This window comes from Actinomadura chokoriensis (assembly GCF_041463665.1).
In the GTDB taxonomy this organism is placed as follows: domain Bacteria; phylum Actinomycetota; class Actinomycetes; order Streptosporangiales; family Streptosporangiaceae; genus Spirillospora; species Spirillospora chokoriensis_A.
Map to the genome: position 1 here is coordinate 225,662 of NZ_JAXCEJ010000007.1, position 57,115 is coordinate 282,776.

A 57,115-nucleotide genomic window follows, 5' to 3' on the forward strand; every position below is an offset into this window, starting at 1 on the left:
CGTCCCTGCCTCCCGCTCCGGCCCCCACGCTGGGCGAACACACGGACGAGGTGCTGCGGCAGGTCCTGAACCTGTCCCCGGAACGTATCGCGGCATTGCGGAACGCCGGCGCCGTCGCCGGCTGACACCGCTCGCGAGCCGGCTGACACCGCTCGCGAGCCGGCTGACACCGCTCGCGAGCCGGCTGACACCGCTCGCGAGCCGGCCGACCCGCTCGCACGCCGGCTGGGACCGCTCGCGAAGGAGCGGGTGACCGGATCCGGTTCGAGTGTGCTTCGTCCCGATATGGGATTGTTAGGGCGGCGAAGCATGGGAGGGTGCGGTGGTGGCGCGGGGCGGGCGCGGGCTGGTTCCGCTGCTGGCGTTCCTCGGAGTGATGGCCTACTCGCTGTCCATGGCCGTGGTGACGCCCGCGCTGCCACAGCTCCAGGAGGGGCTCGACACGACGCCGGCGGGCGCCGCGTGGGCGCTCACGGCCATGACGCTGTCCGCCGCGGTCGCCACGCCGGTGGTGGGGCGGCTCGGCGACCTCTACGGGCCGCGGCGCGTCCTGCTCACCGTGCTCGTGGTCGCGACCGCGGGCATGATCGTCGCCGCCCTGGCCCCCACGCTCCCGGTCATGCTGGTGGGGCGGGTGCTCGGCGGCATCGGCGGCGGCGTCTTCCCGCTGGCGTACACGATCGTCCGGGACGTCATCCCGCCCGCCCGGACCGCGTCCGCGGTCGGCCTCATGTCTTCCATGCTGGGGCTCGGCGGGGCGGTCTCCTGGTGCCTGGCGGGCCCGGTCATCGACCTGCTCGGCTGGCGGTGGCTGCTCTGGGTGCCGGTCATCGGGCTGGTGCCCGGGGTCGTCCTCGCCTGGTGGATCGTTCCACGGTCGGCGCCCCGGGCGGCGGCCGGCGTCGACTGGTGGGGCGCCGTGCTCTTCGCGGGCTGGCTGGTGGCCGCGCTGACCGCGCTGACCGAGGGAATGGAATGGGGCTGGACGTCGCCGGGGGTGCTGGGCCTGCTCGCGTTCTCGGCCGTGACCGCCGCCGCCTGGCTGTGGGTCGAGGGCCGCGTCCGCGAGCCGCTGGTCGACCTGCGGATGATGCGGGCGCGCGGAGTCTGGACGGCGAACGCCGCCTCGCTGCTGTCCGGCTACGCGCTCATGGCCGGCGGCCTGCTGTTCCCGCTGCTCGTCCAGCTCCCGGAGGGCACCGGGTACGGCTTCGGCGGGACGGCCACGCAGGCGGCCCTCCTGCAGCTCCCCGCGAGTGTCGGCATGACCGCCGCGGGCATGACGGCGGGCCTGCTCGACCGGCGGATCGGCTCGCGCATGGTGCTGTTCGGCGGCGCGCTGATGACCGGGCTCGGCTACGCGTTCGTGGCGTTCCAGCACGCCGCGATGTGGCAGCTCTACGTCGGCGGCCTGGCCCGGGGCATCGGCCTCGGCTTCGCCTACGCGGCCGTCGCGAACCTCGTCGTCGCCGCCGTCCCGGCGGGCGAGACGGGCGTGGCGACCGGCATCAACACCCTCATCCGCACGGTCGGCGCGTCCCTCGGGACGCAGATCAGCGCGGTCGTCATCGTGGTGGTCTCGGGCGAGGGCGGCTACACGACCGGCTTCGCGGTGAGCGCCGCCGTCATGGCCGCCGTCCTGCCGCTGGCCCTGCTCGCCCCGCGCCGCCGGCCGCGCGGACGCCGAGCGGGGCCCGGCGCGGTGCCGGACCCCGTCCCGATGGTGCAGTGAAGCGGTGGTGCTGGTGAAGCGGTCGGACAAGTGGAATGAACGAGTGGTGGGTGTATCAGAAGGACTCGACGGCGCGGCGCGCCTCCGGGTCGAGGACGCCCCAGCCGATCAGCTCTTCGGTCAGCTCGGTCGGGGACTTGTCGTAGATGACCGCGAGTGAACGCAGGTCTTCCTGGCGGATGGACAGGACCTTTCCGTTGTAGTCGCCCCGCTGGCTCTGGATCGTCGCGGCGTAGCGGGCGAGAGGACCGGCCTTGTCTTTCGGAAGCTGCTGCAACCGCTCTAGATCGATCACGAGCTTGGGTGTAGGCCCGAGCGGGCTCGGCGCGGCTCCGCCGGGCAGCAACTCGGAAACCGGCACGCCGTAGAAATCGGCGAGCTCGGCCAGCTTCTGAACGGTGACGGCGCGGTCGCCCCGCTCGTACGAACCCACGACGACGGCCTTCCAGCGGCCGCGTGACTTCTCCTCCACACCGTGCAGGGAGAGGCCCTGCTGGGTGCGGATGGCGCGCAGGCGCGCGCCGAGAGCCTTAGCGTATTCAGACGGCATTATGCGGCCCCCAGGCTCACTTTCGTCGTCGTCGGACCCCGGTCATGTCACCGGGGGGAGACAGATTCATGAAGCCAGGGGCCTCAGGAGTCTGTCTCCAGGGATGGTTACGGACAGTGACGGTAAAACGGGTAGGGCCCCAGGTCAAGCCGATTGGAAAAAAGCGGTCGAATCCGCAGGACTCGATCCGGGCCGTCCGGATCGGCCGCGGGCGGCCCCGGGCGCGCGGCGGCGGGCCCGGGGCGGCCCGCCGCGGCGCCCGGCACATGATCGAATGTGACCCCTCTCACCTGCGAAGACGTGGACCGGTCCGGGTGCGGAGCGGTCCGGGCCGGCTGCTAACGTGGGTGCGACATGACGTCCTTTAAGGCCCGTCCCGTGAGGCGGGGAAGGAGGTTTCGGCGGTGAATGCTGCCTCCGGACAGGAGCGGCGCGTGGCGGACGGTGATCCCCGGCCCAAGGCCGTTCTGGAGGGTCCCGACATCAGGCGCGCGCTGACCCGCATCGCACACGAGATCCTCGAGCGGACCAAGGGCGGCCACGACGTCCTGCTGCTCGGCATCCAGACCCGCGGCGTGACGCTGGCCGAGCGGCTGGCCGGGGCGCTGCGCGAGGTCGAGGGCCGCCCGGTGCCCTGGGGCTCGCTCGACGTGACCATGTACCGGGACGACCTGCGGATGCGGCCCGCCCGCGCGCTCGGCCGCACCGAGCTGCCGCCCGGCGGCGTCGACGACCGCGTCGTCGTCCTGGTCGACGACGTGCTGTTCTCCGGCCGGACGGTGCGCGCCGCGCTGGACTCGCTGAACGACCTCGGCCGGCCCCGCGCCGTCCAGCTGGCCGTGCTGGTCGACCGCGGGCACCGGGAGCTGCCGATCCGCGCCGACTACGTGGGCAAGAACCTGCCCACCTCGATGCGGGAGACCGTGAAGGTGCTGCTGGACGAGAACGACGGGCGCGACACCGTCCTGCTCGGCCCGACCGGGGGTGCCGAATGAACCGCCATCTGATCTCCGCCGCCGACCTGTCCCGCGACGACGCGCTGCTCGTCCTCGACACGGCCGAGGAGCTGGCGCGGATCGCGGGCCGCTCCATCAAGAAGCTGCCGACGCTGCGCGGCCGGACGGTCGTCAACCTCTTCTTCGAGGACTCCACCCGCACCCGGATCTCGTTCGAGGCGGCGGCCAAGCGGCTGTCCGCCGATGTGATCAACTTCTCCGCCAAGGGGTCGAGCGTGTCCAAGGGCGAGAGCCTGAAGGACACGGCGCTCACGCTGGAGGCGATGGGCGCGGACGGCGTCGTCGTCCGGCACGGCGCCTCGGGCGCGCCGCACCGCCTCGCCGGCTGGGTGCAGGGCAGCGTGGTCAACGCCGGCGACGGCACGCACGAGCACCCGACCCAGGCGCTCCTGGACGCGTTCACGATGCGCAAGCGCCTCGGTGACCTGGAGGGCCGCCGGGTCACGATCGTGGGGGACGTCCTGCACAGCCGGGTGGCACGATCCAACGTCCTGCTGCTCGACACGCTCGGCGCGGACGTCACCGTGGTCGCGCCCCCGACGCTGCTGCCCGTCGCCATCGACACGTGGCCGTGCTCGGTCTCCTACGACCTGGACGGCGTCATCCCCAAGAGCGACGTCATCATGATGCTGCGCGTCCAGCAGGAGCGGATGAACGCCTCCTACTTCCCGACCGTGCGCGAGTACAGCCGCCGCTACGGGCTGGACGCCGAGCGCATGGCGCAGCTGCCCGAGCACGCCATCGTCATGCACCCAGGCCCGATGAACCGCGGCGTCGAGATCGCCGCCGAGGTCGCCGACTCGGTCCGTTCCACGATCGTCGAGCAGGTCGCCAACGGCGTCAGCGCCCGCATGGCGGTCCTGTACCTGCTGCTCGGGGGCTCCGAGCCTGCCATCGGCCAGGAGGTCTCCCAGTGACGACGTACATCATCAAGGGCGCGCGGATCCTCGGCGGCGAGCCCGCCGACATCCTCGTCCGCGAGGGCGCCATCGCCGAGGTCGGTCCCGGGCTGGGCGAAGCCGGGGCGCAGACCGTCGACGCCGGCGGGCTCGTCGCCCTCCCCGGCCTGGTCGACCTCCACACCCATCTGCGCGAGCCGGGCCGCGAGGACGCCGAGACCGTCGAGTCGGGGACGAAGGCGGCCGCGGTGGGCGGGTACACCGCCGTCCACGCGATGGCCAACACCGACCCGGTCGCCGACACCGCCGGAGTGGTCGAGCAGGTGTGGCGCCTCGGCCGCGAGGCCGGTTACTGCGACGTCCAGCCCGTCGGGGCGGTCACCCGCGGCATCGCCGGCGAGCAGCTCGCCGAGCTCGGCGCGATGGCCGACTCCGCCGCCCGGGTACGGGTCTTCTCCGACGACGGCCACTGCGTGTCGGACGCGGTCATCATGCGCCGCGCGCTGGAGTACGTGAAGGCGTTCGACGGCGTCGTCGCCCAGCACGCCCAGGAGCCGCGCCTCACCGAGGGCGCCCAGATGAACGAGGGCGAGATGTCGGCGGCGCTCGGCCTGCGGGGCTGGCCCGCCGTCGCCGAGGAGGCGATCATCGCCCGGGACGTGCTGCTCGCCCAGCACGTCGGGTCGCGGCTGCACGTGTGCCACGTGTCCACGGCCGGATCGGTGGAGATCATCCGCTGGGCGAAGAGCAAGGGCTGCCCGGTGACCGCCGAGGTCACCCCGCACCACCTGCTGCTGAACGACGGCAGGGCCGAGACCTACGACCCGATCTTCAAGGTCAACCCGCCGCTGCGCACCGCCGACGACGTCACGGCGCTGCGGCACGCGCTCGCCGACGGCACGATCGACTGCGTCGCCACCGACCACGCCCCGCACCCGGTCGAGGCCAAGGAGACCGAGTGGGCGGTGGCCGCGATGGGCATGATCGGGCTGGAGACGGCGCTCCCGGTCGTCCAGGAGGCCATGATCGAGACCGGCCTGCTCGACTGGGCCGGGGTCGCCGACCGGATGTCCGCACGTCCCGCCCGCATCGGCCGCCTTTCCGGACAGGGTCGTCCGCTGGAGGCAGGTTCGCCCGCCAACATCACGCTGTACGACCCGTCGCCGCGCCGCGCCGTGGACCCGTCCGCGATGACCTCCAAGAGCCGCAACACCCCGTTCGCGGGGCTGGAGCTGCCCGGGCGGGTCGTCGCGACGTTCCTGCGCGGCAAGCCGACCGTCCTGGAAGGGAAGCTTCAATGAACCCTGCTCTGCTCGTTCTGGAAGACGGCAGGGTGTTCCACGGGGTCGCGTACGGGGCCGAGGGAGAGACCTTCGGCGAGATGGTCTTCAACACCGGCATGACCGGCTACCAGGAGACCCTCACCGACCCCTCGTACGCCCGGCAGATCGTGGCCATGACCTCCCCGCACATCGGCAACACCGGCGTCAACGGCGAGGACCCCGAGTCCCGCCGCATCCAGGTGGCCGGCTACGTGGTGCGTGAGCCCGCCCGTGTGGCGTCCAACTGGCGGGCCACCGGTTCGCTGGGTTCCGCCCTGCGCGACCAGGGAGTGGTGGGCATCGCCATGCCCGGCACGCGCGCGCTGACGCGGCACCTGCGTGACAAGGGCGCGATGCGCGCCGCCATCTTCAGCGGCGCGGACGCGGTGGCACCCGGTGAGGGCGCGCTCGTCGAGCGCGTGCGGCAGAGCCCCTCGATGGAGGGCGCCGACCTCGCACGGGACGTCTCCACCACCGACCCGTACGTCATCAAGGCCAAGGGCGAGAAGCGCTACACCGTCGCCGCGGTCGACCTCGGCATCAAGTCGATGACGCCGTACCGGATGTCCGAGCGGGGCTGCGAGGTGCACGTCCTGCCGGCGACCAGCACGGCCGAGGAGATCCTCGCCCTCGGCCCCGACGGCGTGTTCTTCTCCAACGGCCCCGGGGACCCGGCCGCCGCCGACTACGCCGTGGACGCGCTGAAGGGCGTCCTCGACTCCGGGACGCCGTTCTTCGGCATCTGCTTCGGCAACCAGATCTTCGGCCGCGCGCTCGGCCTCGGCACGTACAAGCTGAGGTTCGGCCACCGGGGCATCAACCAGCCCGTCCAGGACCGGACGACCGGAAGGGTCGACGTGTCGGCCCACAACCACGGGTTCGCGGTGCAGGCCCCCGCGGACGGCCCGTTCGACACCCCCTACGGCCCCGCAGAGGTCAGCCACGTCAACCTCAACGACGGATGCGTCGAAGGGCTGCGCCTCCTGGAGCGTCCCGCGTTCAGCGTCCAGTACCACCCGGAGGCCGCCGCCGGCCCGCACGACGCGTCCGGGCTCTTCGACCGTTTCTGCGAGCTGATGGACGGCCGGAAGGTGGGGGGCTGATGTCGATGGCTCTTGCGTCCCCGAGTTCCGCCAAGCCGCTGGAGGCGTCGAAGTAATGCCGCGTCGCGAAGATCTGAAGTCCGTCCTGGTCATCGGCTCCGGGCCGATCGTCATCGGCCAGGCGTGCGAGTTCGACTACTCCGGCACCCAGGCGTGCCGGGTGCTGAAGGCCGAGGGCCTGCGGGTGACGCTGGTCAACAGCAACCCGGCCACGATCATGACCGACCCGGAGTTCGCCGACGCGACCTACGTCGAGCCGATCACCCCCGAGGTCGTGGAGAAGATCATCGCCAGGGAGCGGCCGGACGCGCTGCTGCCCACCCTCGGCGGCCAGACGGCCCTGAACACCGCCATCTCGCTCTACGAGAGCGGCGTCCTGGAGAAGTACGGGGTCGAGCTGATCGGCGCCGACGTGGACGCGATCCAGGCCGGCGAGAACCGCGAGCGGTTCAAGGACGTCGTCGCCAAGGTCGCCCGCGAGCAGGGCCTGAACGCCGAGTCCGCCCGGTCGGTCATCTGCCACTCGATGGACGACTGCCTCGCGGCGGCCGGCGAGCTCGGCTACCCCCTGGTCGTCCGGCCGTCGTTCACGATGGGCGGCCGGGGCTCCGGCTTCGCCCACGACGAGGCCGACCTGCGCCGCATCGCCGGCGCCGGGCTCGACGCGTCCCCGACCGGCGAGGTGCTCCTGGAGGAGTCGATCCTCGGCTGGAAGGAGTACGAGCTGGAGGTCATGCGCGACCGCGCCGACAACGTGGTCATCGTGTGCTCCATCGAGAACCTCGACCCGATGGGCGTGCACACCGGCGACTCGATCACGGTCGCGCCCGCGCTGACGCTCACCGACCGCGAGTACCAGAACATGCGGGACGTCGCGATCGCGGTGATCCGCGAGGTCGGCGTCGACACCGGCGGCTGCAACATCCAGTTCGCCGTGCATCCCGGCACCGGCCGGATGATCGTCATCGAGATGAACCCGCGCGTGTCGCGCTCGTCGGCCCTCGCGTCCAAGGCCACCGGCTTCCCGATCGCCAAGATCGCGGCGAAGCTGGCGATCGGCTACACCCTGGACGAGATCCCGAACGACATCACCCGCGAGACGCCCGCGTCGTTCGAGCCGACGCTCGACTACGTCGTGGTGAAGGTGCCCCGGTTCGCGTTCGAGAAGTTCCCCGGCGCCGACGGCACGCTGACCACGCACATGAAGTCCGTGGGCGAGGCCATGGCCATCGGGCGCTGCTTCACCGAGGCCCTGCAGAAGGCCCTGCGGTCGCTGGAGCAGAAGGGCTCGTCATTCAGCTGGGCCGGCGAAGCCGACGCCGAGGCGCTCATCGAGTCGGCCAAGCGCCCGCACGACGGACGGCTCAGGGACGTCCAGCGCGCGCTCTGGGCGGGTGCAGGCATCCAGGATCTGTACGAGGCGACCGGCATCGACCCCTGGTTCCTGGACCAGATCGCGGCCATCAACGAGGTCGCCGAGGAGATCCGCACCGCCGACGACGCTCTCACCAGGGACAAGCTGCTGCGCGCCAAGCGGCACGGGTTCTCCGACGCGCAGATCGGCGAGCTGCGGAACCTCTCCGAAGAGGTCGTGCGCGAGCTGCGGCACGCGCTCGGCATCCGCCCCGTCTACCTGACCGTCGACACCTGCGCCGCCGAGTTCGAGGCGCAGACGCCGTACCTGTACTCGGCCTACGACGAGGAGACCGAGGTCCCGCCGGGAGCCAAGCCCAAGGTCATCATCCTGGGCAGCGGCCCCAACCGCATCGGCCAGGGCGTCGAGTTCGACTACTCGTGCGTCCACGCGTCCTTCACGCTGGCGGACGCGGGCTACGAGACCGTGATGGTCAACTGCAACCCCGAGACGGTCTCCACCGACTACGACACCTCCGACCGGCTCTACTTCGAGCCCCTGACACTGGAGGACGTCCTGGAGGTCGTCCACGCGGAGCAGCAGTCCGGTGAGGTCGCGGGCGTCATCGTCCAGCTCGGCGGCCAGACGCCCCTGGGCCTCGCCCAGAAGCTCAAGGACGCCGGAGTGCCGATCGTGGGCACCTCCCCGGAGAGCATCCACCTCGCCGAAGAGCGCGGCGCGTTCGGACGGGTCCTGCACAGGGCGGGGCTGCTCGCGCCCAAGCACGGCACCGCCACGTCCTACGAGGAGGCGCGCGAGATCGCCGACGAGATCGGTTACCCCGTCCTCGTCCGTCCCTCGTACGTGCTCGGTGGGCGCGGCATGGAGATCGTGTACGACGACGTCACGCTGGAGTCGTACATGGCCCGCGCCACGGAGGCGAGCCCCGAGCACCCCGTCCTGGTCGACCGCTTCCTGGACGAGGCCATCGAGATCGACGTCGACGCCCTCTTCGACGGCGAGGAGCTCTACCTCGGCGGTGTCATGGAGCACATCGAGGAGGCCGGGATCCACTCCGGCGACTCGGCGTGCGCGCTGCCGCCCATCACGCTGGGGCACGACGACATCCGCCGCATCCGCGAGGCCACGGAGGCGCTCGCACGCGGTGTCGGCGTGCGCGGGCTCATGAACGTCCAGTACGCGCTCTCCGCGGGCGTCCTGTACGTGCTGGAGGCCAACCCGCGCGCGTCCCGCACGGTGCCGTTCGTGTCCAAGGCGACGGCCGTGCCCCTCGCCAAGGCGGCGGCACGCGTCATGATGGGCGCCACCATTGCGGAACTGCGCGCCGACGGCATGCTGCCCGAGACGGGCGACGGCGGCACCCTGCCGCTGGACGCGCCGATCGCGGTGAAGGAGGCCGTCCTCCCCTTCGACCGGTTCCGCAACGAGAGCGGGCAGGGCGTCGACATCGTCCTCGGCCCCGAGATGCGGTCGACCGGCGAGGTCATGGGGATCGACGAGGTGTTCGGCACCGCGTTCGCCAAGTCGCAGCAGGCCGCCTACGGGTCGCTGCCGACCAAGGGACGCGCGTTCGTGTCCGTGGCGAACCGCGACAAACGGCACATGGTGTTCCCGGTGAAGCGGCTCGCTGACCTGGGCTTTGAGATTCTTGCCACGGAAGGGACCGCGGAGGTCCTGCGCCGCAACGGCGTGCGTGCCAAGATCGTGCGCAAGCACAGCGAGGGTCCGGGCCCGTCCGGCGAGCCCACGATCGTGCGGCGCGTCCTGGACGGCGAGGTCGACCTCATCGTCAACACGCCCTTCGGCAGCCCCGGCCAGTCCGGGCCGCGGCTCGACGGTTACGAGATCCGCACCGCGGCCGTGCTGCGGGGCGTACCGTGCGTGACGACCGTGCAGGGTCTCGCGGCGGCGGTGCAGGGCATCGAGGCCGTCGCGGGCGGCCAGGTCGGCGTCCGCTCCCTCCAGGAGCACGCCGAGCGGATGGCCGGCGCCCACGGCCGCGGCGCGCCGGACGCGGCCCTGCCGCCCGGGTGACGACAGGCCGCGCACGGCCGGGCGGACGCGTCGCCCGGCCGTGCGCGGCGCACGACGAGGAGAGGGAGACGGGTGTCCGACACGCCGGTGCAGACGTCGGCGACGGTCCTGACGGTCCGCCAGGTGCAGGACTACCGCGCGATGACGCTGGTGGCCCCCGCCATCGCCGAGCGGTTCCGGCCCGGCCAGTTCGTGGCGCTCGCCGTCGGCGGCGAGCACACGTCCCGCCTGGTCCGCCGGTGCTTCGGCGTGCACGAGGTCAAGTCCGACTACGGCGGCACCGTCGAGCTGGTGTTCGCCGACACCGAGCCCGGCACGGCGTGGCTCGCCGGCCGCCGCTCCCGTGACCAGATCGACCTCGTCGGGCCGCTCGGCCGCCCGTTCCGGCTGCCCCGCGACCCGGTGACCTGCCTGCTCGCCGCCGGCGGGCCCGGCGGCGCGGCCGTGTTCGCGCTCGCCGACACGCTGCTGCGGCGCGGCTGCCAGGTGCACTTCGTGCTCGGCGGGCCGTCCGCCCGGCAGGTGTTCGGGTCCCGGATGGCGCAGCGCATCGGCGACAGCTCGACCGTCGCCACCGAGGACGGCTCGATGGGGGAGCGTGGCACCGTCCGCGACGTCCTGCCCCGCGTCATCGAGGAGACCGGCGCCGACGTCGTCTACGGCTGCGGCCCGACGAGCCTGCTCCGCTCGGTCACCCAGATCGCCGGCGACTTCGGCCTGCCCTCGCAGGTGTCGGTCGAGGAGTTCCTGCAGCGGACGGGGGCGTGCGGCATCGGCGTGTGCATGACGTGCATGCTCCCCGTGCACGGCGACGACGGCGTGACCCGCATGGTCCGCGCCTGTGCGGACGGCCCCGTCCTGCGCGGCGACCGCGTCCGGTGGGGCGACCTCGGCACGATCCCGTTCGACGCGCTCGGCGCGCCGCGCGTCCTGAGCGTCTCTGAAGGGGGCCCTCGATGAGCGACCGGGTGAGCGACCGGGTCAGGACCGCGCTCGGGCCTCTGGAGCTGTCCAACCCCGTCCTGACCGCCTCCGGGTGCGGCGGGACGGGACGGGAGCTCGCCCAGTTCTTCGACCTCACCCGCCTGGGCGCGTTCGTCACCGCGTCGGTCATGCCGCAAGCGCGCGCGGGACGTCCCACACCGCGGGTGACCGAGACCCCGAGCGGCCTCCTCACCGCCGTGGGCCTCCAGGGGCCGGGCGTGGAGACGTTCCTGGAACGCGACCTTCCCTGGCTCGTCGAGCAGGGCGTCCGCACGATCGTCTCCATCGCCGGCAACGGCGTCGAGGAGTACGGCGACCTGGCCCGCCGCCTCCGTGGCGTCCCCGGCATCGCGGCGATCGAGGTCAACGTCGCCTGCCCCAACGCCGAGGACCGCGGCCGCGTGTTCGCCTGGCATCCCGCCGCCGCCGCGTCGGTCGTCCGCGCCGTCCGTGCCCACGCCCGTCCGGGCGTCCCGATCTTCGCCAAGCTCGCCCCCGACGTGACCGACATCGTCACGATCGCGCTCGCCTGCGTCGACGCGGGCGCCGACGGCCTCACGCTGATCAACACCGTCGAGGGGATGGCGATCGACCCGCGCACGCTCCGTCCCGCGCTGTCCGGCGTGTCGGGCGGGCTGTCCGGGCCCGCCATCAGGCCCATCGCGGTCCGCTGCGTCTACCAGGTGCACGCCGCCCTGCCGAGCACCCCCATCATCGGCGTCGGCGGCATCGCCACCGGCCTGGACGCGCTCGAGTTCATCCTCGCCGGGGCGTCCGCCGTCGCCGTCGGCACCGCCGTCTTCCACGACCCTGCGGCCGGCCCCCGCGTCCTGCGCGAACTGGAGGAGGCGCTCGCGGCCCGCCGCATCGGCCGCCTCGCCGACGCCGTCGGCCTCGCGCACAAGCCCGCCGGGTACGTCCCGCCCCAGGTGCGCCCGCAAGAGCCCGAGAAGGAGACGCCGTGACCGCCGCCCCCATCGCCGTCGCGCTGGACGCGCCCGACCTGGAGACGGCCGCGCGCTGGGCCACCTTGGTCACGCCGCACGTCTCCACCGTCAAGGTGGGCCTGGAGCTCTACCTGAGGTACGGGCCCGACGTCGTCGCCAGCGTCCGCGGAGCGAGCCGCGTGCAGGTCTTCCTGGACCTCAAGCTCCACGACATCCCGGCGACCGTCCGCGGCGCCGCCCGCGCCGTCGCGCGGCTCAAGCCGTCCTACCTGACCGTGCACGCCGCCGGCGGCCCCGCGATGATCCGCGCCGCCGTGGAGGCCGTCCCGGCCACCAAGATCGCCGCGGTGACCGTCCTCACCTCCCTCGGCGAGGCCGACCTCACCGCTCTCGGCCTCGCCGGACCGGCCCCGGACGCCGTCCGCCGCCTCGCCGTCCTCGCCGTCGAGGCGGGCGCGCAGGCACTCGTCTGCTCCCCGCAGGAGGCCGCCGCCGTCCGCGCCGAGGTCGGCCCCGACATCACGCTGATCACGCCGGGGGTCCGCCCCGCCGGCGCCGCCAACCAGGACCAGGCCCGCGTCGCCACCCCCGAGGACGCCCTGGCCGCGGGGGCCGACCTCCTGGTCATCGGCCGCCCCATCACCGGAGCCCCCGACCCGGGCGCCGCCGCGGCCGCCATAGCGGCGGCCCTGCGCCGCACCACGCCCGGCGCCCTGTGACCCCCTGGCGCACCTGCCCCCCGGCGCCGGGGGGTGGGGATTGCGGTGACCGTGGGTGTACGGGCGGAACTGCATTCCGCGAAACTTTCGAAGCGCACTTGGACGCGCGAGACCGCACATTGTGGTTTTAGTCGCATGCGAATGCCGGGGAGCGAGTGTTCGCATTGCGAGTACGTGTCGAACGAGGAACTCGTTCACGCGGAGTGGCGATTCACCGCGGGGGAGGCCACGGGATCGCCCGGTCGTTCCGCGTCCATGTCGGTGCCCTGGCGGCGGGCGGGGGAGCTTGGTGCGGTGGCGCGGCCCTCCGAGCGGGAGACTGATCTTGGCGGGGTCGGATGTTGTCGAGGATGACAGTAACGGTGCCGCCGCGACGTGCGGAACGGTGCGGCGTGATGAGTGTCACTCGGTCGGGATCGGTTGTGGGAGACCTCACAGAGGGCGGCCGGCTGCGGCCGCGGGGGGCGGTCCGCGGAGCGGCGGGACGGGCCGGAGGGGCCGCGAACCGGAGTGACCGATGGGCATGGAGTGCCGTATTTGGGGTTGAAATGGGGGGATTTTCACGATCATGCGAAAGTCCCAGCAAGGCAAGGGGATGCGGCGCCGACCCCCCCGGATTGGGTACACTCTGTATTCGGGACACTCCGGGGAGTGATAATCGTGAATTTGTGGTGGGCTAAACGGCACTTCACGTTGCCTTATGGGTGGTGAACTCGCTAGTTTCCCAACCCGTCCGACTCCGTCGAGTGGAAACCTGAGGTGACCCGGCGTGGCTCTTCCGCCCCTAACCCCCGAACAGCGCGCCGCAGCCCTGGAGAAGGCTGCCAAGGCTCGCAAGGAGCGGGCCGAGGTTAAGAACCGGCTCAAGCACGGGGGAACCTCGCTCGCAGAGGTTCTGAAAGATGGTCAGTCCGACGACGTCATCGGAAAGATGAAGGTGTCGGCCCTCCTCGAATCACTGCCCGGTGTGGGCAAGGTCCGTGCGAAGCAGATCATGGAGCGCCTGGGCATCGCCGAGTCCCGCCGTGTGCGGGGCCTCGGTGCCAACCAGCGCGCCTCCCTGGAGCGTGAGTTCGGCGGAAGTGCGAACCGCTGACGCGCGACTCACGGGCGGGCGCGGCGGTCAGGCCGCCGCGGCCGGCTCGGGGCGACCCGAAGCAGGCTCCATCCCGCCCGGCTCCGGCGCACCCATCGCTGCGCCGGAAGGCTCCAGAACGCACGGCCCGCTCGCGCGGCGGCTGACGGTCCTGTCCGGGCCGTCGGGCGTCGGCAAGAGCACGGTCGTCGCCGAGATCCGGCGATCACACCCGCAGGTGTGGCTGTCGGTCTCGGTGACCACCCGGGCCCCCCGCCCGGGTGAGACCGACGGCGTGCAGTACTTCTTCGTCGACGACGCCGGTTTCGACCGGCTCGTCGACGAAGGGGAGCTCCTCGAATGGGCCGAGTTCGCGGGGAACCGCTACGGCACCCCCCGCCGGCCCGTCGAGGAGCGCCTCGCCCGCGGCGAGCCGGTGCTCCTGGAGATCGATCTCCAGGGTGCCCGGCAGGTCCGCCGGTCCATGGCGCAGGCGCGGCTCGTCTTCCTCGCGCCGCCGAGCTGGGAGGAACTCGTCCGGCGGCTGACCGGCCGCGGCACCGAGCCGCCAGAGGTGATCGAACGCCGGCTCGACGCGGCGCGGGTGGAACTCGCCGCCGAGAAGGAGTTCGACGTCACGCTCGTCAACACGTCCGTCCAGGACGTGTGCGATGAGCTGCTAACCTTGATGGCTGTTCACTAGTGCGGCACCCGCCGGGACAGGCGGGCGGGGAACGCAGCACCAGCCAGGACCTACCAGTGGAAGGCCACCGAGTGGCAGCCAGCAATGAGGGCATCACCAACCCGTCGATCGACGAGCTCCTGGAGGTCGTCGACACCAAGTACGGCCTCGTGAGCATCGCGGCGAAGCGCGCCCGGCAGATCAACGCCTACTACGCCCAGCTGGGCGAGGGCCTGCTGGAGTACGTCGGCCCGCTCGTCGAGACCCAGGTGCAGGAGAAGCCGCTGTCGATCGCGCTCCGCGAGACCCGCGAGGGCCTGCTGAACGCCGAGCCGATCGAGGGCTGAGCCGCCCGCCGGCCCGGGCGGCCCCGGTGCGACCGGGCACCGGGCCCTGATGGGACAGTGTCCGCATGACCTCCCGAAAGCCGCGCGTCGTCCTCGGCGTGAGCGCCGGAATCGCCGCGTACAAGGTGTGCGAGCTGCTGCGGCGGCTCACCGAGTCCGGCCATGACGTCACCGTCGTGCCGACCGAGGACGCGCTGCGCTTCGTCGGCGAGCCGACCTGGGCGGCGCTGTCGGGCAACCCCGTCTCCGCCGCGGTGTGGGACGGGGTCTCGCAGGTCCCGCACGTCCGGCTCGGGCAGGGCGCCGACCTGGTGTTCGTCGCCCCCGCCACCGCCGACCTGCTGGCCAGGGCCGCGCACGGGCTGGCCGACGACCTGCTCACCAACACCCTGCTCACCGCCCGCTGCCCGGTCGTGTTCGCGCCCGCGATGCACACCGAGATGTGGGAGCACCCGGCGACCCGGGCCAACGTCGCGACCCTGCGGTCCCGCGGCGCGACGGTGGTCGAGCCGGCGTCCGGGCGGCTCACCGGCGCCGACACCGGCCCCGGCCGGCTGCCCGACCCGGCCGAGCTGTTCGAGGTCGCGCGGCACGTCCTGGCCCGCGGCGCGGACGGGCGCGACCTCGCGGGGCGGCACGTCGTCGTCTCCGCGGGCGGCACCCGGGAGGCCATCGACCCCGTCCGCTTCATCGGCAACCGCTCGTCCGGCCTGCAGGGCTACGCTCTCGCCCGCACGGCCGTGGCGCGCGGCGCGCGCGTGACGCTCGTCTCCGCCAACGTCGCCCTGCCCGACCCCGCCGGCGCCGAGGTCGTGGCCGTCGGGTCGGCCGAGGAGATGCACAAGGCCGTCGTGGCGGCCGCCGGCGACGCCGACGCGGTGGTGATGGCCGCCGCCGTCGCCGACTTCCGGCCGGCCGGGTACCGCGGCTCGAAGATCAAGAAGACGGAGGGGGCGGAGCCGGAGCCGATCCGGCTCGTCAAGAACCCCGACATCCTGGCCGGGCTGGGCGAGAACCGCCGGGCCGGCCAGGTGATCGTCGGCTTCGCGGCCGAGACCGACGACGTCCTCGCGAACGGCCGCGCCAAGCTCGCCCGCAAGGGCAGCGACCTCCTCGTCGTGAACCAGGTCGGCGAGGACCTGACCTTCGGCCGTCCCGACAACGAGGCCGTGATCCTCGGCGCGGACGGCTCGCACACCGAGGTGCCGCGCGGCGCCAAGGAGGCCCTCGCCGAGATCGTCTGGGACCTCGTCGCCGCGCGCCTGGATCCCCTGCCCGCGGATTGACCGGAGGCCGCCCGACTCCACCGAGTCTCTACCGGCACCCGAGGACGATCGGGCTAGACTTCGGGCTTACCACCGTGGATACCCGTGCGGGGGACGTCCCCGCCGAACTCGATGACATATCCGTCCTGCGACGTCAGTCAGCAGCCGCTGCAAGGAGTTCACGTACGTGTCTCGCCGCCTGTTCACCTCCGAGTCCGTGACCGAAGGACACCCGGACAAGATCGCGGACCAGATCAGCGACGCGATCCTCGACTCGATGCTCAAGGACGACCCGAAGAGCCGGGTCGCCGTCGAGACGATGATCACGACGGGTCAGGTGCATGTGGCCGGTGAGGTCACCACCGAGACCTATGTGGACATCCCGGGCGTGATCCGGGAGAAGATCCTGGAGATCGGCTACGACTCGTCCAAGAAGGGCTTCGACGGGCACTCCTGCGGCGTGTCGGTGTCCATCGGCGCGCAGTCGCCCGACATCGCGCAGGGCGTCGACGACGCCTACGAGACCCGCGAGGGCGAGGGCGTCGACGACCTCGACCGGCAGGGCGCCGGCGACCAGGGCCTGATGTTCGGCTACGCCACCAGCGAGACGCCCGAGCTGATGCCGCTGCCGATCACGCTCGCGCACCGGCTCGCGCAGCGGCTGTCGGCCGTCCGTAAGAGCGGCGACGTCCCCTACCTGCGCCCGGACGGCAAGACCCAGGTCACGATCGAGTACGACGGCGACCGCGGCGTCCGCCTCGACACCGTCGTGGTGTCCAGCCAGCACGCTCCCGACATCGACCTCAAGGAGCTGCTCGCCCCGGACGTGAAGGAGCACGTGGTCGACCCGGTGCTCGCCCAGTTCGACCTCGACATCGACGGCTACCGGCTGCTGGTCAACCCGACGGGCCGCTTCGAGATCGGCGGCCCGATGGGCGACGCCGGCCTCACCGGCCGCAAGATCATCGTCGACACCTACGGCGGCATGGCCCGGCACGGCGGCGGCGCGTTCTCCGGCAAGGACCCGTCCAAGGTCGACCGGTCCGCCGCGTACGCGATGCGCTGGGTCGCCAAGAACATCGTCGCCGCGCAGCTCGCCGACCGCGCCGAGGTCCAGGTCGCGTACGCGATCGGCAAGGCGCACCCGGTCGGCGTGTTCGTCGAGACGTTCGGCACGGAGAAGGTCGCCACAGAGAAGATCGAGAAGGCGATCGACGAGGTGTTCGACCTGCGTCCGGCCGCGATCGTCCGCGACCTGGACCTGCTCCGCCCGATCTACCAGCAGACCGCCGCCTACGGCCACTTCGGCCGGTCGGAGCCCGACTTCTCCTGGGAGTCGACCGACCGCGCCAAGGCGCTGGCCTCCGCCGCCGGTCTCTGACCGTCCGCACGAAGAGGGCCCCGGGGCGACGCCCCGGGGCCCTCTTCGTGCTGTCAGGAGCCGCAGCGGTCGCCGCGGTGCAGGCCGTAGCGGGCCGCGATCGTGTAGCGGCCGGGCTGGTGCGCCGTCAGCCGGACGAAGTCGCCCGCGCGCGCCAGGCAGGCGTCCCCACCCGCCGCGCTCAGCCAGGGAGACCAGGAGACCCGCACCAGGACGGACCCGGCGGACGGCATGTCGACGACGAGTTCGCCCGCGTCCAGCTCATGGACGGACGCCGGGCGGTCGACCAGGGACACCGGGCCCGCGACGCGGAACAGGCGCCAATGCTCGTCCTGCCAGACCTCGGTGAGGTACGGCTGGCCGCCCCCGACGAGAGCGGCCTCGTCGCGCGCGGACCAGTCGACCTCCTGCTCGGGCAGGACGACGTACTGCACGGCCCACTCGTGCAGCCAGGCGCGGTAGGAGGCGGGCGTCAGCGCGCCGTCCTCGTAGAACAGCTTGTGGCGTTCGGCGTCGACCTGCCGGTTCCAGCCGCGCGCCAGGACGAAGTGGCGGCTGAGGCCGGACGACTCCCAGTGGGAGCGCAGCGGCACGACCTCGATGCGCGCCTTGCCGGCGCCGAGGGAGTCCAGTTCGGCGACGAGGCCGCGGGCGTGGTCGGCCGCGGACGCCGCCGGCTCGGTGTGGATCAGGTCGTCGACGGGCTTCACGACCTGCCAGGAGGCCGTGACGATGAACGCCAGGGACAGCACGGCGATCCGGAGCCGGCCCTGCGCGCGGGCGACCGCCGACAGCAGGAACATCCCGCCGAACAGCAGCGACAGGCGCTCGACGTTGCTGCCGACGGGGGAGGGGATCAGCCAGGTGAGGATGATCCCGGCCAGGTAGACGCCGGCGCCGACGCGGATGAACGTCCAGTTCTTCGGCGCGCACAGCAGGATCGCGGCGACGCTGGCGAGGGCGGGCAGCACGATGGCGGTGAGCGAGATCGGCTGCACGCCGCTGAACGGGAACAGCAGGCTCGTCGTCCCCACCACGATGGGGAGCCCGACGGCGACGCAGACGGCCGCCCGGCGGCGGCCGGTGAGCAGCAGCGCGCCGGCCAGCACCAGCAGGAACAGGCCGGCGACCGGGCTCGCGAGCGAGGCGAGCAGGCTGAGGACGACCATCCCGGCGGCGCGCAGGGCGGGCGTGCCGCGCGGGGTGAACGCCACGATCACCGCGAGGAGCGCGAACATCAGCCCCAGGCCGAACGTGACGCGGCCCGAGGCGGAGTTGCACGACAGCGCGAACGCGGCCCACAGCGACGCGGGCAGCGCCACCGGGGCCCTGAACCGCTTGAGCAGGTGCGCGGTGAGGGCGGCCGAGAGGGTGCCCGTCACCACCGCGACCGTGCGGATGCCGAACAGCGCCATCAGGTAGGGCGACATGACGCTGTAGGACGCCGGATGCATCCCGCCGTACCAGGCGAAGCTGTACGCCGCGTCAGGGTGCTTCCAGACGAAGTCGGTCCACGCGGCCTGGGCCGCGAGGTCGCCTCCCTCGGCCGCGAGGAAGAGCGCCCACACCAGGTGGAGGACGGCGGCCGCGACCGTGGACGCCACCACCGGGTGGCGCACCCGCTTCTTCCACCTCTTCCACGCGGAGGAGGTTCTCGCGGGACGGCGCGACGGTCCGTGCTGGACCGGAGCGTCCGCCCGCTCTTGAGTATGCGCTGAGGTCACTTCGCCTGCACGGGCTCGTTGGGCGGCGGGGGCGAGGACGGCATCGGGCAATGGGCCGGAAGGATGCGTGCCCCCGATCAAACGCGTCAACCCTAGCGCGCGAGCCTGGCCGTCGGGTTGATCTGGCTGTCGGGTCGATCTGGTAGGACGAAGGAGTGACGAAGGACGGCGGGGGAACGGACCTGATCCCGGGGCTGGACGACCTCCCGCGGGCGCCCGCAGGCAAGAGCGACAAGGGCGACAAGCCCGGCAGGCCCGGAAAGCCGAAGCAGGCGGGCAAGTCCGGGAAGAAGGGAGCGCGCCGTCCGGCCGGGGAGCTCCCGGTGGCGCGGATCGCGGTCGACATGTCGCTGCCGCATCTGGACCGGCCCTTCGACTACCTGGTGCCCGCCGAGCTGGACGCCGGGGCGGTGCCGGGCTGCCGGGTGCGGGTGCGGTTCGCCGGGCAGCTCGTCGACGGGTTCCTGCTGGAGCGGGTCGCCGAGAGCGGGCACGGCGGCAAGCTGCTGTTCCTGGAGCGGGTCACGTCGTCCGAGCCCGTCCTGGCACCGGAGATCGCCGCGCTGGCGCGGGAGGTGGCCGACCGGTACGCGGGCACCTTCGCGGACGTGCTGCGGCTCGCGGTCCCGCCCCGGCACGCCCGCGTGGAGGCCGAACCGGCGGCGGGGCCCGACGACCGTGAGATGCCCGGCGCGGTCGACGCGGGCGTATGGGGGGACTATCCGGCGGGGCCGTCGTTCCTGAGCGCCCTCGCCGACGGGAGGGCGCCGCGGGCGGTCTGGACGGCGCTACCGGGGCCCGACTGGACGGCCGCCATGGCACGGGCGGTCGCCGCCACGCTGAGCGGCGGGCGCGGTGCGCTCGTCGTGGTGGCCGACGGACATGATGTGGAGCGCGTGAACACCGCGCTCAAGGCCGAGCTGGGGGAGGGGCTGCACGTTGCTTTGACGGCGGAACTAGGCCCTGCCGAGCGTTACCGGAGATGGCTTGCCGTCCTGCGCGGCAAGGCGCGGGCGGTGGTGGGTACGCGCGCCGCCATGTTCGCTCCCGTCAGCAATCTCGGGCTGGTCGTGCTGTGGGACGACGGGGACGACGTCCATGCCGAACCCCACGCGCCTTACCCGCACCCCCGTGACGTCCTTGCCCTGCGTGCGCACAGAGCGAATGCGGGGGTGCTGATCGGCGGGTTCACCAGGACGACCGACGCCACCCAGTTGGTGGAGAGCGGCTGGGCGCACACGCTCGCGGCCGACCGGACGCGGGTCCGGACGGCGATGCCCCGGATCCGGTACGTGGGGGAGGACGCGCAGCTCGCCCGCGACGCCGCCGCACGCACGGCCCGCCTGCCGAACGTCGCGTTCGAGGCGGCCCGGCAGGCACTGGAAGACGGACCCGTCCTCGTCCAGGTGCCAAGGCGCGGATACGTGCCGGGCATCGCGTGCGGGCGGTGCCGCACATCGGCACGGTGCGAGGCCTGCCAAGGGCCCCTGTCGCTGGCCTCGTCACACGCCGCCCCCTACTGCCGATGGTGCGGGCGCATCGCGGGCGACTGGCACTGCCCCGAGTGCGGCTTCTTCCAGGTGCGCGCCGTCGTGGTCGGCGCGAAACGCACGGCGGAGGAGCTGGGCAGAGCGTTCCCTGGTGTGCCCGTACGGACGTCTGGGCGCGATGCGATTCTCGAACGGATCGGCCCGGAACGCGCTCTCGTGGTGTCCACGCCGGGGGCGGAGCCGCCCGCAGAAGAGGGGTACAGGGCGGCGCTGCTGCTGGACGGCTGGGTCCTGCTGGGCCGCCCGGATCTGCGTGCCGGTGAGGAGACGCTGCGGCGGTGGATGAACGCGGCGTCGCTCGTCCGCCCGCAGGCGCCGGTGATCGTGGCGGCCGAGGGGTCGCTTCCCGCCGTCCAGGCGCTCGTCCGGTGGGATCCGGTCACGTACGCCGAGCGGGAGCTGGCCGAGCGGAGGGAGGTGGGGTTCCCGCCCGCCGCGCGGATGGCCTCGCTCACCGGCTCTCCGGCGGCGATACGGGAGCTCCTGGCCGATTCCCGGCTGCCCGAGGGGGCGGAAGTGCTCGGTCCTGTGCCCGTTCCGAAGGCGGGAGCGGACGTGCAGGAGAAGGAACGCGCGCTGATACGCGTGCCCCGGGCGGAGGGACACGCCCTGGCGCGCGCGCTGAAGGAAGCTCAGGGCGTCCGCAGCGCGCGGAAGGCCACGGAGATCGTTCGGGTCCAGATCGACCCCCTGGAGCTGATCTGACCAATAGGGTTCTCGGGTGGCCGACAACTGGGTGGAGAGCACCGCCGGCGACCTGCGTCGGTGGGCGGGCGAACACGGCGAGACGCTGGACGAGCAAGGGGTCCGCGTCCTGCTCGGCCTCGTGCACGAGGAGATGGGTCTCGCCGGCCCGGGCGAGCTGACCCCGGACGGGCTCCGCGCGCTGCTGCTGGAGGTCTTTCCCGAGACCGTGGTCGCCGCGGGCGAGGACGTCCCCGCCGTCCTCGACGCACTCCGCAAGATCGTCGCGTATCTGGGCAAGACCGGCGCGGTCTCCGAGCCGGCCGCCGCCGCGCTGGCGGCGGAGATCGACCGGACCGGGCCCGAGTTCGCCGAGATGGTGGCCGCGGTCGACAGCGAGGAGCGGCAGGCCGCCGCCGAGGTGATCGGCGGGCTGATCCAGGCGGACGGCGTCTCCCTGGACGACCAGGAGGCCGTCGACGCGTGGGTGCGCGGCTTCGAGGAGCTGCCCGAGGCGGAGCGCTACGCCCGGACCGAGGAGTACCTGCGGCGGGCCGGGGAACTGGCCGTCCCGCCGGTGCGGCCGGTGCCCCGCGCCGCGGTGGCCGCCGCGGCGCGCGGCTCACGCCTGACCTCGACGATCCTTTCCCTGGCCGACTGGACGGGCGAGCGCGCGCTCACCGAGCACGACACGCTCACCGAGGCCGACGCCGGCGCCGCCGCTGCCGCCCTCGGCCTCGAGGTTCCGCGCCGCTACGGGCAGATGGAGGACGAGGGCGAGCTGGAACGGCTGTGGTGGGCCGCCGTCGAGGCGAACGTCATCGCGGCCGAGCAGGGCACCGCCGCCCAAGGCCCGGCCTGCGACGACCTCCGGTCCGGCGATGACGAGGCAGTGCTCGCCGCTTGGCTGCCGCTGTTCGAGGCGATAGTCGTGCCAGGGCACGACTACGTGGACGGGTTGGACGCGGTGGAACTCGTGCAGAACGAGATGACCGGCGTTCTCATCCACCTGTACGAGCAGGAGGAGCCGACCGAGCCGGAGATCCTGGCCGGGGCACTGCTCGGCCACATCGAGGAGGCCTACGACCTCTCCGACACCGAGGCCATGGCCGCTCTCGTCTGGGACGCGTTGCTCCTGGAGCTGGCGACCCTTGAGGACTGGGGGATCGTCGAGCCGTCCGGCGACGGATGCGCGCTGACGCCGCTCGGTGTGTGGGCCGTCCGCGAACTGCTGCTGGCGGACGGCTTCACCGCCCCCCTCATCGGCGAGCTGGCCGGTTCGCGCGCCTCCGAGCTCATCGAGGGGCTCACCTGGTACCGGCCGGAGGCGGCGGACGAGGAGATCGGCGGCTGGCTGGCCGCGAACGATCCGAAGGACGCCGCAGCCGACCTGCTGGACGTCATGCGCACCGGCGGTCCGGGCGCTCGCAACCTCGCCGCGGCCGTCCTGCACCGCATCGGCCCGGAGGCCGCAGGTGTGGTGCGCGCCGCGCAAGAGCATCCGCTCGTCTCGCCCTACGCCGCGCTCTGGCTGAACGCCGTCGGCGACCCGTCCGGACGGGAGCTGGCCCGCGAGGAGTACCTCTGGGTGTTCGTCGACACCGTCGCCGGGATGCTGGAGACCGCCGAACCCGAGGAGGCGGTCGAGGCCGCCCTGATCGACGCGCCGCCAGAGGCGGAGATGAAGGTCATGGTCGACGAACTGTGGCGAACCCAACATCCCGGTGTGGCCGACGTCCTGGAGGCCCTGGGCGCTCATCACCCCGACAAGGCGACCGCCAAGGCGGCCCGCACCGCCGCCTACAAGGCACGCTCGGCGTTCCAAGGGGCGCACCGCGGCGTGTGAGCCACCGTGCGTCCTCTCCGTAGACTGGACGGACGCACCCCGTTCGCAGTGAGCCGTTCGCAGTGAACCGTTCGCAGTGAACCTCGTGGAAACGGAGTCCTCGTTGGCCGTCAAGCCCATCCGCCTCTTCGGCGACCCCGTGCTGCGCACGCCCGCGGAGCCGGTGAAGGACTTCGACAAGGAGCTGCGCCAGCTCGTCAAGGACCTCACCGACACGATGATCGACGCTCCCGGCGCCGGCCTGGCCGCCCCGCAGCTCGGTGTGGGCCTGCGTGTGTTCGCCTATTACGTCGACGACCGGCTCGGGCATGTCGTCAACCCCACGCTCGACCTGTCGGACGAGCAGGAGACCGACGACGAGGGCTGCCTGTCCCTGCCCGGCCTGGCGTTCCCCACCCCGCGTTCCGTCGGGGTCGTGGCCAAGGGCTTCAACATGCACGGCGAGCCCATCACGCTGGAGGGGACCCACCTGCTGGCCCGATGCGTCCAGCATGAGACCGACCACCTGGACGGGATCATCTTCATCGACCGGATGGACCCCGAACAGCGCAAGGCCGCGATGAAGGCGATCCGGGAGGCCGAATGGTTCGGCGACCCGGTCCCCGTCGTCAAGGAGTCGCCGCACCGGACCCTCGGGAAGGCGATCTAGGTGAAGCTGGTCTTCGCGGGCACGCCCGAGACCGCGCTCCCGGCGCTGACGGCCCTGCTGGGCTCCTCGCACGAGGTGGCGGCGGTCGTGACCCGCCCGGACCGGCCTTCGGGCCGTGGACGCAAGCTGAGCGCCTCTCCGGTCGCCGCGCTCGCCGCCGAGGCGGGGATCGAGGTGCTCCGGCCCGCCAGGGCCCGCGATCCCGAGTTCCTCGACCGGCTCCGTGAGATCGCGCCCGACTGCTGCCCGGTCGTCGCCTACGGAGCCCTGCTGCCCCGCGAGGCGCTGGACATCCCCCGGCACGGCTGGGTCAACCTCCACTTCTCGCTGCTGCCCGCATGGCGCGGTGCGGCGCCCGTGCAGCACGCGATCCTGCACGGCGACGACGTGACCGGAGCTGCCACGTTCCAGATCGAGGAGGGCCTCGACACCGGTCCGGTCTACGGCGTCCTCACTGAGCCCATCCGGCCGGCCGACACGTCCGGTGACCTTCTGGGACGGCTCGCCGTCGCCGGTGCGGCTCTCCTGCTCGACACCATGAACGGCATCGAGGCCGGCGTCCTGGAGCCTCGGCCACAGCCGACCGAGGGCGTGTCCCATGCGGCGAAGCTGACGCCCGAGGACGGTCACGTCGACTGGAAGAGCCCGGCCCTGCACATCGACCGTCTCGTGCGCGCGTGTACGCCGGCCCCCGGCGCGTGGACGAACTTCCGCGACACCCGCGTCAAGCTGGGGCCGGTTCGTCCGGTGCCTGACGGGGACAAGCTGTCGCCCGGCGAAATCCGACCAGGAAAGAACGAGGTATTGGTGGGAACGGCCACGCATCCCGTCGCGCTCGGCGAGGTCCAGCCCCAGGGCAAGCGGCGCATGGCCGCCGCCGACTGGCTCCGTGGCGTCAACGTCATCGGCAAGGACGCGCTGCACTGATGCCGCCTGCCCGTAACCGCCGACACACCCAGAACCGCAGGCCGGGCGGCCCCCGCAAGACGGGCCGTCCCCAGGACCTCGTCCGCCGCACGGCGTTCGACGTGATCCGAGCGGTCGAGACACGCGACGCGTACGCGAACCTCCTGCTGCCCAAGCGCCTGCACGACCGCGGCCTGTCCGGACGCGACGCAGCCCTCGCCACCGAACTCACCTACGGGACGCTGCGCGGCCGCGGGACCTACGACGCGGTCCTCGCGCTGTGCAGCGACCGGGAGCTGCGCCGCATCGACGCCCCGCTGCTGGACGTCCTGCGCCTCGGCGCCCACCAGATCCTCGCCACCCGCATCCCGCCGCACGCCGCCGTGGGGACCACGGTGGAGCTGGCCCGTTCCGTCGCGGGCCCCGGCCAGGCGAAGTTCGCGAACGCGGTGCTGCGCAAGGTCGCCACCCGCGACATGGACGCCTGGCTGGAGATCGTGGCGCCCGCCGGAGCCGACCCGACGACCCGCCTCTCGGTCGCGCACAGCCATCCCAAGTGGATCGTGTCCGCACTGCGCGACGCCGTCGGGCGGGACGAGATCGACGAACTCCTCGCTGCCGACAACGCCCGCCCCAGGGTGACGCTTGTCGCCCGCCCCGGCCGGGCCACGCTGCAAGAGCTTTACGAGTCCGGGGCCGAACCCGCCCCGTACTCGCCGTACGCGGCCGTCCTGCCCGAAGGTGACCCCGCGGGTATCGCCGCTGTCCGAGAGGGCCGCGCCGCCGTCCAGGACGAGGCCAGCCAGATGGTCGCCCTGGCGCTGGCCGAAGCGCCCTTGGACGGCCAGGACGCCCGCTGGGCAGACCTCTGCGCCGGCCCCGGAGGCAAGGCGGGGCTCCTGTCAGCCATCGCCGCCCAACGCGACGCACGGCTTCTCGCAGCCGACGTCCAGCCGCACCGCGCCGCGCTCGTCCAGCGCGCGGTCGACGGCCGTACGGGCGTGGTCGCGGCCGACGGCATGGCCCCCGCATGGCGGCCTGGGTCGTTCGACAGGGTCATGGTGGACGCGCCCTGCACCGGCCTAGGCGCGCTTCGCCGCCGCCCGGAGGCCCGCTGGCGCCGAGGCCCCGAAGCGGTCGCCGAACTCAGCACCCTGCAGCGCGGGCTGCTCACCACGGCACTGGAGTCCGTCCGGCCCGGCGGTGTGGTCGCCTACGTCACCTGCTCGCCTCACCTAGCCGAGACCCGCGTGGTGGTGGACGACGTCCTGCGCAAGCGCGACGACGTCGAACGGCTCGACGCACCGGCGGTCCTGACCTCGCTCTCCCCGGACCTTTCCGGCATGGGTGAAGGCCCGTACGCCCAGTTCTGGCCGCACCGCCACGGGACGGACGCGATGTTCCTGGCCCTCCTGCGCCGCACCTAGCCGCTGGAGGCCCGTACTGATGGGAGGTCCGTACTGATGGGGGGCCTGTACTGATGGGGGGTTCGTGCTGACCGGCTTCATGTTGTTCATGTCATACCTGGGCAGCTCGGCTTTCTACGTCCCGCTGCTCGTGGCGCTCTTCTGGTGCGTCGCGCCGCGCCTCGCCGCGCGTGCGACCGTCATCCTGCTGTTCAGCGGCCTCCTCAACACCCTCCTGAAGCTGGTCTTCCACGCGCCGCGCCCCTACTGGACGGACCCCGCCGTCAAGCCCGAGCAGACGCTGTCGTCCTTCGGGATGCCATCCGGTCACGCCCAGAACGGCATCGTGGCCTGGGGTTTCTTCGCCACGCAGACCAGGCGGCGGCTCCTGTGGGCGGGCGCCGTCGTCGTCATTGCGTTGATCGGGGTATCCCGCGTCTATCTGGGCGTCCACTCGACCGGCCAGGTCCTCGCGGGCTGGGCCATCGGCCTGGTACTGCTGGTGGCCGTCCTTGGGCTGGAACCCATCGTCGTGCCGTGGTGGACCCGCCGTCACCTGGCCGTGCAGATGGTCCTCTCGCTGGCGATCTCCCTGCTGCTGCTGGCCGCGGCTCGGGGCGCGTTGCAGTCGCTGGAGAACTGGCAGTGGCCGCACGCCTGGGCGGACGCCATCAAGGCGGCCGGGGGCCAGACCGAACCCATCACGCTGACCGACTCGGCGAGGGCCTCCGGCGCGCTCTGCGGCGCCCTCGCCGGGATCTCCCTACTCGCGGCCCGCGGCTGGTTCGATCCAGGCGGCAGCCCCTGGCAACGCCTGGCGCGCCTCCCCCTGGGCTTCGCCGGAGTCGCCCTCATCGCCGCGTCGGACGCGCTGCCAGGCGGGACGAATCCCATCCTGGCGTTCATCGTGTACACACTGCTCACCCTGTGGATGACCGCCGGTGCGCCGGAGGCGTTCGTCCGCCTCCGCCTGGCCGCCCGCCCCACCCCCGGTCTCACCCGGGCGGGGGACGATCGGGCCGGACTGCGCCAATAGAATCTGGACATCATGGCTCCTCAGATCTCACCCAGCATCCTGTCCGCAGACTTCGCCCACCTGGCCGAGGACGTCGCGCGCATCGCCGGCACCGCCGACTGGGTCCACGTCGACGTCATGGACAACCACTTCGTCCCCAACCTCACCCTGGGGCTGCCGGTCGTCCAGGCGCTGCTGAAGCACAGCACGCTGCCGCTCGACTGCCACCTGATGATCGAGGACCCCGACCGCTGGGCGCCGGAGTACGCCGAGGCGGGCGCGAAGAGCGTCACCATCCACGCCGAGGCGGCGAAGGCCCCCATCCGCACCCTGCGCGCCATCCGCTCCGCCGGCGCACGCGCGGGCCTCGGCGTCAACCCGGCCACACCGGTGGACGGCTTCGAGGACCTCCTCGGCGAGATCGACATGCTCCTCCTCATGACCGTCGAGCCGGGCTTCGGCGGCCAGAAGTTCCTTGACGTCGTCCTGCCGAAGGTCCGGCGCGCCCGCGAGCTCATCAAGGGCCGCGACCTCCCCGTCTGGCTTCAGGTCGACGGCGGCGTCAGTGCCGAGACGATCGAACGCTGCGCCGAGGCCGGAGCGGACGTCTTCGTCGCCGGCAGTGCCGTCTACGGGGCCGACGACCCGGCCGAGGCGATCCGTAAGCTTCGCGGCCAGGCCGAGGAAGCGACGGCCAAGGCGAACTGGTGATCCTGCCCTGCGCGGCCGTCCTGTTCGACGTGGACGGCACCCTCGTCGACTCGACGCCACTGGTCGAACGGGCGGCCCGCGAATGGGCCGCCGAGTACGGCATCGACGCAGACGAGTTCCTGTCCGACGCCCACGGCCGCCGCACGAGCGACCGCGTCGCCGACTTCCTCGCGCCGGACCAGGTCCGCGAGGCGACGGCACGCCTGGACGCCCTGGAGACGACCGGCACCGACGGCATCACGGCCCTCCCTGGCGCGGTGGAAATCCTGGCCGACATGAACGGCCTGCCGCACGCCTTCGTCACGTCCATGGGCAGGGCCCAACTGGCGATCCGCACGACCGCGGCCGGCGTACCCGTCCCGCCCACGGTCGTGACGGCCGAGGACGTCCCGGACGGCAAACCGGACCCGTCCGGTTACCTCCGCGCAGCCGCGCACCTCGGCGTGGACCCCGCCGACTGTGTCGTCATCGAGGACGCCCCCGCCGGTATAGCCGCAGGCCGAGCCGCCGGAGCCACGGTCCTCGCGGTGGCCACCAGTCACCGGCTGCAGGCCCTGAGCGCGGCCCACCACACCGTCCAGAACCTGACCCACGTGGCGACCATCTCCAGCGGCCTGCGCCTCACCTGACGTTCACCCGTCCTCGGCCTCGATGCCGAGTGAGGCGTGGTCTCGTGTCAGGTGAAGAGGGGGCCTACCAGGTTGAGACCGGGGTGGCCGTCGGAGGCGTAGAGGACGAAGAGGGCCAGTGCGCCACCGGCGAGGGAGAGGTCCTTGAGGAACTGGAGTTGCTCCTGCTGGCGCATATCGGGGGCCTCCTGCTTCCAGAAGTCGTGGAAGACGAAGGCGGTGACGAGCAGGAACGGGACGAGGGCGATGGCGGCGAGGTCGGGCCAGATGCCGAGGATGAGCAGGGCCGACGCCACGAGGAGGTAGACGCCCGACACCTGCACGGCGAGCTTGGCCATGGGGAGCTTCTTGGCGGACGCGTATCCGGCCATGGCGTCGGTGGCGGTGAGGTGGCCGATACCGGCGCCGACGAAGATCGCCGTGAAGGCGATGCGGGCGATGAGGGCGACGGCGTCCATGACTGCCTCCAGGGGGAAAAGTCGTCATGCGTCACTTGTGCCGCATGACGTACCCCGCCTCAAAGATCGTTGAACGTTCAAGGGCGTGCCGAGCGTGGCGATGGTCACATGCGGCGCGGAATGGAATGCATGGCACACTGGTTGGCAAAGCATGAACGCGTGCTCCGGGGTCGGTGAAATTCCGAACCGGCGGTGACAGTCCGCGACCCGGCCGAAGCCATCGGCCGGTTGACCCGGTGGAACTCCGGGACCGACGGTTAAAGTCCGGATGGGAGGCAGCGCGCGGTACGCCCCTTGCCAGGGGCGTGCGACGACTCGTGTACGTCCCCGGAGCCCTGATCTAGGAGGCCCGGGAGATGTTCACCGGCATCGTCGAGGAGCTCGGCGAGATCGTGGCGATCGACCCCCAGGGGGACTCGGTCACGCTCGCGATCCGCGGGCCGCTCGTCACCGAGGACGCCGTCCACGGCGCGTCGATCGCGGTCAACGGCGTCTGTCTCACCGTGGTGGACGTCAAGGACGGGGTCTTCACCGCCGACGTCATCAAGGAGACCCTCGACAAGTCCAGCCTGGGCGCGCTGGAACCGGGCTCCAAGGTCAACCTCGAACGTCCCGTGAGGCTGTCCGACCGGCTCGGCGGCCACCTGGTGCAGGGGCATGTGGACGGCGTCGGTGCGATCGTCTCCCGCGAGCCGGGGGAGCGGTGGGACGTCGTGACGGTGTCGCTGCCCGCGGACCTGAGCCGCTACCTGGTGAACAAGGGCTCCATCACCGTCGACGGCATCAGCCTCACGGTCGTGGAGGCCAGCGCCGGATGGTTCAGCGTCGCGCTCATCCCGACGACGCTCGCGCTCACCACGCTTGGCCACAAGAAGCCCGGCGACCCGGTGAACCTCGAAGTGGACGTCGTCGCCAAGTACGTCGAACGCATGCTCGGTGACCGGCCATGAACTGGCTCAACGCGAGCTTCGAGGTTTTCGGCGAGCACGTCCTTTGGACCGACCTCATCGGCAACGTGCTCTCCCTCGCCGTCGTCTGGCTCGCCATGCGCAAGACCCTCTGGACATGGCCGGTGCAGCTCGTCGGCGCGCTGCTCCTGCTCGCCGCCTCCCTGCACGCGGACGTCCCCGGAAACGCACTCAAGCAGGTGCTGTTCTGCGGGCTCGCCCTCTACGGGTGGGCCATGTGGACACGTGGACGGCGAGAAGCCGACGGGCTCGTCGTCCGGCAGGCGACCCTCAGGGAACGCCTCGTGCTGATCGGCGGGCTCCTCGTCGGCACGGCCGTGGTCGCTCAGCTGTTCATCCACCTCGACTGGCTGCAGATCGCCTGGTCGCCGTGGGCGAACGCCTACATCTTCGTCGGCAGCGCCGTCGCGACGTTCGCGCAGAGCCGCGCGCTGGTCGACTTCTGGATCGTCTGGGTGCTCGTCGACCTGGTCGGGGTGCCGCTGGCGCTCAGGTCCGGGCTGTACGTCTCCGGTGCGGTCTACGGGATCTTCTTCGTGATGGTGATGGTCGGGTTCAGGAACTGGCTCCGGGAGTCCCGGGGCACGCAAACCCATGTGCAGAAGGCGGTGACCGCATGAGCGGCAACGACGGCGGGATCGACCACGGCGGTATCGACCACGGCGGGATCTTCGACTCCATCGAGGCGGCGGTCGCCGACATCGCGGCGGGACGCGCCGTCGTGGTCGTCGACGACGAGGACCGCGAGAACGAGGGCGACATCATCTTCGCGGCGTCCAAGGCGACGCCCGAACTGCTGACGTTCACGATCCGCCACACCAGCGGCGTCATCTGCGTCCCGATGGAGGGCGCCGACCTCGACCGGCTGCAGATCCCGCTGATGACGGCGCAGAACACCGAGCGGATGCGCACCGCCTACACCGTCAGCGTGGACGCGCGCCTCGGCGTCACCACCGGCATCTCCGCCGCGGACCGGGCGAGGACGATCCGCACCCTGTGCGACTCGGCGTCCGAGCCCCGCGACCTGGTTCGCCCCGGCCACATCTTCCCGCTCCGCTACCGGGAGGGCGGCGTCCTGCGGCGGCGCGGCCACACCGAGGCCGCCGTCGACCTCGCCCGGCTCGCCGGCCTCGCCCCGGCGGGCGTCCTCGCCGAAGTGGTCAACGAGGACGGCACCATGGCGCGCCTGCCCGAACTCCAGGTCTTCGCAAAGGAGCACGGGCTCAAGCTCGTCTCCATCGAACAGCTCGCCGAATACCGCCGCCGCACCGAGTCGATGGTCACCCGCGTCGTCGAGACCCGCCTGCCCAACCGGTTCGGGACGTGGCGCGCCGTCGGGTTCTCCAGCGCCATCGACGGCGGCGAGCACATCGCGCTGGTGCTCGGCGACATCGCCGACGGCGACGACGTCCTGGTCCGGGCGCATTCGGAGTGCCTCACCGGCGACGTCCTGCACTCCGAACGCTGCGACTGCGGGACCCAGCTGGACGCCGCCATGGAACGCATCTCGCAGGAGGGCCGCGGCGTCGTCCTCTACCTGCGCGGGCACGAGGGACGCGGCATCGGCCTGCTCGCCAAGCTGCAGGCGTACGCGCTCCAGGACGACGGGTCCGACACCGTCGACGCCAACCTGGCGCTGGGGCTCCCCGCCGACGCGCGCGAATACTCCAACGCCGCGCATATGCTGCGTGACCTCGGCGTACGCTCGGTGCGGGTGCTCACCAACAACCCCGACAAGCTCAAGGGCCTGGACGGGTTCGGCGTGGACGTGCGGGGAAGCGAGTCCATGCCCGTCATCGTCACCGAGCACAACCGGCGCTACCTGACGGTCAAGCGCGACCGTCTCGGACACCAGATAGAGGGACTCTGATGAGCGGCGCGGGACGCCCCGAGGACATCACCGTCGACGCCGCCGGGCTCACGCTCGGCATCGTCTGCACCCGCTGGCACGGCCGGATCACCGACCAGCTCCTGGACCGCGCGCGCGCCGCGGCGAAGGCGTGCGGCGTCGACGAGCCCGTCGTCGCCCGAGTCGCGGGCGCGCTCGAACTCCCGGTGATCGCCCAGCAGATGGCCCGCGACCTGGACGCCGTCGTCTGCCTCGGCGCGGTCGTCCGGGGGGCCACCGCCCATTTCGACTACGTCTGCGACTCGGTGACCACGGGTGTGACCCGTGTCGCGCTCGACGAGTCGACTCCGGTGGGCAACGGGGTGCTCACATGTGACACCATTGAGCAGGCACTGGAACGCAGCGGGCTGCCGGGCAGCTCCGAGGACAAGGGATGGGAGGCGACTGTGGCCGCACTCGATACGGCACTGACCCTGCGAGGTCTGCGGCATCACGGTCACGCCGGGCACGGCAAGGAGCATATGTAGCGGGTGCAGGGGTTCCGCCCCTGAATGACTCGCGCATATGTAGCGGGTGCAGGGGTTCCGCCCCTGAATGACTCGCGCATATGTAGCGGGTGCAGGGGTTCCGCCCCTGAACGGCTCGCGCATATGTAGCGGGTGCAGGGGTTCGGCCCCTGAACGGCTCGCGCATATGTAGCGGGTGCAGGGGGTCCGTTCCCAATGACTCGCGCATCCAGGCTCCTGAAGCCAACCGGTATCCCGTACGCATCCTCATCGAAAGGCAATCTCCGTGCTGTCACTCGTCCTGCCCAAGGGGTCGCTGGAGAAGGCGACCATGCAGCTGTTCGACGCCGCGGACCTCACCGTCCAGCGCACGTCGGACCGCGACTACCGCGCGTCCATCGACGACCCCCGCATCGACCGGGTCCGGGTCCTGCGCCCGCAGGAGATCCCGACCTACCTGGAGCAGGGGCTGTTCGACCTCGGCATCACCGGCCGCGACTGGATCACCGAGACCGACGCCGACGTGGTCAGCCTCGGCGAGCTGAAGTACTCCAAGGCGACCTCCAACCCGGTCCGCGTCATCATGGCGGTGCCGGACGGCGCACCGTGGCAGTCGGTCTCCGACCTGCCGGAGGGCGTCCGGATCTCCACCGAGTTCCCGGCGATGACCAAGCGGTTCCTCGACAAGCACGGGGTGAAGGCGACCGTCGTCCCGTCCTACGGCGCGACCGAGGCGAAGGTGCCCGACATCGTGGACGCCATCGTCGACCTCACCGAGACCGGCTCGTCGCTGCGCAAGAACGGCCTGCGCATTCTCGACACGCTCCTGACCAGCTACACCGAGCTGGTCGCCAACCGCGACGCCTACGAGGACGCCGAGAAGCGCGCCGCGATGGAGGACATCTCCCTCCTGCTGCAGGGCGTGATCCGCGCGCGCGGCAAGGTGCTGCTCAAGCTGAACGTCGCGCAGGCCGACCTGCGGAACGTCCTGGACATCATGCCCGCGATGGCGTCGCCGACGGTCACCTCGCTCGCCGGCGGCGAGTCCAACGCCGTCGAGTCGGTGGTCGCCAAGCGCGGCGTCAACAGGCTGATCCCGGCGCTGAAGGCCGCGGGCGCGCACGACATCCTCGAGATCCCCATCGCGAAGATCGTTGACTGAGACACCGGCACTGCCGACGGTGTGGCGCCCCCGCACCACCCGGATCGTGGCCTACACCATGGCGGGCGTGATCGTGTTCGGCATGATCGTGCTCGCCGTGGTGGTGCCGGAGCAGTACAAGCTCGTCGACCGCGTCCTGATGGTGGGCTTCGGCGTGTTCATCGCCTGGATCCTGCACATGCTCGCCCGCTGCCGCGTCGCCGCGGACGAGGCCGGCGTCACGGTCGTCAACGCCTTCAACACGCGCCGCTTCGAGTGGCCCCAGATCCTCGACGTCGCCATGAACGTCGGCGACCCCTGGCCCACCCTCGACCTGGCCGACGGCACCTCCATCGGCGCCATGGGCATCAACGGCGCCGAGAAGACCCGCGCCGCCCGCCAGCTCGGTGAGCTCCAAGCCCTTCTCCACACCCGAGGCGAAGCCCCCGACCCCATCTGACGGTCCTGGGCATCCTGGCCGGCCTGTGACCCTGGCCAGCCTGTGCATCGTCCCCGTTCAGGCTCTGGTTCTAGACTCTTGACAGGACTGCGACAGCGTTGCCGTGCGAACATTAGTGCATGAGCGCTCAGAGTGCCGAGGCGATTGCAGAAAGTGGCCACATGGATGCTGCGTCACTGCCAGACTGGGTGATCCCCCCGCCGGGTGGCTTCACCGCCGAGATCTTCCTGCGCATGCGCGATCTGCCCCGGCACACGGAGTTGATCGACGGAAGCCTGGTCTTCGTGAGCCCGCAGCGCAAGTGGCACGTACGAGTGATCAACTTGCTCAGGGACGAGCTCGCTCGGCAGGCACCGGAAAGCCTGTGCGCGGATCGGGAGATGACCGTCAAGCTCGGCGAGCGCCAGGCACCCGAACCGGATGTTCTCGTCGTCTCGGCGGAGGCATACGAACGGGATGAGCCGTCGACGTACTATCTCGCCGATGACGTCGTGCTCGTGGTCGAGGCGGTTTCGCCTGATTCGGAGATCCGTGACCGTGAGATCAAGCCGCGCAGGTACGGGGAAGCCGGCATCAAGCATTACTGGCGAGTCGAGGAGGACGCCGGCCGGACCATCGTGTACGTCTACGAGTTCGAGCCCGCCGGCGCCGCGTACGCCCTGACCGGCATCCACCACGACCAGCTCAAGGTGACGGTGCCGTTCGACATCGAGATCGACCTCACCGCCGTCCGAAAGCGCCGCTAGAACACGCGAGGCGGGTCCCGGGCCGGTTCACAGGGCGGTGAAGAGGGTGACGGTGCCGGCGCCGATGAGGGCGACGGCCCAGACGCGGTCGAGGTTGAACCAGGCGCGGCGCAGGACCGACAGGCCGACGATCTCGTAGACGAGCACGGCGATGACGCCCGCGACGGCGAGCATCGCGAGGGTGTGCACGGCGGTGACGAAGATCCCCGTGGACAGCGCGCTGCCGGAGGACGACGCCAGGCCGTGGTCGTGGTGCGCCGGGGCCGTCCCGGACGAGGTGAGCACGGGCAGCAGCATCAGCCCCGCCCCGTGCATCGACGACATCAGGAACGACCAGCCGGCGAGCTGCCACAGCGAGATCCGCATGCCGACCCAGCGGAAGTGGCGCTCGGACAGCAGCCGCCAGAGGCCGAAGCCCACGAGCACGACGCCGCCGCCGATCGCGATGGTCCGGGTCGCGACGACGGAGCGGGTGAGCGCGATGAGGATCGCGACGGCGCCGACGGACGCGGCGTGGCCCGCGGCGATCGCCGGGAGCGACTGCAGGACGAGGCTCCTGCTGCGCTCCTGGAGGCCGCGGGCCACCGCGAAAAGCCAGCCCATCGCGGGGTTGAGGCCGTGGAAGGCGCCGAGCGCCACGAGGGCGGCGAGCGACCCGTCGTTCACGGGTAGCAGTACGAGTCCGAGGACGCGTCACCGCCTTGCAGCCGTGTCTGGTGCGGGCGGCGCCCCCGGAAGTCGTCGCCGTTGGGGAAGAACCGTTCGTCGAAGGAGAAACCGTCCGCGGTGGAGTCGAGCTTGGCCATCCACGCGCCGACGCCGTCCGGGAAGAACTGGTCGTCCCAGGAGCCGTAGAGCGAGTTGGTGACGTAGACGCGCTTCCCGTCGCGGCTGACCTCGACCATCTGCGGGCCTCCCGCGAGGGGGCGGTCCGGCGCCGCCGGGTGCGGCGTCCGGGCGACGATGCCGCCGATGCGCACCGAGCCGGCCTCGACCGGGTTGAACGGGTCGCTGACGTCGTAGCGCTTCAGCTCGCCGGTGCCCCAGCACGACACGTACAGCCACTGGTCGTCCACGGACAGGTCGATGTCGGTGACGAGCGGTGGCACCGCCCCGAACGGCCGGATGACCGGGGGAAGAGAGGAGGGGTCCGCCGGCTCGGCCGGGATGGTGATGACCTTCGTGGCCGCCCAGGAATCCCCGTCGCGGTGCCACACCCAGACCGACGCCGACAGGTCCTCGACGCTGACGACCACGCCGGCGAACCCGTAGAGCTTGGTCGGGTCGTGCGCCGGCCGCAGCTCCAGCACCATCTGGTGCTCGTCGCCGAGGTCCACCGTCTGGACGTGCTTGCGCTTGCGCAGGTCGAAGAAGTTCAGCGAGTGCCCGTACTGGCGCCCGAGCAGCAGTTCGGCGACGACGCCGTCCTCCACCATGGACGGCGTGCCCCACTCGGACGTGACGAGGACGTCGTGCGCGATGTGCCACCACGCGTCGTAGGCGAAGTACTGGGGGCCCCGGTCGACCTCCCAGCGGCCGAGCACGTCGAACGAGGCGTGGTCGAGCAGCGCGATCCCGCCCGGCCCGTCCTCGCCGTTCGCGCCGCCGAGCGCGGTCAGGTAGAGCCCCTCGGGCCCGCAGTGGACGGTGTGCGGCCGCGAGTACCCGGCGCGCTTGGCCAGCTCGTCCGGCTCCAGCACCTTGACGATCTTGGGTGCGAGGGGGTCGTCCTTGGTGTCGATGACGTAGACCCGCGACGACCGCAGCCCCGGCACGATCAGGTACCGGCGCTCCACGTGCGGATGCGGCGAACCGGGGCACAGCGCGCTGCTGCAGGCGTTCCACCCGAAGTGGTGCAGCTCGTCGCCGAGGTAGGGCAGTTCGGTCCAGCCCACCACGGAGCCGTAGGAGCCGGAACCCGGGTCCACGTCGAGGACCGCGATCGCGTCCGGCCTCTCGGCGGCGCGGTCGAACGCGGCCACGTACGCGAGCTTCTCCGCCGGGGCCGAGGCCGCGTCGCGGGGAGAGGCGTAGAAGGTCGGGTCCGGCTTCCACAGTGCCATGGTCGTCCTTTCCGGATGTCTCAGGTGATGGTGACCGGGTGCCGTACGACGGCGCCGAACAGGTAGCCGAGGGTGTTGTAGGGGGCGGTGGCGGGCTGGGACGCGCCGGTCTCGTCGGTGGCCCGCGCCAGCAGCTCGTATTGCCCGGCCGCCCGCGGCGTCCACGGGAACTCCCAGCGGACCCATCCGCGCGGGTTCGTGTGGCGGTCCAGGGGCCGGGCGCGCCGCCAGGTCGTGCCGCCGTCCACGCTGACCTCGGTGTGCCGGACGCGGCCGTTGCCCGACCAGGACCGGCCGCGCAGGACGTGCGAACCGGCCGGCAGGGTCGCCTCCCACGGCAGCTCGAAGGCGGACTTGACGTTCGTGCGGGTCAGCGGCGCCGAGCCCTCCTCGGGGTAGCCGGGCCCGAAGAACCGGTAGAAGCGGGTGTTCCACGGCGAGTACAGCGGTTCGGCGGCCACCTGGATGTCCCCGAGCCACTTGATGGACGCGATGCCCGTCCAGGAGGGCACGACCAGCCGGACGGGGTGGCCGTGGTCGGGCGGCAGGGGGGCGCCGTTCATCTCGTAGGCGAGCAGGACGTCCTTCATGGCCTTGGAGACCGGAAGGGGGCGCCGCACGCGGCCGAGGTTCTCGCCCTTGTCCACGTACTCAGCGTCCAGCCCGCGCGGCAGGATGTCCACGGCCTCGCGGGTTATACCCGCGAGCCGCAGCACGGTCGACAGCCGGACCCCGCGCCACCTGGCGACGCCCACGCCGCCCGTTTTCCAGGGGGTGCCGGAGACGGTCTGCCCCTGCTGGGAGGTGTAGAAGCTGCGCCCGTTGCCCGTGCATTCGATGAACGCCGTGATCGTCTCGGCGCGGAGCCGGAGCAGGTCGTCGTAGGAGAACTCGACGGGGCTCTGCTCGGAGGGGGAGCCGTGGAGCCCGCTGCCCCAGAGTCCGAGCCGCCACGTGCGCGCGTCGATGAGCGGCGTGGAGCCGTGGTTGCGGACGAAGAACCGGTCCGCGGGGGTGAGGAGGCCCTGGCCTTGCATGGCCTCCCACCGCATCTCGGCGTTGGTGCCGTGGGTGATGAACAGCTCGGGCGGCAGCGGTTTCACGATTCCCGCGGCGGCCTCGGCCGGGGCGGCGGTGAGCGCGCCGCCGGCCCCGGCCGCCAGGCCGGCGCCGGCACCCGCCGACAGGCGCAGCATGCCGCGCCTGGACAGCGAGCGGGCGCGCTCGTAGGCCGCCTCGTCGGTCAGGTCGGGGTCCTTCCGGTTACCGGATCGCATGGTCCGATGCTGCTGAGCGACCGGCCAAAAGTCAACTTTCCCTACCGACTTGCCATAAAATTGCACCGGGGGAGGAGCCGCGAAAACGCAAGGGTCCGGGCCATGTGAGTCGGGTCTCCCGCCGAGTAGCCTCGGTGCCGTGGGGGAGACGGCGTCGATGACCACGGACCGGGTCGGATCGCCCGCGGAGCTCGCGGGCCTGCTCGATCGGCACGCCTACCTGTGCGACGAGGGGCTCGCGACGGCGTGCTTCCTCGCGCTGCGGATGGGCAGGCCGCTGTTCCTGGAGGGCGAGGCCGGCGTCGGCAAGACCGAGCTGGCCAAAACGCTCGCGCGCGGGCTCGGCGCGCCGCTGATCCGGCTGCAGTGCTACGAGGGGCTGGACGCGTCCCAGGCCCTCTACGACTGGGACTTCCCGCGCCAGCTGCTGCACCTGCGGGCCGCCGAGGCGGCGGGCGTACAGGACGTGTCGCGGCTGGAGGGGGAGCTCTACGACCGGCGGTTCCTGCTGGCCCGGCCGCTGCTGCGGGCGCTGGAGACCTCGCCGAGCGTCCTGCTGGTGGACGAGCTCGACCGCGCCGACGACGAGTTCGAGGCGTTCCTGCTGGAGGTCCTCAGCGACTTCACGATCACCGTCCCCGAGCTCGGCACGATCCGGGCGGAGCGCCCGCCGGTCGTCGTGGTCACCTCCAACCGCACCCGCGAGGTCCACGACGCGCTCAAGCGGCGCTGCCTGTACCACTGGCTGGAGCACCCGTCGTTCGACCGGGAGGTCGCGATCATCAGGCGGCGGCTGCCCGGCGCGGCCGAGCGGCTCGCCGGGCAGGTCGCCCGCGCCGCCCAGCAGATGCGCGACGCCGACCTGCTGAAGCCGCCCGGAGTCGCCGAGACCCTCGACTGGACCGAGGCCCTCGTCGCCCTCGGCGTCCGCGAGCTGGACCCGGCGACGGCGGCGGTGACGCTCGGCGCCGTGCTCAAGTACCGCGAGGACCAGCAGCGCGTGCTCGGGGGCGGGCTGCAAGCCCTGCTCGGCGGGGGGTGAGCCGTGCGGCGGGACGTCACCGAGACGATGGTCGGGTTCGCCAGGACGCTGCGCGCCGCGGGCGGCGCAGCCGATCCCGAACGCGTCCAGGCGATGCTGGCGGCGCTCGACCACCTCGACGTCCTGGACCCGGCCGACGTCTACTGGGCCGGGCGGCTGACGCTGTGCGCCGACCCCGACGACCTCGCCCGCTATGACCGCTGCTTCGCCGCGTACTTCTCCGGCGCGACCGCGCGACCGGGACGCAGGCCCCCGCCCGTCGTCGTCCGCCGGATGACGGTGCCCGACCCGGGCGCGCAGGCCGGCGCGGAGGAGGCCGGGCAGCTGAAGGCGGCCACGGCCAGCGAGGTGGAGGTGCTCCGCGACCGCGACCTGGCGCGGCTGAGCGCCGCCGAGCGCGCCGAGGTGGCCCGGCTCATCGCGGTGCTGGACGCCGGGGCGGAGCAGCGCAGGTCGCGCCGGTACACCCCCGCGCCGGCGGGGCGGCTCGACCCCGCCCGGACGGTCCGCGAGACGCTGCGGCGCGGCGGCGAGATGTCGCTGCTGCGGCACCGCGCGCACCGCACCCGCCCGCGCCGGGTCGTCCTGATCGTGGACGTCAGCGGGTCGATGAGCCCCTACGCCGACGCGCTGCTCCGGTTCGCGCACGCCGCCGTCCGCTCCGGCGGGCGGGACGTGGAGGTCTTCAGCGCCGGGACGCGCCTCACCCGCCTCACCCGGGAGCTGCGGCACCGCGACCCGGACGCGGCGATGGCGGCGGCGTCCGCGGCCATCCCGGACTGGAGCGGCGGCACCCGGCTGGGCGAGGAGCTGAAGGAGTTCCTCGACCGGTTCGGGCAGCGCGGCCTGGCCCGCGGCGCGATCGTGGTGATCGCCTCCGACGGCTGGGAGCGCGGCGACGCGACGCTGCTCGGCGAGCAGGCGGCGCGGCTGCGCCGGCTCGCGCACCGGGTCGTGTGGGCGAACCCGCACAAGGCGCGGCCCGGGTATGAGCCGCTGACGGCGGGGATGGCGGCGGCGCTGCCGCACGTCGACGACTTCACCTCCGGGCACAGCCTCGCGGCGCTGGAAGAGCTGGCCCGCATCGTCGCGGGCGCCGCCGGAAAGGGGAGGGTTCATGCGTGACGTCCTCGGCGACATCGCCGGCTGGTACGCCTCCGGGGAGACGTTCGGGCTCGCGACGGTCGTGCACACCTTCCGCAGCGCGCCGCGCCCGCCGGGCGCGGCGATGGCGGTGTCGCCCGGCGGGGAGGTGGCGGGCAGCGTGTCCGGCGGCTGCGTGGAGGGCGCCGTCTACGAGCTGGCGCAGTCGGTGCTGGAGACCGGCGAGCCCGTCGTCCAGCGGTACGGCGTGACCGACGACGACGCCTTCGCCGTCGGCCTGACCTGCGGCGGGATCCTGGACGTGCTGGTGGAGCCGGTCGGGCCGGGAACGTTCCCCGAGTTCGCCGAGGTCGCCGGGGCGATCGAGCGGCGCGAACCGGTCGCGGTCGCCACGGTCGTCGCCGGGCCGGGCCGGATCGGCGCCCGCCGCGTCGTCTGGGCCGACCGGGCCTCCGGTTCCCTCGCGCCGGGCGAGCCGCACGCCGGGCGGCTGGACGCCGCGGTCGACGACGACGCGCGCGGCATGCTCGCGCAGGGCATCACCGGGCAGCGGCACTACGGGCCGCGGGGGGAGCGGCGGCTGGACGACCTGACCGTGTTCGTGCACTCGTTCGCCCCGCCGCCGAAGCTGCTGGTCTTCGGCGCGATCGACTTCGCGGCGGCCGTCGCGCGGGTGGGCAAGTTCCTCGGCTACCACGTGACGGTGTGCGACGCGCGGCCGGTGTTCGCGACCGCCAAGCGGTTCCCGGAGGCCGACGAGGTCGTGGTGAAGTGGCCGCACAAGTTCCTGGAGGAGACGCGCGCGGACATCGACGGGCGGACCGCGATCTGCGTCCTGACCCACGATCCCAAGTTCGACGTCCCGCTCCTGGAGGTGGCGCTCCGCACGGACGCCGGCTACGTCGGCGCGATGGGCTCGCGCCGCACCCACGACGACCGGCTCGCCCGGCTCCGGGAGGCGGGGCTGTCGGCCGCCGAGCTGGACCGGCTGCGCTCGCCGATCGGCCTCGACCTCGGCGCCCGGACGCCGGAGGAGACCGCGGTGTCGATCGCGGCGGAGCTCGTCCAGCTCCGCTGGGGCGGCTCGGGACGGCCGCTCAGCGACACCAGCGGCAGGATCCACGCCGACGCGCCCTGACGGCACTACCCTCGCCGGATGACCTTGCACGGTGCGCTGTCCCCGGCCGGCCTGCTGCTCGCGGCGGGCGAGGGCAGCCGGCTCGGGCGTCCGAAGGCGACCCTGGAGCTGGACGGTGAGCGCCTCGTCGACCGCGGCGTCCGGACGCTGCGCGAGGGGGGCTGCTCCCCGGTCCTGGTGGTGGCGGGCGCCGCGCAGATCGAGGTGATCGGCGCCGTCGTCGTCCCCAACCCGGACTGGCGGGACGGCATGGGCTCCTCGCTGCGCGCCGGGCTGGCCGCGCTGCCGCCCGCCTGCCCCGCGGTGGTGATCGCACTCGTCGACCAGCCGCTCATCACCCCGGCCGCCGTCGGTCGCCTGATAGCGGCGTACGAGGCGGGCGCCGAGATCGCCGTTGCCACCTACGGGGGAGCGCGCCGCAACCCGGTCCTGCTGCGGGCCGGGCACTACGCGGGAGTCGCCGAGGCGGCGGTGGGCGACCAGGGAGCGCGGGGCTACCTGCGCGCCCACCCCGACCTGGTGACGTCCGTGGCGTGCGATGACGTCGCCGCGCCCGACGACATCGACACCCCCGAGGACCTGGAGGCCTTCAACCGCCGCGAGCCTCGGTGACGGCGCGCTCGTAGGCGAGCAGCGTGTCGATGAACATCCCGCGCTGCTCGGGCGTGAGGGGTTCCAGGGCGGCGCGCCAGGCCCCGGCGCCCTGACCGAGCCAGCCGTTGATCGCGGGCAGGTGCTCGTCCGCGACGCTGACGATGGTGCGGCGCCGGTCGCCCGGGTCCTCGCGGCGTTCGAGGATGCCCTGCCGGCTGAGGTCGCCGACCATCAGGCTCACCGTGGCGGGCGCGACCTCCAGCCGCCCGGCGAGTGCGTTCACGGTCATCGGCCCGTCGAACAGCAGGTAGGCGAGCAGCGACAGGTGCCGCGGCGCGAGGTCGAAGGACGCCAGCTCCGCCGGCACCTTGATCTTCTTGGCGGCGGAGACCAGCCGCGGCATCAGCAGCAGCATCGTCCGGATGCCGTCGTCGACGTCCGGCCCGGCGCTCTCATCGGTTGACATTGACTCTGCATCCAAAATAGCTTTGTCTTATAAAAGGCTTTACTTGCAAAGCAAAGCTCTCCGGTTGGACCCAAGGATAGGAGAACCCCTGGTGAACGAGTGGAACCGGCCGATCATCGAGGAGTTCCGGGCGAACGGCGGCAGGGTCGGCGGCATGTTCGAGGGCGCGGACCTGGTGCTCGTGACCAGCACGGGCGCCAGGACCGGCAACCCGCACACGACACCGCTCGGCTGCATGGCCGACGGTGACCGGCTGCTCGTCTTCGCCTCCAACGGCGGCGCTCCGGACGATCCGGCGTGGTACCGCAACGTCTGCGCCGACCCCAGGGTCACCGTGGAGACCGGTACCGAGACCTTCGACGGCGTCGCGATCCCGGTCGAAGGCGAGGAACGCGACCGGCTTTCCGCACGGCAGGGCGAACTCGTCCCCGCCTACGCCGAGTACCAGCGCATGACCGGCCGCGTCATCCCGGTCGTCGCCCTCCACCGGGGCTCCCTCGACGGGCGCGCCTGGGCGATCGGCGACGAACTCGCGAAGATCCACGACGATCTGCGGGCGCGGCTGGCGGAACTCCGCGCGGACGTCCACGCCTTCTACGATGGATCCCGCGACGTCCCCGACCTCGCGCGGCAGCTGCGCGAGCACTGCGTGTCGGTGTGCGACGTCCTCGGCGAGCACCACGACAACGAGGAGGGCGGCGGGTTCCCGCGCCTGGCGGCCCAGTTCCCCGGCCTCGCGCCGGTGATCGGCAGGCTCCGCCGCGAGCACGCCGGGGTCACCGAGGCCAGGGCTGCGCTCCAGGCGATGCTGGACGACCCCGGCGCCCGCGACCCCGGGCACGTCCGCGCCGAGCTCGACCGGATGACCGCCGACCTCGACGCTCATTTCGCCTACGAGGAGGAGCAGCTCGGCGCCGTCCTCAACGCCGTCGGGCCGCTCTGGCGGACCGGCCCGCACCGGGGCTAGGACGCGGCTGGGGCGGGGCCGGGATGGGCTTAGGACGCGGGGAGGACGCTCTCGTCCAGGGCGCCGCAGTCGACCGCGCGGCGCAGCCGGGCCGTGAGCGCCCTGACGGTGGCGGGCTCGTCCAGGACGCCGCCCGCGTTCCCCGCCGCCTGCTCGTGCCACGCCCGGACCCGTCCGATGACGTCGTCGACGCCGCTCAGATGGAACGCGTACACGGCGGCGTACCGGCTCGGCAGGTGCGCGGGGTGCAGGTCCCAGCCCTGGTAGAAGCCGTGCGCGAGCGAGTGCCGGACGTGCGCCGCGTGCGTCGCCCACGCCGCGTTGACCTCGTCGGGCCCGTCGTTGCGGGGGACGACGTTGGTGGAGCCGTCCGACAGCCGCACGCCGGTGCCGGCGAGCGACACCTGCATGAGGTGCCGGGCGAAGTCGCACGCGGGATGGTCGAGCCGCTGCTCGTGCGGCGGCAGCCCGAGCGCGGCGGTGTAGTCGAACACGCCGAAGTGCGCGGCGGTGATCCGGCCGCCGCCGGCGGCGACGAGCGGGCCGAGCCCGACCCGGCCCTCCTCGTGGTCGATGAGCGACTGCGGCGTCTCGACCTGGAGCTCGAACCGCAGGATGCCCTGCGGCAGCCCGAGCGAGGTCTCCAGCCGGTCCAGGAACTCGGTGAACAGCCGGACGTGCTCGGCCGCCACCACCTTCGGGAACGTGATCGTGAACCCGCCGGGCAGCCGGCCGAGCCGGTCGCGCAGCGCGGTCAGGAACCCGTCGAGGGTCCGCATCGCCCGCTCGTGGCCGCCGTCGGCGAACGACTTCACCCGCACCCCCCAGTAGTGGGGCAGGCCCTTGACCTGGTACGCGGCGGCGACGGCCTCCACCACCTGCTCGACGTGCGCGTCCTCCTCGGCGTCGGCGCGGACGCCGTAGCCGTCCTCGAAGTCGATCCGGACGTCCTCGACCGGCTCGGCGGCGAGCTTGGCCGCGACCCGCTCCCGCACCTGCCCGGCCAGCTCGGGGTCGAGGCCGAACGCGGCGCCGAACGACCCGGCGCCCGGCGTGTGGGTGTTCAGCAGCCGCAGCGCCTCGGCGCCGAATTCGGCGGGCGTCGAGCGGGAGAACCGGTCGGCCGGCACGTACACGGTGTGCACCGGCTGCCGGCCCTCCGCGCCGCCGGGGAAGCGCTCGCCGTGCGCGTCACGGACGGCGGCGATGCGCGCGGACAGGTCGTCGAACGAGGACACGCTGAGGTTCACCCCGCCATGATCCCCCAACGGCCGCCCGTCCGGAACCGATCGCGGCGCACTGGCCGGATCAGGAGCCGGCCACGATGCCCCAGGAGCCGTGGAACTCGCCGCCGGGGCGGAGGTGGACCAGGCCCTCGCCGGACGCGAACGCGTTCGGCGGGCACGTCATGGGCTCGACGCCGAGGCCCGCGCGGGGCGCCGGCGCGTCGTCGGCGGTGTAGATCTCCATCCACGGGTGCGCCTCGTCGGCCCACAGGCGGACCGTCCGGTCGCCGCAGGAGAGGATCACCCACGTGCGCCCGTCGCCGTCGCGGTTCAGGTCGGCGAACGCGTTGTCGATCCGCCGGTCGCCGAGCAGCGGGCCCGTGCGCAGGTCGTACCTGGTGCCCGTGACGTCCTCTGACGGCCCGGACGGGATCATCCGGTCGTCCACCGGGACGTACCGGTCGGCGAGCAGGTGGACCGTGCAGGCGTCGATGGGCTCGCCGACCGTCAGGTAGGGGTGCGCGCCGTGCCCGTACGGGGCGGTCCTCGTCCCGGGGTTGCGGGCGGTCATCCGCACCCGGAGGCCGGCCGCGGCGTCGAGGGAGTACTCGGCCTCCAGGTCGAGGCGGAACGGGTAGCCGGCCGTCGCGAGGAGGCGGTGGGTCAGCCGCACCCGGTCCGGCTCATGCTCGGCGACCTTCCACGACGCCCAGCGGACGAGGCCGTGGATCGCGCAGTCGCGCTCCGGCTCGGAGAGGTCCAGCCGGTGCTCCGCGCCGCCGTAGGTGTAGCGGCCGCGGTCGACGCGGTTCGGCCACGGGACCAGCAGCTGCCCGAACGCGGCCGGGACCGGCTCGTCGGCGCCGTGCGACAGCACCAGCGCCCGCCCCGCGTGGCTCAGCTCGCGCAGGCCGGCGCCCGACTCGGTGACGACGGCCTGGTAGGGCCCCGCGCTGAGGGCGTACTGCTCCCCGGTGATCGACTCGCTCATGCCCCGGACGCTACCCCCCGGCGCCGCCCCTACGCGATCTCCGCGAGGGCGTGCAGGGCGCTGGTGAACACGGCCGGCGGCGGTTCGACGAGCCCGGCGCCGACCTGCCCGGTACCGGCCTCCCGTCCCGCGATCCCGGTGTCGATGACGGGCAGGATCCCGGTGCGGACGACGCGGGCGACGTCCACGCCGACCGGGGTGCCCCGGAACGACAGCAGCGGGATCTGCAGCGCCGGGTGCTCGGCGAGGGTGATCTCGTACATGCGCTGGGTGGCGGCGACCGCGTCCGGGACCTCGCCGCCGACGAACCGGACGATCGCCGGCGCGGCGGCGAGGGCGAACCCGCCCGTCCCGGCCGTCTCGGTGATCGCCGAGTCGCCGATGTCGGGGTTGGCGTCGTCCGGGCCGTAGCCGCCGAGGTAGAGGCCGTCCGGGACGCCGGCGGGGGCGGTGAACCAGCGGTCGCCCGTCCCCGACACCTGGATGCCGAAGTCGGTGCCGTTGCGGGCCATCGCGACGACCAGGCTCGAGCCGGGGACGTTCCGGGCCGCGTCCGCGCACGCCTTCGCCGCCGCCATCCCCGCGTTCAGGAAGAAGTGGTCGTTGCCCGCCGCGAACCGCAGCGCCTCGGCGGCCCGGTCGCGGGGGACCTCCTCGGCGGCGGCGAGGTCGGGCGCCAGCTCGCGCAGCAGCAGCGACGTCGCGGCCCGGTTCCGGTTGTGCAGCTCGTCGCCCATCTGGAGCGCCTGCGCGATGACCGACATCAGGTCGAGCGGGCCGTGCCGCCGGACGGCCGCCCGCAGCGCCGGGCCGAGGACCTCGCCCATCCACGCGAGCCGCTCGATCACCTCCGGCCCGTACGCCCCGTACCGCAGCACCTTCCCGAGGCCCTCGTTGAGGGAGCAGTACGCGGTGCCGCCGTGCTCGGCGTCCTCCACCACGAACATCCACATGGACGGGCTGACGACGCCCGCCATCGGCCCGACCGCGGCGTGGTGATGGCACGGTTCGAGGGTGACCGTGCCGCGCTCCAGCGCGTGCCGTGCGCCGAGCGGCGTCTCGGCGAGCCCTTCGAGGAGCATCGCGCCGACGAGCGCCCCCTGCATGGGGCCGGACGCGCGGTCCCACTCCAGCGGCGGGCCCGCGTGCAGGAACGTCCCGGGCTCCAGGCCGAGGACGTCCCGCGCCGGGCGCACGTCCACGAGGTGCGGGCGTGCCGTCACCATGCGCCGCACGGCGCGGGCGTTGGCGTCCGCGTGGCCGGGGGCGCCGAGCACCGCCGCGAGCGCCGCCTCCGTCCCGGGCGGCGGCGGACGCCAGTCCACCTCCTGCACCGGGACGGCCTGCTCCGCGAGCGCCTCGGCCAGCACCTCCACCCCGGCGGCGACGACACCGGGGTCGCGGGACAGCAGCCCGCCGAGCCGCTGATCGATCATGCGGACGTCCCTTCCACGAACGACACCGCGTGCCGGGTGGCCCGAGCGTTCGAGGCGAACACGTCCGCCCCCGCCCGGCACAGCGCCGCGGCCTGCCGGTCGCGGTCCTGCGGGTCCGCGGGGGTCCCGCACAGCGACACGACGACCGCGAGGTCCGGACGGTCCTGCACCGCGTCCGCGATGGCCGGGGCGAGCGCGGCGGACGGGTCGGGCTCGGCGCCGTGACCCAGCACCACGTCCAGGAGCAGGACGCCGCAGCCGGGATCGGCGGCCTCGCCGCGCAGCGCCTCCAGCCGCAGCGTCGGGTCGATCATCGGGTGGGCGCGGCCCCGCGTGTAGGCGTCGTCGCCGAAGTCGGTGAACCGGTGGCCGCGCGCCTCCAGGTCCCAGCCGAGCGCGTCCCGGGCGACCGTCTCGGCCTCGTCGCGCAGCGTGCCGCCCGCGAACAGCCCGCGCAGCGCCCGCCCCCCGGCCGGCCTCCCGGCCTGCCCGCCGGTTCGTTCGCCGGGCGGGGCCGGGCGCCGCGCCGCCGTCCACCGCGGCCACTCCGGGACGGCGCGGCCGAGCGCCGTCAGCGCCTTCTCCGCCGCGCGCGTCAGGTCGGCCTCGCCGGCCGTCGGCAGCGCGAACACCACCGGTGTGTCCAGCCGCCGCGCAGCCTCCCGGATCAGGTCCAGCACCTGGGGCGCGGGCGGCTTGGACACCAGCACGATCAGCTCGGTGCGGGGGTCGGCGTCCAGCGCCGCCAGCGCGGACAGCGCCGACCGGCCGCTCACCTCCGGCGACAGGTCCCGGCCGCCGACGCCCAGCACATGGCTCACCCCGGCGCCCGCCGCGTCCAGCAGGCACATCAGCTGCTGCGCGCCCGTCCCGGACGCCGCCACGATGCCGACCGGCCCCGGGCTGACCGCGTTGGCGAACCCGAGGCCCGCGCCGCCGATCACGGCCGTCCCGCAGTCCGGGCCCATCACGATCAGGCCGCGCCGCGCCGCCGCCTCCTTCAGCGCGATCTCCTGGGCGAGCGGCACGTTGTCACTGAAGATCATCACGTTGAGGCCGGCGTCCAGCGCGTCCATCGCCTCGGGGAACACGTGCGGGCCCGGCACCGACAGCAGCGCGACGGTCGCGTCCGCCCGCGCGGCGGCCGACCGGGTCGTGCGCGGCGGAGCCGGTGCGCCGAGCGGCCCGCCGCCCGCCGCCGGCCGGGACGCGTCGCGCAGCAGCTCCGCCAGCGCCTCGCGCGCCTCGCCGAGCGCGCCGCCGTCCGCCCGGACGGCCACGACCAGGTCGTCCGGCCCCGCCCCGTCCGGCACGGCGAAGCCCATCCGCCCGAGCATCTCGCGGTTCAGCTCGGTGCCCATCGCCACCATCGCCGCGGTGACGCCGGGCCGCTGCGAAAGCTGCCGGCTGACCCGCATGAGCGTGACCGAATCGTGGTAGCCCCCCCGCCGGACCTCGACCCAATCGCTCATGCCCGCCTCCCGTGCGGGGCGACCCCCCGGTTCGGTGCGCTCATGCGGTGACCCTCGGGGCGCGGCGGGCCGCCGGGGCGGTCAGGGCGAGCGCGGCGCGGCAGCCGGTGAGCACGCCGTGCGCCAGGTCGGTGCCCGAGGTGTGCCCGACCGACAGCAGCCGGCGGACGGCGCCGTGGGCCGCGCCGCCCGGGGGTTCGTGGCCCGCGACGAAGCGCAGCACGGCCGCGACCTCGGCGCCCGCGCCGCCCGCCGCCGCGCAGTGCAGCAGCGTCGCGGCCAGCGCGGTCGTGCGGGTGCCCGCGTCGGCGGTGACGGCGGCGCCGAGCCAGCCGGCGAGCCACACCGCCGTCTCGCCGCGGTGGACGGCGCCGCCGAGGAGCCGCAGCGACACCAGCAGGCCGCACAGGATGTCGTCGCCGGACGGCGTCAGCCCCGGGCCGAGGCCCACGATCCGCTCGGCCGCCTCCACCGCGCCCGCGAGGTCGCCGGCCGCGCACGCGCCGGCGAGTTCCGCCGGGTCCGGATGCCCGTCCAGGCCGCCGCCCACCGGCCCGGCGGCGGTGAGCACGCCGGCCGCGGCCAGCTCGTCCTCCAGCGCGCGGACGCCGCGGCCGAGCGCGGCCGGCTGCATCCCGCCGAGCGCGGGGGACGGGTCCCACCAGCGGCGGACCCGCACGGCCAGCCCGTCCGCCTCCACCCGGCCCTCGCCGACGAAGGCGTCCCCGCCCTCACGGACGGACCGGAACGGGTGCTCGCGGCGCGTCGCCACGACCACCACGGCGTTCGGCAGCCGGCCGGCGTCGGAGGTGACGACGGCGAGCACCCGCGGCTCGGGGCCGCCCCGCATCTCCAGGTAGAGCGCCGACGGGAACACGGCGATGACGCGGGCCGCGCGGCGCGGCGGGTCGAGCAGCGGCCGCAGCGCCAGGCTGGCGGCGCCGGCGACGGGCGGCCGCCGCCGCGGCCTGGCCGGGAGCCGGATCGGGTCGCGCACGAGGGCAGTCACGGATCCTCCCGAGGCCGGTGTCGGTGGCCGGCGGCCGCGCGTGCGGCCCGGCCTCGCGATGACGGTAGAACGGCCCCGGCAGCGGACGTATGGAGAAAGCTGCCAAGGATGGTTGTCATCGTTCGTCTTTGTTGTCATTTTTGATCAGGAACCGGTAGCGCTCAGATCGTCACCGGCGATGTACGCACCAAAAGCGAGGTGACCCCTGGCATGAGCTACATCACTGCGGACCCGGGCCCACCGGCCCTGCGGCTCGCGAGCACCGGAACGCTGACCTACGGACTGTCGGTCGGCGAGGTCCTCGGCGTCAGCACCCTGAACGGCGCTCGCCTCATCGCCGGCCGGGCCGGCCTCGAACGCGTCGTCCAGCGGCTCAACGTGATGGAGGTCCCCGACATCCTGTCGTGGGTCAAACCGAACGAGCTGCTGCTCACCACCGGCTACCCTCTCCGCAACACCCCCCAGTCGCTCGACAACCTCGTCGCCGACCTGGACGAGCGCGGCCTCGCGGCCCTGGCCATCAAACTGGGCCGCTACCTGGACTCCCTTCCCGCCGAGATGATCGAGCAGGCCGACCGGCGCGGCTTTCCCCTGATCCTGCTCCCGAACGACGTCGGCTTCGACGACATCCTGAACCAGGTCCTGACCGACATCCTGAACCGGCAGGCGGCCGTCCTCGCCCGCACCGAGGAGGTGCACCGCGCGCTCGTGCAGATCGTCCTGTGCGGCGGCGGCCTCCAGGAGGTCGTGGACGAGGTCGCGACCCTGCTGGACGTCGCGGTCGTGGTGCTGGACGGCGAGCAGCGGGTGCTCGCCGCCGCCGGGCCGGACGAGCACGTCCAGGCGATGCGGACGTTCGACGCGGGCCGGCACGCGGCCTGCGGGCGGGGCGGCTGCGGCGTCATCGGCGCGCACGGCACCGGCGACCACCTGGTCGTGCCCGTGATGGCGGGCGGCTTCGACCACGGCCGGATCATCGCGTTCAGCCCCGCCGGCACGCTGCGCGGCACCGACCTCGGCATCCTGGAGCGCGCCGCGACCGTCGCCGCGCTCGTGGTGACCAAGCAGCAGGCCGTCGTGGCGGTGGAGAGCAAGTACCGCGCCGACTTCCTGCGCGACATCCTCGCCGGGCGCGCCGGCGGCGACGACCGGGTCGTCGCGCACTGCGGCGGGTTCGGCTGGGACCTGGACCGCCCGATGATGGTGATCGTCGCCGAGCTGGACGGCCGCCCGCGCGGCGCCGGGGCCGCGCCCGAACCGGACGGCAAGGGCCGCGCGAAGGGGGCCGCCGACGCCGACGGGCGGGGCCGCGGCGCCGAGGAGCGGTCGGCGCAGGAACGGCTCGCCGCCGCGTGGACGACGGCCGTCCGCCGGCACGACCGGGGCGCGGCCGTCGCGAGCTTCGCGCACGAGGTCGTCGCGGTCGTCGGCGCGGACGGCGGCGACCCCGCCGAGTGGGCGGCCGGGCCGATGCAGGCGATGGTCAAGGAGGCCTCGTCGATCTTCGCCGAGCATCTGCCGGTGCGGCGGACGTTCTCCACCGGCGTCAGCCGGACGGTGACGTCCCCGGCGGCGCTGCCCGAGGCCTACGAGCAGGCGGTGAAGGCCGTCCGCGTCGGCCGCCAGCTCAACGGCACGGGCGCGCGGGCGCACTTCGACCAGCTCGGCGTGTACCGGCTGCTCAGCCTGGTGTCGGATCCGGGCGAGCTGCACGCGTTCGTCCGGGAGACGCTCGGCGACCTCGCCGCCGACGACGAGCCGGAGCTGGTGGACCTGCGCCGCACCCTGCAGGTGCTGCTGGAGACCAACCTCAACGTCGCCGAGACCGCACGGCGGCTGCACTTCCACTACAACACGCTGCGGTACCGCATCGGGAAGCTGGAACGGATGCTCGGAGCCTTCACCGAGGACGCGCATCTGCGGCTCAACCTCACCCTCGCGCTTCACGTACTGCGCATGCGTGGTATCTGAGGGTAATGCATCAGGGCCCGCACCGGCCGGGGCTCCCAATCGGCGGTGCGGGCTTTGGCAGATGTCGCCGATGCCCGGCCATCAGGGTAGATCTAACTTGCCCGCAGTGAACGCGGTCGGCTGAGCAGGAGGAACCCCGATGGTGATCGGCTGGAAGCTGCACGGTGACGGACGGACGCCGCCGCCCGGGGAGGTCGTCAGGCCGGACGAGCGGCTGTCGTGGCCGCGCACCGCGGGCATCGGCGCCCAGCACGTGGTGGCGATGTTCGGGGCGACGTTCGTCTTCCCCGTGGTGATGGGCCTGGACCCCAATCTCGCGATCATGATGTCGGGGGTCGCGACCGTCCTGTTCCTGCTGATCGTCGGCGGCCGGGTGCCGAGCTACCTCGGCACCAGCGCGTCGTTCGTCGGCGCGGTCGCGGCGATCCGCGCGGCGGGCGGCGACAGCGCGACCGTGACCGGCGCGATCCTCGTCGCGGGCGCCGTGCTGGCGCTGATCGGCGTGCTCATCCACTTCGCGGGCGGCGAGGTCATCCACCGGGTGTTCCCGCCCGTCGTGACCGGTGCGGTGGTCATGCTCATCGGCTTCAACCTCGCCCCGGTGGTCGCCACCGTCTACTGGCCGCAGGACCAATGGGTCGCGCTCGCGACGCTGGGCTTCGCCGTTCTCTGCGCGGTGCTGCTGCGCGGGTTCTGGGCGCGCATCACGATCCTGCTGGCGCTGGTGTTCGGATACGCCCTTTCATGGATTCTCGACAACACCGCGGGCAAGATCACGTCAGCTCTTCCGGGCCAGAACCTGCTGGACGGGGCGGGCAGGGCGTGCCCGGCGGAGGGCCCCTACTGCGTCGCCACCGCGTTCCCGCACGAGCGGGTCGACTTCTCGGGCGTGCAGGGCGCCGACTGGTTCGGCTTCCCGAGCCTGCACGGACCCGACTTCAAGACGTCGGCGATCCTGCTGGCGCTGCCGGCGGTCATCGCGCTGATCGCGGAGAACACCGGCCACGTGAAGGCGGTGTCCGCGATGACCGGCGACGACCTCGACCCCGTCCTCGGCCGCGCCATCGTCGCGGACGGCATCGGCACCACCCTCGCCAGCGCGGTCGGCGGCTCGCCCACCACCACCTACGCCGAGAACATCGGCGTCATGGCCGCGACCCGGATCTACTCGACCGCCGCCTACTACGTCGCGGCGGTCGTGGCGATCCTGTTCGGGCTGTGCCCGAAGTTCGGCGCGCTCGTCGCCGCTACCCCGGGCGGCGTCCTCGGCGGCATCACCGTCGTGCTGTACGGGATGATCGGGCTGCTCGGCGCGAAGATCTGGATCGAGAACCGGGTGGACTTCGCCGACCCGGTCAACCTCGTCCCCGTCGCTGCGGCGATCATCCTGGCGATCGGGAACGTGACGCTCCAGGTCACCGACGACTTCCCGCTGCAGGGCATCGCGCTCGGCACCATCGCCGTCCTGCTCGGCTACCACGTCCTCAACGTGCTGCGCCGGCCGGACGACTCGGGCGGCGGCGTCATCGCGCCGTCGGAGCGGGAGATCGGCGGCCCGGTCCGCCCGGCGGCCGACGCGTGAAGCCGCCCCCGTTCGGCTACCACGCCCCCGGCACGGTCGGCGAGGCGCTCGACGCCCTCGCCGCCGTGCCGGACGGCAAGGTCCTCGCGGGCGGCCAGAGCCTCATCCCGCTGCTGAACATGCGGCTCGCCGCGCCGTCCGACCTGGTCGACATCAACCGGGTCGGCGAGCTCGACACCCTGCACGTCGGGGAGGCGGGCGTGCGGGTCGGCGCGCTCGCCCGGCACGCGCGGGTGGAGCGCTCGGCGGAGGCCGCGGCCGTCCAGCCGCTGCTCGGCCAGGCGCTCCGGCACGTCGCGCACCCCGTCATCCGGAACCGGGGGACGGTCGTCGGCAGCCTCGCGCACGCGGACCCCGCCGCCGAGATGCCCGCCGTGCTGGCCGTCCTCGGCGGGACGGTCGAGGCGGCGTCGGCGCGGGGGCGCCGCACGATCGCCTCCGCCGAGTTCTTCGCCGGCCCCCTCGAGTCGGCGCTGCGGCCCGGCGAGCTGGCCGTCTCCGCGTTCTTCCCGGCGGCGCCGCCCCGCACCGGCACCGCGTTCGCCGAGACGGCCCGGCGGCACGGCGACTACGCGCTCGCCGGGGTCGCCGCCGTCGTCACCCTCGACGGGGACCTGCGCGTCCGCGCCGCCCGCGCCGGATACCTCGGCGTCGCCGCGACGCCCCTCGTCCTCGACCTGACCGCCGCGGCCGGGCCGGACGGCGACTGGAGGGCCGCCGCCGCGCACGTCCGCGGGCGGATCGACCCGGAACCCGACATCCACGCGGGCGCCGGGTACCGGCGGCACCTGACCGGCGTGCTCACCGAGCGCGCCCTGCGCGCGGCGGCGGGACGGGCACTTCAGGGGACGGGTGCGCGGGGGACGGGTGCGCAGCGGAAGGCGGGGGACTGATGGAGGAGCGCTTCGAGGTCGCGCTGACCGTCAACGGGACGCACCGCACCGCCCGCGTCCCGGCCAGGCGGCTGCTGTCGGACCTGCTCCGGCACGACCTCGGGCTCACCGGCACGCACGTCGGCTGCGAGCACGGCGTCTGCGGCTGCTGCACCGTCCTGCTGGACGGGGAGCCGGTGCGGTCGTGCCTCATGTTCGCCGTCACCGCCGGCGGCCGCGAGATCACCACCGTGGAGGGGCTGGCGGCCGAGGACGGGACGTTGTCGCCGGTGCAGCGCGCCTTCCGCGAATGCCACGGCCTGCAGTGCGGCTTCTGCACGCCGGGTTTCCTCTGCACGGTCACGGCGCTGCTGCGGGAGACGCCGCGCCCGACCGAGGACCAGGTCCTCGAGGGGATCTCCGGGAACCTGTGCCGCTGCACCGGGTACCAGAACATCGTCAAGTCGGTGCACCGCGCCGCCGAACTGCTCGCCGAGGAGTGACCGATGGGGACGCGCGTGTTCGGGGAACCGGTGGAGCGGCGCGAGGACGGCCGGCTGCTCACTGGGCGGGGCCGCTACCTGGACGACCTCGGACGGGACGCCCTCGCCGCGGCGTTCGTCCGGTCCCCGCACGCGCACGCCCGGATCGCCGACATCGACGTGTCCGGGGCGCTCGACGTCGACGGCCTCGTCGCCGTCTACACCGCGGAGGACCTGCCGGGACGGGTGGGGGAACCGCTGCCGCTGCTCATCCCGCACCCCGCGCTGACCCACGGCCGCACCGGCCACCCCCTCGCCCGCGACGTCGTCCGGCACGTCGGCGAGCCCGTCGTGATGGTCGTGGCCCGCGACCGCTACCTGGCCGAGGACGCCGCCGAGCGCATCCGGGTGGAGTACGAGCCGCTGCCCGCCGTCGTCGGCATCGACGCGGCGACGCGCGCGGAGCACCTCGTCCATGACGACGTGCCGGGCAACGTGGGGGCCGTCCTCGTCCAGGAGAACGGGGACGCGCCGGCCGCCATCGAGTCGGCGCCGCACGTGCTGGAGTTCAGCCTCTCCATCGAGCGCAGCGCCTCCATGCCCCTGGAGGGGCGCGGCGTCTACGCGCGGTGGGACGCCGACGACGGTTCGCTGCGCGTGTACTCCTCGACGCAGGCGTCCACCAGCGTGCGCGCCGCGATCGCCGCGCGGCTCGGGCTGCCGAACGGCAAGGTCGAGGTGGTCGCCCCGGACGTCGGCGGCGGGTTCGGCGTCAAGATCGTCCACCCGTGGCCGGAGGAGGTCCTCGTCCCGTGGGCGGCGCGGCTGCTGGACCGCGAGATCAAGTGGACCGAGGACCGCCGCGAGCACTTCGTCTCCGCCGCCCACGAGCGCGGCCAGCTCCAGGACGTGCGGGTCGGGTTCGACGGGGAGGGCCGCGTCCTCGGGCTGGACGTGCGGATCCGGCACGACCACGGCGCCTACACCCCGTACGGGATCATCATCCCGATCGTGACGTCCACCCAGCTCCTCGGCCCGTACAAGATCGGCGCGTACCGGGCGGAGGTCGTCAGCCTCTACACCAACACGCTCATCGTCACCCCGTACCGGGGCGCGGGCCGCCCGCAGGGCGTGTTCTGCATGGAGCGGACGATGGACCGCATCGCCCGCCACCTCGGCCTCGACCGCGCCGACGTGCGCGCCGCCAACTTCATCCAGCCCGACGAGTTCCCCTACGACCAGGGCCTCACGTTCCAGGACGGCCGCCCGCTGATCTACGACTCGGGCGACTATCCGGAACTGCTCCGCAAGGCGCGGGAGCTGATCGGCTGGGACGGGTTCGAGGCCGAGCGCGCCGCCGCCGCGTCCCGGGGCCGCCGCCTCGGCATCGGCCTCGGCGTGTACGTGGAGGGGACGGGCGTCGGCCCGTACGAGGGCGGGCACGTCGAGATCGACACGGCCGGGCGGGTGCACGTGTCGACGGGGCTGACCTCGCAGGGGCAGGGCCACGAGACGGTGTTCGCGCAGGTCGCCGCCGCCGAGCTGGGCGTCCCGATCGGGGACGTGCACGTCACCACCGGCGACACCCGCCGCTTCGGGTACGCGGTCGGGACGTTCGCCTCCCGCGCGGCGGTGATGAGCGGCAACGCGATCGCGCTGGCCTGCCGGAAGGTCCGCGCGAAGGCGCTGCGCATCGCGGGCGAGGCGCTGGAGGCCGACCCGGACGACCTCGACATCACCGGCGGCGTCGTGCACGTGCGGGGCGACCGGTCGGCGTCGGTCCCGCTGCGGACGGTGGCGGTGCTGTCGAACCCGCTGCGGTACGCGTTCGACGAGGAGGCCGCGGCGGCGACGCAGTTCGCGGTGGGCCGCCCGGTGACCGAGCCGCCGGTCGCGCCCGGGGACGAGCCGGGCCTGGAGGGGCGCGACTACTACTCGCCCGTCCGGTCCACGTTCGCGGCCGGGGCGCACGCCGCGATCGTGGAGGTCGACCCGGACACCGCCGAGATCGCGATCCTGCGGTACGCCGTCGTCCACGACTGCGGGCGGCTCATCAACCCGATGGTGGTGGAGGGGCAGATCCACGGCGGCGTCGCCCAGGGCGTCGGCGGCGCGCTGTACGAGCGGATGGTCTACGACGAGTCGGGGCAGCTGCTCAACGCGTCCTTCATGGACTTCCTGATGCCGTACGCGACGGAGATCCCGCGCGTCGAGACCGACCATCTGGAGACGCCGTCGCCGCTGAACCCGCTCGGCATCAAGGGCGCGGGGGAGGCGGGCGTCATCCCGGTGTCGGCCGTGATCGCGTCGGCCGTGGAGGACGCGGAGGGCATCCGGGTGGACGCGATGCCGCTGTCCCCGGACGCCCTCTACACGCTCCGGGAGCGCGCCGCGGGCGAGGCGTCCCTGCGCGTCCGGGAGGACGCGGGAGCTGTTTGATGCTGGCGGGGTCGGCTCGGGTTGCGGGGGACCTCAACCCCGCCAGCGTGTTGACCCTAGTCGAGCCCCGGCTCGGCCTTCGCTGTAACCGGGATTCGTCCGGGAAGGTCGGAAATCATCCGTGTGCGGGCGTGTCGGGGACATTCCCGCCGAGCGATTTCGGCAGGTAGTTCTCCACGGCGGCGGGCCGGAACCCGGCCTGCCTGATCCAGCCGAGGATCATCTGCAGCTCCTGCGCGAGGCCCGTGCGGTAGTGCATGAGGACGATGTCGCCGGGCTTGAACCCCTTGCCGCCGTCGCCGCGC

At 72.9% G+C, this 57,115-nt stretch carries 53 protein-coding genes, 1 pseudogene and 1 riboswitch (2 of these 55 cut by a window edge); of the genes and pseudogenes, 40 read left to right on the plus strand and 14 right to left on the minus strand.

The window, feature by feature from the left end; translation table 11 throughout:
• On the plus strand, positions 1–125 hold the end of the coding sequence (locus tag SM418_RS14710) for a CoA transferase (RefSeq protein WP_371940913.1). 1,060 nt of this gene lie to the left of the window's left edge; only the last 125 of its 1,185 coding nucleotides appear in the window; the start codon falls outside the window, past its left edge; its stop codon occupies positions 123–125.
• 13 nt (positions 126–138) lie between these two features.
• On the opposite strand, the pseudogene SM418_RS14715 reads toward SM418_RS14710, so the two are convergent.
• A pseudogene (locus tag SM418_RS14715) lies at positions 139–285 on the minus strand (hypothetical protein); the annotation flags it as partial.
• Between the two features lie 37 nt (positions 286–322).
• On the opposite strand from SM418_RS14715, the gene SM418_RS14720 reads away from it, so the two are divergent.
• Positions 323–1,732, plus strand: a complete 1,410-nt coding sequence (locus tag SM418_RS14720; RefSeq protein WP_371940911.1) for an MFS transporter — start codon at positions 323–325, stop codon at positions 1,730–1,732.
• 55 nt (positions 1,733–1,787) lie between these two features.
• On the opposite strand, the gene bldD is transcribed toward SM418_RS14720, so the two are convergent.
• Entirely contained in the window at positions 1,788–2,282 is a 495-nt protein-coding gene (gene bldD, locus SM418_RS14725) for a transcriptional regulator BldD (protein WP_021597992.1), read from the minus strand.
• A 434-nt stretch (positions 2,283–2,716) separates the two neighbouring features.
• Between bldD and pyrR the strand changes: the two genes are divergently transcribed.
• From pyrR to metK, 13 genes are all read left to right on the plus strand, one after another.
• Entirely contained in the window at positions 2,717–3,277 is a 561-nt protein-coding gene (pyrR, locus tag SM418_RS14730) for a bifunctional pyr operon transcriptional regulator/uracil phosphoribosyltransferase PyrR (RefSeq protein WP_371940909.1), read from the plus strand.
• Complete coding sequence (locus SM418_RS14735; RefSeq protein ID WP_371940907.1) at positions 3,274–4,215, plus strand: aspartate carbamoyltransferase catalytic subunit; 942 nt, start codon at positions 3,274–3,276, stop codon at positions 4,213–4,215. Before pyrR ends, SM418_RS14735 begins: the two co-directional genes overlap by 4 nt.
• On the plus strand, positions 4,212–5,498 hold the full coding sequence (locus SM418_RS14740) for a dihydroorotase (RefSeq protein ID WP_371940905.1): 1,287 nt from the start codon (positions 4,212–4,214) through the stop codon (positions 5,496–5,498). The genes SM418_RS14735 and SM418_RS14740 overlap by 4 nt, the downstream gene beginning before the upstream one ends.
• Complete coding sequence (gene carA / locus SM418_RS14745) at positions 5,495–6,622, plus strand: glutamine-hydrolyzing carbamoyl-phosphate synthase small subunit (protein WP_371940903.1); 1,128 nt, start codon at positions 5,495–5,497, stop codon at positions 6,620–6,622. Before SM418_RS14740 ends, carA begins: the two co-directional genes overlap by 4 nt.
• A 55-nt stretch (positions 6,623–6,677) precedes the next feature.
• Positions 6,678–10,031, plus strand: a complete 3,354-nt coding sequence (gene carB / locus SM418_RS14750; RefSeq protein ID WP_371940901.1) for a carbamoyl-phosphate synthase large subunit — start codon at positions 6,678–6,680, stop codon at positions 10,029–10,031.
• Between the two features lie 72 nt (positions 10,032–10,103).
• On the plus strand, positions 10,104–10,991 hold the full coding sequence (locus tag SM418_RS14755; protein WP_371940900.1) for an iron-sulfur cluster-binding protein: 888 nt from the start codon (positions 10,104–10,106) through the stop codon (positions 10,989–10,991).
• An 8-nt stretch (positions 10,992–10,999) separates the two neighbouring features.
• Positions 11,000–11,980: a dihydroorotate dehydrogenase gene (locus tag SM418_RS14760; RefSeq protein WP_371941215.1), complete on the plus strand. Its 981-nt coding sequence runs from the start codon at positions 11,000–11,002 to the stop codon at positions 11,978–11,980.
• A complete protein-coding gene (gene pyrF, locus SM418_RS14765) occupies positions 11,977–12,681 on the plus strand; it encodes an orotidine-5'-phosphate decarboxylase (RefSeq protein WP_371940898.1) in 705 nt (234 codons plus the stop codon). The genes SM418_RS14760 and pyrF overlap by 4 nt, the downstream gene beginning before the upstream one ends.
• 769 nt (positions 12,682–13,450) lie before the next feature.
• Positions 13,451–13,777 (plus strand): integration host factor, actinobacterial type, encoded by a 327-nt coding sequence (gene mihF / locus SM418_RS14770; protein ID WP_371940897.1) that lies wholly within the window; start codon positions 13,451–13,453, stop codon positions 13,775–13,777.
• A 94-nt stretch (positions 13,778–13,871) separates the two neighbouring features.
• Positions 13,872–14,459: a guanylate kinase gene (gene gmk / locus SM418_RS14775; RefSeq protein WP_371941213.1), complete on the plus strand. Its 588-nt coding sequence runs from the start codon at positions 13,872–13,874 to the stop codon at positions 14,457–14,459.
• 71 nt (positions 14,460–14,530) lie between these two features.
• Entirely contained in the window at positions 14,531–14,785 is a 255-nt protein-coding gene (gene rpoZ / locus SM418_RS14780; RefSeq protein ID WP_021597645.1) for a DNA-directed RNA polymerase subunit omega, read from the plus strand.
• 65 nt (positions 14,786–14,850) lie between these two features.
• Positions 14,851–16,071, plus strand: coding sequence for a bifunctional phosphopantothenoylcysteine decarboxylase/phosphopantothenate--cysteine ligase CoaBC (coaBC, locus tag SM418_RS14785; protein WP_371940894.1), 1,221 nt, complete (start codon positions 14,851–14,853; stop codon positions 16,069–16,071).
• A gap of 166 nt (positions 16,072–16,237) precedes the next feature.
• Positions 16,238–17,431, plus strand: a complete 1,194-nt coding sequence (metK, locus tag SM418_RS14790; protein WP_371940892.1) for a methionine adenosyltransferase — start codon at positions 16,238–16,240, stop codon at positions 17,429–17,431.
• A 53-nt stretch (positions 17,432–17,484) separates the two neighbouring features.
• Here metK and SM418_RS14795 read toward each other — a convergent pair whose 3' ends face one another.
• The gene (locus SM418_RS14795; protein WP_371940890.1) at positions 17,485–19,050 is read right to left on the minus strand and encodes a DUF8823 domain-containing protein; all 1,566 of its coding nucleotides are present in this window, start codon (positions 19,048–19,050) and stop codon (positions 17,485–17,487) included.
• A gap of 260 nt (positions 19,051–19,310) precedes the next feature.
• On the opposite strand from SM418_RS14795, the gene SM418_RS14800 reads away from it, so the two are divergent.
• The 8 genes from SM418_RS14800 to SM418_RS14835 all read left to right on the plus strand — a co-directional run bounded on the left by SM418_RS14800 (position 19,311) and on the right by SM418_RS14835 (position 28,551).
• Entirely contained in the window at positions 19,311–21,410 is a 2,100-nt protein-coding gene (locus tag SM418_RS14800; RefSeq protein WP_371940889.1) for a primosomal protein N', read from the plus strand.
• Between the two features lie 16 nt (positions 21,411–21,426).
• A complete protein-coding gene (locus SM418_RS14805) occupies positions 21,427–23,235 on the plus strand; it encodes a hypothetical protein (RefSeq protein WP_371940888.1) in 1,809 nt (602 codons plus the stop codon).
• A 103-nt stretch (positions 23,236–23,338) separates the two neighbouring features.
• On the plus strand, positions 23,339–23,884 hold the full coding sequence (gene def, locus SM418_RS14810) for a peptide deformylase (RefSeq protein ID WP_371940887.1): 546 nt from the start codon (positions 23,339–23,341) through the stop codon (positions 23,882–23,884).
• Positions 23,885–24,811 carry a methionyl-tRNA formyltransferase gene (gene fmt, locus SM418_RS14815; RefSeq protein ID WP_371940886.1) on the plus strand — a complete coding sequence of 309 codons (927 nt, stop codon included), beginning with the start codon at positions 23,885–23,887 and terminating at the stop codon, positions 24,809–24,811.
• On the plus strand, positions 24,811–26,217 hold the full coding sequence (locus SM418_RS14820) for an RsmB/NOP family class I SAM-dependent RNA methyltransferase (RefSeq protein ID WP_371940885.1): 1,407 nt from the start codon (positions 24,811–24,813) through the stop codon (positions 26,215–26,217). Before fmt ends, SM418_RS14820 begins: the two co-directional genes overlap by 1 nt.
• Before the next feature lie 88 nt (positions 26,218–26,305).
• Positions 26,306–27,232, plus strand: coding sequence for a phosphatase PAP2 family protein (locus SM418_RS14825; RefSeq protein ID WP_371940884.1), 927 nt, complete (start codon positions 26,306–26,308; stop codon positions 27,230–27,232).
• A gap of 12 nt (positions 27,233–27,244) precedes the next feature.
• Positions 27,245–27,922, plus strand: coding sequence for a ribulose-phosphate 3-epimerase (gene rpe, locus SM418_RS14830; RefSeq protein ID WP_371940883.1), 678 nt, complete (start codon positions 27,245–27,247; stop codon positions 27,920–27,922).
• Positions 27,919–28,551: an HAD-IA family hydrolase gene (locus SM418_RS14835; RefSeq protein ID WP_371940882.1), complete on the plus strand. Its 633-nt coding sequence runs from the start codon at positions 27,919–27,921 to the stop codon at positions 28,549–28,551. Before rpe ends, SM418_RS14835 begins: the two co-directional genes overlap by 4 nt.
• Positions 28,552–28,598: 47 nt before the next feature.
• Here SM418_RS14835 and SM418_RS14840 read toward each other — a convergent pair whose 3' ends face one another.
• Positions 28,599–29,009: a DoxX family protein gene (locus SM418_RS14840; RefSeq protein ID WP_371940880.1), complete on the minus strand. Its 411-nt coding sequence runs from the start codon at positions 29,007–29,009 to the stop codon at positions 28,599–28,601.
• Between the two features lie 155 nt (positions 29,010–29,164).
• A riboswitch (FMN riboswitch) is annotated at positions 29,165–29,295 on the plus strand.
• 70 nt (positions 29,296–29,365) lie between these two features.
• Here SM418_RS14840 and SM418_RS14845 point away from each other — a divergent pair.
• The 7 genes from SM418_RS14845 (at position 29,366) to SM418_RS14875 (ending at position 34,679) form a co-directional block, all read left to right on the plus strand.
• Complete coding sequence (locus tag SM418_RS14845) at positions 29,366–29,959, plus strand: riboflavin synthase (protein WP_371940878.1); 594 nt, start codon at positions 29,366–29,368, stop codon at positions 29,957–29,959.
• Positions 29,956–30,597, plus strand: coding sequence for a nicotinamide riboside transporter PnuC (gene pnuC / locus SM418_RS14850; protein ID WP_371940877.1), 642 nt, complete (start codon positions 29,956–29,958; stop codon positions 30,595–30,597). Before SM418_RS14845 ends, pnuC begins: the two co-directional genes overlap by 4 nt.
• Positions 30,594–31,847, plus strand: coding sequence for a bifunctional 3,4-dihydroxy-2-butanone-4-phosphate synthase/GTP cyclohydrolase II (locus SM418_RS14855; RefSeq protein ID WP_371940876.1), 1,254 nt, complete (start codon positions 30,594–30,596; stop codon positions 31,845–31,847). The genes pnuC and SM418_RS14855 overlap by 4 nt, the downstream gene beginning before the upstream one ends.
• Positions 31,847–32,353 (plus strand): 6,7-dimethyl-8-ribityllumazine synthase, encoded by a 507-nt coding sequence (ribH, locus tag SM418_RS14860; protein WP_371940874.1) that lies wholly within the window; start codon positions 31,847–31,849, stop codon positions 32,351–32,353. Before SM418_RS14855 ends, ribH begins: the two co-directional genes overlap by 1 nt.
• Positions 32,354–32,618: 265 nt before the next feature.
• Positions 32,619–33,494: an ATP phosphoribosyltransferase gene (hisG, locus tag SM418_RS14865; protein WP_371940872.1), complete on the plus strand. Its 876-nt coding sequence runs from the start codon at positions 32,619–32,621 to the stop codon at positions 33,492–33,494.
• Complete coding sequence (locus tag SM418_RS14870; RefSeq protein ID WP_371940870.1) at positions 33,487–33,933, plus strand: PH domain-containing protein; 447 nt, start codon at positions 33,487–33,489, stop codon at positions 33,931–33,933. The genes hisG and SM418_RS14870 overlap by 8 nt, the downstream gene beginning before the upstream one ends.
• 119 nt (positions 33,934–34,052) lie before the next feature.
• Positions 34,053–34,679, plus strand: a complete 627-nt coding sequence (locus SM418_RS14875) for a Uma2 family endonuclease (RefSeq protein ID WP_371940869.1) — start codon at positions 34,053–34,055, stop codon at positions 34,677–34,679.
• 27 nt (positions 34,680–34,706) lie between these two features.
• Here SM418_RS14875 and SM418_RS14880 read toward each other — a convergent pair whose 3' ends face one another.
• From SM418_RS14880 to SM418_RS14890, 3 genes are read right to left on the minus strand one after another with little or no spacing between them, the layout of a single operon-like run.
• On the minus strand, positions 34,707–35,345 hold the full coding sequence (locus SM418_RS14880) for a hypothetical protein (protein ID WP_371940868.1): 639 nt from the start codon (positions 35,343–35,345) through the stop codon (positions 34,707–34,709).
• Complete coding sequence (locus tag SM418_RS14885) at positions 35,342–36,742, minus strand: selenium-binding family protein (RefSeq protein ID WP_371940867.1); 1,401 nt, start codon at positions 36,740–36,742, stop codon at positions 35,342–35,344. Before SM418_RS14885 ends, SM418_RS14880 begins: the two co-directional genes overlap by 4 nt.
• Before the next feature lie 20 nt (positions 36,743–36,762).
• Complete coding sequence (locus SM418_RS14890) at positions 36,763–38,019, minus strand: sulfite oxidase (protein WP_371940866.1); 1,257 nt, start codon at positions 38,017–38,019, stop codon at positions 36,763–36,765.
• Positions 38,020–38,176: 157 nt separating this feature from the next.
• On the opposite strand from SM418_RS14890, the gene SM418_RS14895 reads away from it, so the two are divergent.
• From SM418_RS14895 to SM418_RS14910, 4 genes are read left to right on the plus strand one after another with little or no spacing between them, the layout of a single operon-like run.
• Positions 38,177–39,061 (plus strand): AAA family ATPase, encoded by an 885-nt coding sequence (locus SM418_RS14895; RefSeq protein WP_371941212.1) that lies wholly within the window; start codon positions 38,177–38,179, stop codon positions 39,059–39,061.
• A gap of 3 nt (positions 39,062–39,064) precedes the next feature.
• Entirely contained in the window at positions 39,065–40,186 is a 1,122-nt protein-coding gene (locus tag SM418_RS14900) for a vWA domain-containing protein (protein ID WP_371940865.1), read from the plus strand.
• Complete coding sequence (locus SM418_RS14905) at positions 40,179–41,303, plus strand: XdhC family protein (protein ID WP_371940864.1); 1,125 nt, start codon at positions 40,179–40,181, stop codon at positions 41,301–41,303. Before SM418_RS14900 ends, SM418_RS14905 begins: the two co-directional genes overlap by 8 nt.
• An 18-nt stretch (positions 41,304–41,321) precedes the next feature.
• Positions 41,322–41,915 (plus strand): nucleotidyltransferase family protein, encoded by a 594-nt coding sequence (locus SM418_RS14910; protein ID WP_371940862.1) that lies wholly within the window; start codon positions 41,322–41,324, stop codon positions 41,913–41,915.
• On the opposite strand, the gene SM418_RS14915 is transcribed toward SM418_RS14910, so the two are convergent.
• A complete protein-coding gene (locus tag SM418_RS14915; RefSeq protein WP_371940860.1) occupies positions 41,893–42,363 on the minus strand; it encodes a MarR family winged helix-turn-helix transcriptional regulator in 471 nt (156 codons plus the stop codon). The genes SM418_RS14910 and SM418_RS14915 overlap by 23 nt on opposite strands.
• A gap of 91 nt (positions 42,364–42,454) precedes the next feature.
• On the opposite strand from SM418_RS14915, the gene SM418_RS14920 reads away from it, so the two are divergent.
• A complete protein-coding gene (locus SM418_RS14920) occupies positions 42,455–43,330 on the plus strand; it encodes a nitroreductase/quinone reductase family protein (protein WP_371940859.1) in 876 nt (291 codons plus the stop codon).
• A 29-nt stretch (positions 43,331–43,359) separates the two neighbouring features.
• Here the strand turns inward: SM418_RS14920 and SM418_RS14925 are convergent, their stop codons facing one another.
• Genes SM418_RS14925 through SM418_RS14945 form a run of 5 tightly spaced genes read right to left on the minus strand, consistent with a single transcriptional unit; the run spans position 43,360 to position 49,464 of the window.
• Positions 43,360–44,580 carry a DUF6986 family protein gene (locus SM418_RS14925; RefSeq protein ID WP_371940858.1) on the minus strand — a complete coding sequence of 407 codons (1,221 nt, stop codon included), beginning with the start codon at positions 44,578–44,580 and terminating at the stop codon, positions 43,360–43,362.
• A 58-nt stretch (positions 44,581–44,638) separates the two neighbouring features.
• Complete coding sequence (locus SM418_RS14930; protein ID WP_371940857.1) at positions 44,639–45,547, minus strand: aldose 1-epimerase family protein; 909 nt, start codon at positions 45,545–45,547, stop codon at positions 44,639–44,641.
• A 29-nt stretch (positions 45,548–45,576) separates the two neighbouring features.
• A complete protein-coding gene (locus tag SM418_RS14935; RefSeq protein WP_371940856.1) occupies positions 45,577–46,983 on the minus strand; it encodes a YlbE family protein in 1,407 nt (468 codons plus the stop codon).
• Positions 46,980–48,455: an AllF/FdrA family protein gene (locus tag SM418_RS14940; protein ID WP_371940854.1), complete on the minus strand. Its 1,476-nt coding sequence runs from the start codon at positions 48,453–48,455 to the stop codon at positions 46,980–46,982. The genes SM418_RS14935 and SM418_RS14940 overlap by 4 nt, the downstream gene beginning before the upstream one ends.
• A 40-nt stretch (positions 48,456–48,495) precedes the next feature.
• Entirely contained in the window at positions 48,496–49,464 is a 969-nt protein-coding gene (locus SM418_RS14945) for an oxamate carbamoyltransferase subunit AllH family protein (protein ID WP_371940853.1), read from the minus strand.
• 210 nt (positions 49,465–49,674) lie between these two features.
• On the opposite strand from SM418_RS14945, the gene SM418_RS14950 reads away from it, so the two are divergent.
• The 5 genes from SM418_RS14950 (at position 49,675) to cutA (ending at position 56,810) form a co-directional block, all read left to right on the plus strand.
• Complete coding sequence (locus SM418_RS14950) at positions 49,675–51,435, plus strand: PucR family transcriptional regulator (protein ID WP_371940851.1); 1,761 nt, start codon at positions 49,675–49,677, stop codon at positions 51,433–51,435.
• A 139-nt stretch (positions 51,436–51,574) separates the two neighbouring features.
• Entirely contained in the window at positions 51,575–53,017 is a 1,443-nt protein-coding gene (locus SM418_RS14955) for a uracil-xanthine permease family protein (protein ID WP_371940850.1), read from the plus strand.
• Positions 53,014–53,910, plus strand: coding sequence for an FAD binding domain-containing protein (locus SM418_RS14960; protein WP_371940848.1), 897 nt, complete (start codon positions 53,014–53,016; stop codon positions 53,908–53,910). Before SM418_RS14955 ends, SM418_RS14960 begins: the two co-directional genes overlap by 4 nt.
• The gene (locus tag SM418_RS14965) at positions 53,910–54,392 is read left to right on the plus strand and encodes a (2Fe-2S)-binding protein (RefSeq protein WP_371940847.1); all 483 of its coding nucleotides are present in this window, start codon (positions 53,910–53,912) and stop codon (positions 54,390–54,392) included. The genes SM418_RS14960 and SM418_RS14965 overlap by 1 nt, the downstream gene beginning before the upstream one ends.
• Positions 54,393–54,395: 3 nt before the next feature.
• Complete coding sequence (gene cutA / locus SM418_RS14970; protein ID WP_371940846.1) at positions 54,396–56,810, plus strand: aerobic carbon-monoxide dehydrogenase large subunit; 2,415 nt, start codon at positions 54,396–54,398, stop codon at positions 56,808–56,810.
• A 115-nt stretch (positions 56,811–56,925) separates the two neighbouring features.
• Here cutA and SM418_RS14975 read toward each other — a convergent pair whose 3' ends face one another.
• On the minus strand, positions 56,926–57,115 hold the end of the coding sequence (locus tag SM418_RS14975; protein WP_371941211.1) for a polysaccharide deacetylase family protein. It continues 626 nt past the right edge of the window; 190 of the gene's 816 nt are visible here — the last part of the coding sequence; its start codon lies beyond the right edge, outside the window — the gene reads right to left on this strand; its stop codon occupies positions 56,926–56,928.

Bases quoted from the DNA above. Each gene is read 5' to 3' on its own strand.
- bldD (WP_021597992.1), bottom strand. From the start codon at position 2,282: ATGCCGTCTGAATACGCTAAGGCTCTCGGCGCGCGCCTGCGCGCCATC.
- SM418_RS14735 (WP_371940907.1), top strand. From the start codon at position 3,274: ATGAACCGCCATCTGATCTCCGCCGCCGACCTGTCCCGCGACGACGCG.
- carA (WP_371940903.1), top strand. From the start codon at position 5,495: ATGAACCCTGCTCTGCTCGTTCTGGAAGACGGCAGGGTGTTCCACGGG.
- carB (WP_371940901.1), top strand. From the start codon at position 6,678: ATGCCGCGTCGCGAAGATCTGAAGTCCGTCCTGGTCATCGGCTCCGGG.
- coaBC (WP_371940894.1), top strand. From the start codon at position 14,851: ATGACCTCCCGAAAGCCGCGCGTCGTCCTCGGCGTGAGCGCCGGAATC.
- SM418_RS14820 (WP_371940885.1), top strand. From the start codon at position 24,811: ATGCCGCCTGCCCGTAACCGCCGACACACCCAGAACCGCAGGCCGGGC.
- SM418_RS14825 (WP_371940884.1), top strand. From the start codon at position 26,306: ATGTCATACCTGGGCAGCTCGGCTTTCTACGTCCCGCTGCTCGTGGCG.
- rpe (WP_371940883.1), top strand. From the start codon at position 27,245: ATGGCTCCTCAGATCTCACCCAGCATCCTGTCCGCAGACTTCGCCCAC.
- SM418_RS14840 (WP_371940880.1), bottom strand. From the start codon at position 29,009: ATGGACGCCGTCGCCCTCATCGCCCGCATCGCCTTCACGGCGATCTTC.
- SM418_RS14845 (WP_371940878.1), top strand. From the start codon at position 29,366: ATGTTCACCGGCATCGTCGAGGAGCTCGGCGAGATCGTGGCGATCGAC.
- pnuC (WP_371940877.1), top strand. From the start codon at position 29,956: ATGAACTGGCTCAACGCGAGCTTCGAGGTTTTCGGCGAGCACGTCCTT.
- SM418_RS14855 (WP_371940876.1), top strand. From the start codon at position 30,594: ATGAGCGGCAACGACGGCGGGATCGACCACGGCGGTATCGACCACGGC.
- ribH (WP_371940874.1), top strand. From the start codon at position 31,847: ATGAGCGGCGCGGGACGCCCCGAGGACATCACCGTCGACGCCGCCGGG.
- SM418_RS14875 (WP_371940869.1), top strand. From the start codon at position 34,053: ATGAGCGCTCAGAGTGCCGAGGCGATTGCAGAAAGTGGCCACATGGAT.
- SM418_RS14885 (WP_371940867.1), bottom strand. From the start codon at position 36,742: ATGGCACTGTGGAAGCCGGACCCGACCTTCTACGCCTCTCCCCGCGAC.
- SM418_RS14890 (WP_371940866.1), bottom strand. From the start codon at position 38,019: ATGCGATCCGGTAACCGGAAGGACCCCGACCTGACCGACGAGGCGGCC.
- SM418_RS14895 (WP_371941212.1), top strand. From the start codon at position 38,177: ATGACCACGGACCGGGTCGGATCGCCCGCGGAGCTCGCGGGCCTGCTC.
- SM418_RS14905 (WP_371940864.1), top strand. From the start codon at position 40,179: ATGCGTGACGTCCTCGGCGACATCGCCGGCTGGTACGCCTCCGGGGAG.
- SM418_RS14910 (WP_371940862.1), top strand. From the start codon at position 41,322: ATGACCTTGCACGGTGCGCTGTCCCCGGCCGGCCTGCTGCTCGCGGCG.
- SM418_RS14915 (WP_371940860.1), bottom strand. From the start codon at position 42,363: ATGTCAACCGATGAGAGCGCCGGGCCGGACGTCGACGACGGCATCCGG.
- SM418_RS14930 (WP_371940857.1), bottom strand. From the start codon at position 45,547: ATGAGCGAGTCGATCACCGGGGAGCAGTACGCCCTCAGCGCGGGGCCC.
- SM418_RS14935 (WP_371940856.1), bottom strand. From the start codon at position 46,983: ATGATCGATCAGCGGCTCGGCGGGCTGCTGTCCCGCGACCCCGGTGTC.
- SM418_RS14940 (WP_371940854.1), bottom strand. From the start codon at position 48,455: ATGAGCGATTGGGTCGAGGTCCGGCGGGGGGGCTACCACGATTCGGTC.
- SM418_RS14950 (WP_371940851.1), top strand. From the start codon at position 49,675: ATGAGCTACATCACTGCGGACCCGGGCCCACCGGCCCTGCGGCTCGCG.
- SM418_RS14955 (WP_371940850.1), top strand. From the start codon at position 51,575: ATGGTGATCGGCTGGAAGCTGCACGGTGACGGACGGACGCCGCCGCCC.
- SM418_RS14965 (WP_371940847.1), top strand. From the start codon at position 53,910: ATGGAGGAGCGCTTCGAGGTCGCGCTGACCGTCAACGGGACGCACCGC.
- cutA (WP_371940846.1), top strand. From the start codon at position 54,396: ATGGGGACGCGCGTGTTCGGGGAACCGGTGGAGCGGCGCGAGGACGGC.